The organism is Gordonia sp. UBA7860 (genome assembly GCF_002500165.1).
GTDB lineage: Bacteria > Actinomycetota > Actinomycetes > Mycobacteriales > Mycobacteriaceae > Gordonia > Gordonia sputi.
The window spans coordinates 1-56,135 of sequence record NZ_DLSO01000144.1 but is presented as its reverse complement, the minus strand read 5'-3'; the positions used below and the strand labels follow the sequence as shown (position 1 = coordinate 56,135).

Below are 56,135 nucleotides of genomic sequence, written 5' to 3'. Positions count from 1 at the left end.
CCGTGTAGCGCTTGACGTTTGGATCGTTCGGGTAGACGTCTGCGGCGAGGCGTAGTGCGTAGCCGTCCGCGGAGTAGCGGAACAAGAACACGTTCGGCGGAGTCCACGGCGCGGCGTCGAGTTGGCGGACGAGGTCGTCGGCCGACGATGCCTTGGACCAGGTTTCGATGGCGGCGGCTCGTTTGTCGAACTCCGCCAACGGGTTTGCGTAGTGCGAGGTGAGTCCCTGGAAGCCCCAGTACGGGTAGACGGAGAGGAATCCGTAGTCGGCTGTGAGCACGACGTTGTCGGTCGCCGGGCGTAAGGTCTTCTCGCCGATGAGCTGGTCGATCTGCGGGTAGTACGACTCGGCCCCGGGCGGACGCTTGTCGGCACGGTCTCCGTAGCCGTCGGTGTCGGTGTAGGCGGTCGTGATCTCGTTGGAGAGATAGGCCGGAATGCTCTGTGCCACAGCGATTGCCGCGAGAGCTGCGAGTACCCCGACCACGACGCGCACGTCACCGAATCTGCCGACGGCCCAGTGGGCAAGCTCGACGACGCCGAACACTCCCGCCGCCGCGAGCACCGCGACGAGGATCGGTTCGAGTCGGAAGCCGAGCAGCGTCGTACCGGCAGCAGTTGCCAGCATCGAGAGCAGGCTCATCAGGTAGATGCCGACGACCGTGATGCCCAGTGCCGCGGCGATGGTGCGTTGGCGGAATCGGAGCAGAATCCAGACGAGGCCGATGAAGGTGATCGCGCCGACCAGGCTGAGGTGGAACATCGGCCACGGCAAAAACGAACCGCGTTCTGGCAGATAGTGTTCGGCGGTGCCGCCGCTCGCCGGCTCACTGCGCAATCGGGCGAGCAGGTAGGGAGCCCACACGGTCAATGCGATGAGCCCGGCGATGACACCCATCACCACCAGCCGCCCGAGCACAGCCAGGACGACGCCGCGTCGGGTTTTCGACACTTCTTCGCGGGGTAGCGCCTTGTTGGAGGCGTTGACCCAGCCGTGAACGATGAGCGCCAACGCCATCAGGATCGCGACGCCCGCGAACAGTCCCGTGTAGAGCGTGTAGAAGGTTGCGCTCAGACCGAGGAAGAGGCCGGTTGCCACCACCGCTGCCCAACTCGTGCCGGAGCGGAGTGAGGCCGTCGGACCGTCGACGTGACGGGAACGACCGCGCAGACCGTAGAGCATAGGGATCAGCATCGGGACGCCGATCATGATCAGCACCGCCGCGTACGGTTCGGGACCCGCGTACATCAGCGTCACGACGGTGACGGCGAGCGCTGTCGCGATGCCGCGGTCGGCGCGCACCATGCGGGCCCAGAGCACCACTCCGATCGCCGCGGCGACCGCCATAGAGAGGATTGCCCACGGTTTGAACGCCTCCCAGCCGGGCAGACCCATCAACGACGCATAGCGGCCGCCGCCCCAGAACCATCCCGCCGGATAGTAGGGAGCCAGGTGCAGATAGGTCATGTCCGCCAGGTGCGGACTGCTGGTCAGCCGGGTGAGGTATTCGGTGCGGAACTGCTGGTCGGCGGAGAGTCCGAAGAGGTAGAGGCGCGTCGCACCGAGCGGCATACCGAGAGTGACCGTGACCAGACCGGAGATGCCCGCCGCCGACAGCAGCGTGACCAGCCACCGAGCTTTGCCGTAGCGGTACAGCAGTGCAGCGATCACCAGGATCGCCACGGCCACCACCTGGCCCGCCGTGGTGAGCGACCGGGTGACGTTCGACGAGTTGAACGCGGGCCACTGCACCGCGTCGATGGCCTTGAGGCCGACGAAGGCCACGACCGCTCCGACTATCACCGCGATGACCAGGTCAATCAGTGTGCGGGCGTGTCGATTCACTCGACGCTGAGGGGTCGCAGAAGCCTGTGGACTGGAGTCGTCGGTGGTCGGGCTCTGCGTTGACGTCACGCGTCTATTTCTAGCAGGGGGCCGTACTGGTCGACGCCGGACGCCGCGGCGCGACGGCGTGTGGCCCCCGAGACGGTGTCTGGGGGCTGGCGCTCGTGCGGGCGTGGGTCAGAAGGGCGGGTCGCCGGTGTCGGGGTCGTTGGCGAGCCGCCAGGCGCGGGTGTCGGCGCGGTGTTGTCCGATGCGCGCGCTATGAGCGGCGGCGAGCCGTCCGGGGATGCGTCGGTCTAGGCGATCGGGCTCGTCGAGGTCGGGGAAGAGGTCGCGACCGTTGTACGCGTTGCCGACGAAGTGGTAGCCGCCCGGGGACCGGAAGATGGCGCGGCCCATGGGCGTCTGATGGTCGCGCCAGCCGACGGCGAAGGTTTTGTGGCGGTGGTGGAAGCGGCACAGCGGGCGCAGGTTGGCGCGCTCGGTGAGTCCGCCGTCTTTCGGATTGCCATGGTTGAACGGCTTGGCATGGTCGACGTCGGCGCTGGCGACTTTGTTGGTGCAGCCGGGGAAGGTGCAGCAGAGTTCGCCTGCCTTGACCAGGGCTCGCAGTTTCTCGGGGATGGGATAGCGGTAGGCGGCTTTGTTGTTGGGGGTGACGCGGTTGGGGTGGATGTAGTTCCGGGTGGCATCGGCGAGTAGCCGGCGGGCGGTGTCGGCGTCGATCAGGCCATGGCCGTCGAGGAACGCGGGGTTGTTGTCGTGGCCGAGGAGAGTCGAGAGATTGACCACGATGTGGAACATCGGCCGCGGCGCGAGGGCGGCGGAGCTCTGATTTGCTGCGACCGGGTTCGTGACGGTGGTGGCTGAGGGGTTCGGCTTGTCGTCGACGTTGTCGCTGCACGGAGTCTCGCTGCACGGAGTCTCGGACACGGTGGCGCAGTCGGGGCAGGTGCAGGGGAGTGTCGGGTAGCCCTGAGCGAGGGCGGTGAGTGCGTCGGCGCGTTGTTGAGCGTGGGTGCGGGGATCGTCGGGGTGGGTGTCGGCGATCATCGCTTCGAGCCGGGTGTCGAGGATCGCTGCCGCGGTGCAGGGGAGTTGGCCGTCGATTCTGGACTGACCGGGCTCGTCGCGGTGGGGGCGGATGCGGAAGTAGCGGCGGCTGGTGGCGGTGTCGCGGCGGCGGGCGGCGCCGTCGGGATCGACGCGTTCGACGGTGGCGTCGATCATGGTGCGAAACCTGGTCATGGACATGGGTTCTCGTGCGCTGATTGCTGCGGCGAGTGCGGTATCGACGGCGGTGAGATGCGCGTCGTCGACGTTGTCGGTGCGGGCGACGACTTCGTGGAAGCGGGGTAGGTCGATACGGCCGGTTGCCAACAGTTCTGCGGTTCGGGGTATGCGGTAGCGCAGGGCTGCGCCGGTCTCGATCATCTTCTTGGCTTGGCCGGGTGTGAGGCAGAGGGCGGCGCCGAGCTCGGCGATGGCTGTGGTCAGGCCATCGGGGCCGAAGCGGGCCAGCGGGTTCTGGTTGTTCTGAGTCAGGAGCGCGGCGAGTTGTTCGGGGTCGGTACAGCCGTCGGGGACGGCGTGCTCGCCGGTTCCGATTTCAGCGTCGATGCGCTGGAGGTATTCGGCCTCGCGTTCTTCGTACAGCAGGATTGCGGCTTGCAGCATGCGATAGTCGGCGCACGCCTTGATCGCGTTGGTGTGGAAAAGCACCTCGATGAGTTCACGTGAGTAGAGGCGTTCGTCGTCGGCGAGCTGTGTCAGCTGTGTCTCGACGTCGGAGGTCGGTGCGTCAACTGCTGGCGTATGCGCATGACTGTTGGCCGCGGGCACGACGGGTGATTCGTCGGGTGTCAGCGGGCCGGTGCCGTCGGGGTTCTCCGATGCCATAGTCAGAACATACATTCGAGGTCTGACAATTCTGTCCGCCCAGGTGAAAGCGTTAGCAGCCGGTGTTTCCGACGGTGTGACGAATCATCTCGACGACGTTCAATCCCGGTATGGTCAGTTCGAGGGCGCCCGTTGACGACAGGACCGCTATCCCGTGTAGCGCGACCCACAATGAGGCTGCGACTCTTTCGGGATCTGTTGTACGACCGCTCTTCTGGATGACGGACACCAGCCACTCGTACAGGGGGCGCTGTATGACGTTACCCCCGAAAATCGCCCACACTGTCATACGGATCGACCCCGTCGAACCCGCCGCGCCGCGAGGACGCGCGCGCAGGCGTCGGTACCGTGGACAGCAAAGCGCAAGGAGGCGTCTACCTGTATGCAGTCACCCGTCCGCGATTATCTGACCGAGGTCCTCGATTCGCTCGACGCCGAGAAGAGCGGGGCCGTCGCCGACTACATCCCGGACCTGGCTGAGGCCAACCCCGATCTCTTCGCGATCGCGGTCACGACCGTTGACGGCCGCACGTACTGCGTCGGCGACGACGAGGTCGAGTTCTCCATCCAGTCGATCTCCAAGCCGCTCGCCTATGCGGCAGCCCTGGCCGACCGCGGATTCGACGCGGTGCTGGAGAAGGTCGGCGTCGAACCGTCCGGTGAGGCCTTCAACGAACTCTCACTCGAGAGCGGTACGTGTCGGCCGCGCAACCCCATGATCAACGCCGGCGCGATCACCACCCACGGGCTACTCGTCGACGACGATGCCGACGTCGAGTCCCGCGTGGAGCGGGCGCGCAGCTTCTTCTCCACACTTGCCGGACGTGAACTGGCCATCGACCAAGCGCTCCACACGTCCGAAATGGACTCAGCCGACCGCAATCTCGCGATCGCGCACATGCTGCGCAACTACGGAATCGTCGACGACGCGCCGCACGACATCGTCGACGGATACATCCAACAGTGCTCAATCATGGTGACCGCCAAGGATCTTGCCGTGATCGGAGCGTGCTTTGCCAACGGCGGCGTACATCCCGTCTCCGGCGAGCGGGTGATGAGTCGACGCATCGCGCGTCAAGTGATGTCGGTGATGGCAGGCTGCGGCATGTACGACGGCGCGGGGGAGTGGCTGACCACTGTCGGTATTCCGGCGAAAAGTGGTGTGGCGGGCGGACTTCTGGGAACGCTGCCCGGCCAATGCGGCATCGCCGTCTTCTCGCCACGGCTCGACGAACACGGCAACAGCACGCGCGGTGTGTTGGCGTTCCGTCGGCTGTCGGCCGACATGAACATGCACATGGTCGACGCCGAACCCTACGGAACCACCGTGCTGCGCGACGTCCGTACCTCCGACGATTCGACGACCTTCGAACTGCAGGGAGTCATCCAGTTCAGTGGCGCAGAGTACGTCCTCGACAGTTTGGCCGCCGACGAAACCGGCACCCCGACTGTGGTTTTCGACGTCAGCCAGGTCAGCCACTTCGCCGACGTCGGGCGTCGGATGATCTTGGAGGGCATGCGTCGTGTCCGCGCGGACGGGCGCCGCGTCGTTTTGATTGATCCCGACCACACGCTGCCCGATCCGGACCTGGGCGACGGAACCTATCCGGATAGATCATGACTGGTGATGCGCGGCAGGCACGCGCGCGGATGAACCACACCGAGGACACGAATCGGCGAATGCTGCGCGCGCGTGATGCGATGGATTGCCGGTTCGGTGAACCCCTGGACCTCGCTGCGCTGGCGGCGATTGCGCACGTGTCGGAGTCGCACTTCAGCCGCGTGTTCAAGGCAACCTTCGGCGAAACGCCGCACCGCTACCTCCAACGACGACGGATCGAGCGAGCGTCGTCAATGCTGCGCGAGACGCAGCTGTCGATCAGTGACATCAGCACCGCAGTCGGGTTCAGCAGTTTCGCGACCTTCACCAGGACCTTCGGGCAGATCATGAGCGAGACACCCACCGCACATCGCCGTCACGGCGGGGACCACGGTGCGCCGATCTGCGCGGTCAAGGCGCTACGAAGGCCGGCAGGAGCATTTGTCGCCAAGAGAGCAGTTTTGGACAAGTGAGACCGGGGCAGCGCAGGTAGCGTTCCCGCCATGCCCAACGCGATCATCCTGTCCCAGATTTACGTACTCGACCACGATGAAGCCCTTGACTTCTACGTCGGCAACCTCGGCTTCGAGGTCCACTCCGACGTCGACATGGGTTTCATGCGATGGCTCACCATCAATCTGCCGTCCGACCCCGACCGCCAACTCATGTTGGAGATCCCCGGGCCACCGTCGTTGAGCCCAGAGACCGCAGCCCAGGTCCGCGACCTATTGACGAAAGGTGCTGGCGGTGGCTGGTTTTCGATGTCAACCGATGATGCCTATGCGACCGCAGACGCACTTCGGGCCAAGGGCGTCGACTTCACCGATGAACCGACCGATCGTGACTACGGCATCGATTTCGGTATCCGCGACCCGTTCGGCAATCGAATCCGCATCGGACAGATGAAGTCTCGCCCCTGAGTCTCGCGAGCGTGGCTTTCGGTAAGCCTAGACCCGCAGCTTGCGGAAGACCTTGCGCGGGATGTGGCGCAGCACGGTCATGATGAACCGGAAAGTACCAGGCACCCAGACGATTTCCTTGTTGTCGTCGACGGCCTTGATGACGGCCTTCGCGACGACGTCCTTGTTGACGGTGAGCGGAGCTTCCTTGACGTTCGCCGACAGTCGGGTCCGCACCTGGCCGGGACGCACGACGAGGACGTGCACGCCGTCGTCGGCCAGCGCCTCGCCGAGTCCGAGGTAGAAGCCGTCGAGACCTGCCTTCGACGATCCGTACACAAAGTTGCTGCGTCGAACACGCTCGCCCGCAACCGAACTCATCGCGACGATCTGTGCCCGACCCTGGTGCTTCATCTTGTCGCCGAGCAGCACACCAACACTCACCGCGGCGGTGTAGTTGATGGTCACCTCGGTGACGGCCTTGCGCTGGTCCTGCCAGACCTCTTCGTCGTCGAACTGCACACCGGCAGCGACGATAGCGAGGTCGACATCGCCTCCGGCAAAAGCCTTCTCGATGGTCTCGGGGTGCGTCTCGGGCTTCGTCGCGTCGTAGTCGATGAGCTCGACCGACGTTGCACCTGCCTTGCGCATGGTGTCGGCTGCGGCATCGGCCGTGGGATCGCCGGGCACGACGGCGAGGATCACCCGGGCGGGTCCACGAACGAGGAACGCGCTGGCAATGGCGAGTCCGATCTCGGAACTGCCACCGAGGATCAGGATCGACTGCGGCGAATCGACGGCGTTGAACATTGGTTGGTGTCTCCTCGGTGTTGGGAAGTAGTTGGTGGTCTGAACGGGCAACCGGATTCGGCCGCAACGCAATTCAGTACAAGCGAGCCGAGTTCACGTCAGTTGAGTTCAAGTCGACGGCCCATGTCGGACAAGAACACGCCGGTCGGGTCGATCTCGCGACGCTTGGCGATCCACTTGTCGATCTCCGGGTACATCTTGTGGAAGTGCTCGGCAGACGTCCGTGAATCCTTTGCGGTGTACAGCCTTCCTCCGATCTCCATGACCCGACGATCCATGTCGTTGAGAAACTCCGCGAGCCCTGCACGCAGCGGGAAGTCGAGGCAGACGTTCCAGCCCTCGAACGGGAACGACAGCGGCGCTTTGGGATTGCCCTTGCCGAACAGCTTGATCACGTTGAGGAAGCTGATGTGACCCGACGCCTGGATGTCGGTGATGATCTTCTTGAATTCGTCCTCGTTGCCCTTGGGCACGATGAACTGGTACTGCGTGAATCCACCACCCTTGCCGTACGCGACGGGGCGTCCGTAGGCGTTGTTCCAGTTCCCGATCAGATCGAGCGGGTGATAGAACTGCGGCAGACTCTCGATGACGTCGCGCTTGTTCGATCCGGCCCGGTAGTAGAGCTCGCCGATGAGCCCGAAGTCGAATTTGTTGTCCAGTCCACGCGGGAAGATGTTCGGCAGCGTGATCAGCGGCTTCGGGTTGAACTTGAGCGGATCCTTCTTGAGCTTGTCCGGCAGTTCGTCGAACGTTGCCAGATTGCCGCGGCTGAACGAACCGCGACCGAGCTTCGGGGCGGCGCTCATCGTGTCGAACCAGCCGGACGCGTACTCGTAGCCGTCCTCGTACTTGTCCTCGAGGTGCAGCGCGATGGTCTCGTCGAGGTTGTTGGTGGTGAAGGTGTCGGCCTTGAAGTAGGCCGTCTCGGTGCGCTTGAGCTTGATCTTCACCCGCAGCACGATGCCCGTCAGACCGATGCCCGCCACCGTGCACCAGAACAGCGAGCCGTCGGGGTCGTCGGGCGAGCCGTCGGGAGTCAGGGTGAGAATGCGGCCGTCGGCAACAAGGAGTTGCATCTCGGTGACGTGATCGCCGAACGCGCCAGTCGCGTGGTGGTTCTTGCCGTGGATGTCGTGCGCGATGGCGCCACCGATGGTCACCTGCCTCGTGCCGGGCATCACCGGCACCCAGAAGCCGCGCGGCACGACCACCTTCATCAGATGATCGATCGAGAGGCCTGCGTCGACGTCGACGATGCCGGTCTCTTCGTCGAGCGAATAGATCCTGGTCAGTGGTGTCATGTCGACGGTCAGGCCACCGGAATTCTGCGCCGACTCGTTGTACGAGCGGCCGAGTCCGCGGGCGATGACCCCACGCTTGAGGTAGTCCGGTTTGTCGGCGTTGTCGTCGGCAACCCGAGCCACCGCATCGGCGATGACCTCGGGGTACGGCGTCGACAGGACATGCCCGGTGATCGGGGTGGTACGTGACCATCCGGCCAGCGTGCGCGTGGTGATCGGCAGGAGCTCTTCAGTAGACATCGTTAGCGATCTTACCGCGACGGCAGATACGTCTGGCGCAGCTTGTCAGCCTTCGAGCACCAACGCCGCCGCGTTGTGCCCGGGTATGCCACTGACACCACCGCCTCGACGCGCCGCCGCACCGGCGAGCAGTACGCGGGGGTGCCGCGTCTCGACGCCCCATTGCCCGACGGTGTGCTGGTCCTGCGCCCACGGCCACTGCAGGCTCCGGTGGAAGATGTTGCCGCCGGGTAGCCCGAGTGCGGCCTCGAGATCCTGCGGCGTCTTGGCCTCGATACACGGATTGCCGTGGGCGTCGGTGCAGACCACCGACTGAATGGGTTCTGCGAGAACAGAATTCAGAGAGCTCAGGGTGGCTTCGACGGCCCTGCCGGTTGCCGACGGTGCGTCGAAGACCGCCGGAGGCATCTGGAGTCCGAACAATGTCAGCGTGTGGCATCCGGCGAGCTCTGGTCCGAGGATTGATCTGTCGGACAGTGTGTGACAGTAGATTTCACACGGCGGGACGCTCGGGACCTTGTCGATGCTCGCCTGCTGCCACGCCGCATGCAGTTGGCCGTACGACTCGTTGATGTGGAACGTCCCGGAGAACGCCGCGTCGGGAAGCACCGATCCATCACGTAGCGCCGGCAGCCGATCGAGCAGCAGGTTGATCTTCAATTGCGCTCCGGCGGTGTCGGATTCGACGTCGAGCGGAACGTCGAGGCAGTCGTTGATCGACTGCGGCGCACACGCGACGTAGAGCATCGACGCGCGGAGGGTGGTCTCGACTCGGCTGCTCGCTGCGCTCGCGGCCGGCTCGACCAGAGGGGAGTAGACGTACTCGACCGTGCCGTCGGCCGGGTCGATGCCCGTGATCCGCGCGCCGGTCACTATCCGGGCGCCCGCGGCGACGGCGGCCTCGTAGAGTGCGCCCGATACGGCGCCCATGCCGCCGACCGGGACGTCCCAGTCGCCGGTGCCACCACCGATCAGGTGGTAGAGGAAGCAGATGTTCTGGCGCAGTCGGGCGTCGTGGAGATCGGCAAAGGTGCCGATCAGCGCGTCGGTGGCGACGACGCCGCGCACCAGGTCATCGGCAAAATAGCGCTCGATGAGTTCACCCAGTGGACGTTCGGTGAGCAGCTCCCAGATCTCGGCGAGCGACGTGTCGAGGTCGGCGGAGCTCGACGCACCGGTCACCCGATCGCGCAGCTCGTCGCGGCTGCGCAGCGGCTCGATCAGCGTCGGGAAGACGCGACGTGCGATTTCACCCATGCGGCCGTAGAACCATCGCCACGAAGCGAACTCAGTGTCGTCGCCGGTGATGCGTCGAAATGATTCGGCGGTGGCCGACTCATCTGCGTTGTCGACGAGCAGTCCGCGAGTGGGGTCGGTGGGCAACGGCGTGTACGACGAATAGCGGCGTCGAATCAATGAGATGTCCAGGTCGAGGTCGGTGATGATCTCGCGCGGCAGCAGCGACACCAGATACGAGTAGCGCGAAAGATGTGCGGGCACACCGGGAAACGGTGTCGCGGAGACGGTGGCACCGCCGACGTGATCTGCGCGCTCCAGCACCAGCACTCGACGACCCGCACGCGCGAGGTACGCCGCGGCCGTCAGACCGTTGTGACCCGCGCCGATGATGATGTCGTCGAAGCATTCCATGTATCGAGCATGACCACCGTCGTGACGAGTTGTCGAGGGTCGAGGTGCCCGACCGGTCGCTGCGCGGTGTCGCGTGGAGCACTTCGATGACGGCATGGTCACGATGCGTCAACGACGAGATCGGTTCACCGGGCACGATCGGTTGTCGCGACCATATCCTTGTGGACGTGGACATCCCCTCGGTCGAACTCTCGTCAGGATTCCGGTTACCTCTCGTCGGCCTCGGAACCTACGACATGCTCGGCATGCCCTGCGTCGACGCCGTGTCGGACGCGCTCCGGTCCGGATATCGCCTGCTCGACACCGCGTCGAGATACTCCAACGAACTCAGCGTCGGGATGGGGCTGCGCGAATCGGGCATCGCTCGCGACGAGGTCGCCGTGCAGACCAAGCTCGGCGGTGGCGACCAGGGATTCGACGAGGCGATCAACGCGGCCAAGGAAAGCGCTCGACGGCTCGGCGTCGCGCACATCGACATCTATCTGATTCATTGGCCATGCCCGAGCCTCGGTCGAACCGTCGACTCCTGGAAGGCGCTGCTGACCCTCGCCGACGAGGGTTTCATCACCGTGCCGGGGGTGTCGAACTTCAAGGCACATCAACTGCAGATGCTCTACGACGAAACCGGCGTCTGGCCGCAGGTCAACCAGATCCAGTGTTCGCCTGCGCTCGCGCGAGATGGGTTGCGCGAGTTCATGTCCGAGCGTGGGATCGTCGCGCAGGCGTGGCATCCGACCGGCCGCAAGGAAGGCATGCTCGGCGACGCCGTGATCATCAGGCTCGCGCGCAAGTACGGCAAGTCGCCGACGCAGATCGCGTTGCGCTGGTCGGTGCAGCAGGGCATCTCGGTGGTGCCCAAGTCGTCGCATCGCGGGCGGCAACTCGAGAACGCTGACCTCTTCGATTTCTCGTTCGACGCCGCCGACCTGGCAGAACTCGCAACGCTCGACCGTGGTGAGAAGGCGGCCCGCGACTCCGACGTCGAAGAGGAGTTCTGAAACAGCGGCCGCCCGGCACCGTCTAGGGTGGCAGGGTGCAAGACGCAACCTCCGACGACGGGCACGACCACAAGTCGCGGCACGAAGACTTCACGACGCGCCACGCGCCGACGCCGATCGAACTCCCGGTCGACGATGCGGAGGCCTCGACCGACGTTCCGCTGAAGACGCAGATCCTTCGGTTCGTCATCAGCGGCGTGATCTCCGGCATCCTCGACTTCGGACTCACCACGATCCTGCAGTTCGGTGTTGGGTTGCCGCCAGTGGTGTCGAAGGCCATCGGCTTCATCTGCGGTACCACCTGCGCGTACATCATCAACCGGCGCTGGACGTTCCGTGCGTCGCCGAGTACGGCTCGCTTCATCGCCGTCGCGCTGCTCTACTGCTGCACGTTCTTCGTCAACGTCGGCATCTACACCTGGCTGGCCCACGTGTGGGAGCACACGTTCCTCAACAGCCTCATCGCGTATGTGATCGCACAGGGCACGGCCACGGTCATCAACTTCGTGGTGCAGCGCACCGTCATCTTCCGGGTCACCTAGCGGTGCTCCCGACGTGTTGACCGCGGTTGTCGTCGGCGCAGGCCCGAACGGGTTGTCGGCAGCGGTCCGACTCGCGCAGGCGGGTCTCGACGTCACGGTCCTCGAGGGTGCCGACACAATCGGCGGCGGCACGCGGTCGGGTCCATTCGACGACGAGTATCCCGAGGTCATCGTCGACCATTGCTCCGCGTTCCATCCGATGGGGACGTCGTCTCCCTATCTGCACACCCTGCCTCTCGCCGAGTACGGATTGCGCTGGTCGTGGCCCGACATCGACTGCGCACACCCCCGCGACGACGGCACCGTGGCGCTTCTCTTCCGCGACATCGAGCGCACCGCGGCCGGATTCGCCGACGCGGGATTCCCCGGGGCGGGCGACCGGTGGCGCGCGCTGCTCGGCAGGGTCTCGACGCACTTCCCCGAGGTCGCAGACGACGTGCTCTCGCCGATGCTGGCGCTGCCGCATCACCCGCTGCTGCTGGCCCGTTTCGGGTTGCCCGCGCTGATGCCTGCGACGGCCCTTGCCCGCTTCCTCGGTCCGCACGCGGGCGCTCTGTTCACCGGCATGTCCGCGCACGGTTTCACCCGACTCGACGTTCCGGGAAGCTCGGCCGCCGGACTCATGCTGACCGCGGCGGGCCATCACGGCGGCTGGCCGGTGGCTGTCGGAGGGTCGTCGGCGATCACGACCGCGCTCGCCGGACTCCTGCGCTCGCTGGGCGGCACGATCGAGACCGGACACACCGTCTTCGACCTCGCGCAGATCCCCGCCGACATCGTGATCCTCGACGTCACCCCGCGCGCTGCAGCCGACATCCTCGGTGCGCGCCAGCCCAGCCGCATCGCACGGTCATATCGGCGCTGGCGACGCGGCCCGGCGGCGTTCAAGGTCGACTATGTGATCGACGACGAGGTCGGGTGGACGGCGCGCGACTGCGCTCGTGCGGGCACGGTGCACCTCGGCGGCGAGGCGTCGGAGATCGCGAAGGCCGAAGCCGACGTCGCCGCGGGACGGATGCCTCGTCGACCCTTTACTCTCGTCGGGCAGCAGTGGGTCGCCGACGAGAGCCGAGCGTCGGGGAGGCTCAAGCCGCTGTGGGCTTATGCCCATGTGCCGCAGGGGTATTCGGGTGACGCGACAGAGTATGTGACCGCACAGATCGAGCGCTTCGCGCCTGGCTTTCGGAGCAGGGTCGTCGCGGTTCGTGCGACTTCGCCTGCCGAGTTGGAACGAGCGAATCCCAATTATCCCGGCGGCGACATCGGTGGTGGGCGCAACGACTTGGTTCATCTCGTCGCTCGGCCACGACTCACCGCGTCGCCGTACTCGACGGGAGTCGACGGCGCGTACCTGTGCTCGGCCGCGACACCTCCCGGGGGAGGAGTGCACGGGATGTGCGGCTTCGGTGCTGCTGAGGCCTCGCTGGCTGCGCTCCGCTGAGACCGCGGCGGTAGCCGTCGGTCGCGCGAACGACGTGTAACGCGTATGTCTGGGCGCCCGACAGAACTGATACACGAGTTCAGTCGGGATCGTCAGCCCGATTCGACCGAATGCGTTGCGGCAGCACCCACTTGTGGAGCAGTGGCGCTCGGGTGTCAGTGACAGGGTGTTCACAGGGTGTGGGTTACTGTGGCCGTCGGGGCCGACACGTGTGGCGCGAGAGCCCCCGAAGAGATGAATGGGATGCAATGTCGACAGCAGCACAGCCGACCACGACCGATACTCCGCATACGGACCCGTCTGATTTGCGCGAGATGACCAATTCGTCTTCGGACCGTCTACTCGTCCAACGCACGCTGTTCACCGGTCCGGATACCCGGATCGAGCCGGGAATGTACGCCGACACCGACCACTCCCGGGTGAGGCTCGATCGCCGCCGAGCTCATCTCGGACCGGGGGCACGACTGTCGGCGAACACCTACTTCGGACGTTTCCCCGCCGCCTTCTGGCAGAGCTACACCCGCGTGCGGTCCGTCCGCCTCGAGTTCGACCACGACTGCGCCCCTGGTACGACGATGCGGATCGACATCCGCGCGTCCGACATCAGCGGTCGCGAACGCCCGGTGCAGACCACGGAGGTCTCCGGACAGGGGCACGTGAGCTTCGATCTCGACGTCAAGCGCTTCCTCGACGGCGGCGCACTCTGGTTCGAGTTGACCGCGATCGACGGTCCGGCCAGCATCTCCGACGTCGAGTGGAGCGTGGACTCGAGGGTCCGTGACCGGCCCGTGTCGGTCGTCATGTGCACGCACAACCGACCGGTCGACGCCGTGGCGACCGTGTTGGCGCTGGCATCCGATCCGGTCGTGCTCGAGCGCGTCGCCGCGGTGTACGTCGTCGACCAGGGCACCGACCGCGTCGCAGACCAGGCACGGTTCAGCGAGGTCACCGCAGTACTCGGCGACCGCCTGCGCTACATCACCCAGCCCAACCTCGGCGGTGCGGGAGGATTCAACCGCGGCATCCACGAGGTCACCAAGGACGGCAACCACGACACCGACATCGTCGTGATGGACGACGACATCACGTGCGAACCCGAGTCCATCCTCCGCTTGACCTCCTTCGCCAACAGCACGGTGCGACCGATGCTCGTCGGCTCGCAGATGTTGCTGGCGTCGGAGACGTACCGGGTGCACATGACCGGCGAGTGGGAAGCGCTCGACGAGCTCAAGGCCGGACGTCCCGGCGCCTACGGCAAACAGGGACTCAACGCGCTCGAGAAACAACAGGACGCGCGCACCGACGCCGGATGGAACGGTTGGTGGTCGTGTCTGCTCCCGGTCGAGGCCGTCTATGCGGCGGGACTCTCGCTGCCGCTGTTCTTCCAGTGGGACGACATCGAATTCGGTATCCGCGCGCGCCGCAACGGTTTTCCGACGGTCACGCTGCCCAACGCGGGCGTCTGGCACGCCGACTTCCACCTCAAGGACTACGACGACTGGTCGCGCTACTTCAGTTGGCGTAACGCGCTCATCGTCGCAGCGATCCACGGGCCATACGACCCGAAGCACCTGGTCGCCGTCATCGCGAAGGAGATCGGCGCGCACATCGTCTCGATGCGCTATGGCCTTGCCGCGACTTTCCTTCTCGCCGTTCGTGATTTCCTTCGCGGGCCGTCGATCCTCGACGACGGCGGAATGTCGAAGCTGGCCGAGTTGAAGGAGCTGCGCGCGCAGTATCCGGACACGGTCATCCGCGACAGTGCCGACGTACTCGTCGACGCCGATCCCAACACGAGGATCTCACGCCGCGGACCGCTGCCCGACGAGGACAAAGAGACCCGCGTGTTGGTCAAACGCGCTGTGCAGCAATGGCTCGGCAGGGTGTCGCCCGCGCCCGTATCCATCTCAGCCGACGACGGACGCTGGTGGCACGTCGGGCTGTTCTCGTCGGCCATCGTCACCGACTCGTCGCAGACGGGTGTCCGAGTCAGACGGCGCGACAAGCAGGTCGCGGCTCGGCTCGGACGAGAACTCGCACAGTTGTGTCTCGAACTGCGTCGTGACGGACTCGATGTCGCCGAGGAGTGGCGCGGAGCCATGCCCGAACTGACGAGTCGCGAGAACTGGACGAGATTGTTTGACGGCGACTGAACGACTCCGCACCGCCCGACCCGCACTCGTGGTCGGGATCTTTGGAGTGGTGTTGTGCGCCTATGGTTCCTGGCGCCCATCGCTCTGGTACGACGAGGCCGCAACGGTGTCGGCGGTGCACCGTCCACTGTCGGCGATGTGGGACCTGCTCGCTCTGACCGACGCCGTGCACGCGCTCTACTACCTGTGCATGCATGTGTGGACCAAGGTGTTCGGGCTGTCGGAGTTCTCGCTGAGGTTCCCGTCTGCATTGGCGATCGGCATCGCCGCGGGTCTGCTCGTCGTTCTCGGTGCGCGACTGTGGGATACGCGTTTCGGCGTCATCGCGGGCCTCGTGCTCCTGTGTCTGCCGCGCACGACCTGGGCGGGCTCTGAGGCCCGATCCTATGCAGGCACAATCGCTCTGGCGATCGCGATGACGCTGGTCCTTCTGATCGCGCTCGACGTCGACGACGGCGCTTCTCGGCGTCGACGCTGGGGGTGGTGGGCGGCATACGTCGCCATCTGTGTCGTCGGCGTCGTGTGGTTCTTCTTCACCATCGCCCTGTTCTCCGCGCACCTGCTGATCGTGCTGGTGCGGGCTCGAGGTCGAGATAGGTCCCGATTACGCTGGACGGTAGGCGCTTTCGTGATCTCCGGAATTCTCGTGTGTGCAGTCGTTGCGCCGTTTGCGCGTGTCGTGGTCTCGCAGCGAGGGCAGATCTCGTGGGTCGAGCAGATGTCGCCACGGGCGCTCGGCAACTATGCCCGATTCGAGTTCTTCGACGGCGCAACCATTTTCCTCATTGTCGGCGCTCTCATAGTGGCGGCAGGACTCGTTGCCGCTGCGGTACTTGGCGCCCGCGGGCGATGGTCGATCCTGGTCATCGGACTGCTGTGGGTCGTCGTGCCCGCGGCACTGGTGTTCGTGTTCTCGTGGTTGGTCGACGCTGTCTACACACCTCGCTATCTGATCTTCACGGCAGGTGGACTCGCGCTGATCTTGGCGTGGGCGGTGCGCCAGATCGCACGCGACCGTGTGTGGGTGGCAGCGCTTCTCGTTGTGATTCTGGCTGCGGCCGCGACGCCGTCGTATCTCGCCGACCGCAGCGCGTACGGCCGACTCGGCGGCACCGACTTCTCCGAGGCCGCAGACTTCATCGGCGCCAACGCACACCCCGGCGACTGCGTCGCCTTCTCCACCGCGCCGACGTGGAGTCCGGTCTCGCAGCGAGTCGTCTTGCGCGCCAAGCCCGACGACTTCGCAGGACTCCGCGACGTCGGCCCCTCGATAGATGCGATTCGGGCCGACTCGCTGTGGGACGGCGACAAACCCGTCACCGCCTATCGACGGTTTGCCGAACAATGTCAGGTGATGTGGGTGATCACCGACAAGGACCGTGACCACGGCTACGTCGTCTACCCCGGCGCCACCGCCTACTGGCTGTTCTCACCTAACCACTTCACATCGACGTTGCTCTACCAACAACTTTCGGCCGCCGGACTGCACGTCGTGCGCCAGGTGCCGTTCAACAACTCGCAGGTCGTCGAGATGCGACGCTGACGTCGAGCGCACGCTCTGGAGTGCCAACTGTGTGCTCGAGGGCGTCGACTGGGCGTCGCGTCGCGTCGAGTGTGCGTCAGCCGTTCACCTTGGCGATGACGTTCTCGGCGTAGGCGTTCAGATGATCGATCTTGGTCGCAAGTGGCTCGGTGTCGTCACCCATCACGTACGGCAGGCGGAAGCCGACGATCACGTCGGTGATTCCCTTGTCCTCCAACCTCTTACATCCGTCGACCGTATAGGCGTCGAGTGAGATGACGTGGATCTCGAAGGGGTCGTTGAGTTTTCCCTCCGCTTTACGGATGTCGGTGATCTTGTCGAGCAGGGCGTCGAGCTCCTCCGCGGGGCCGCCTCCGTGCATCCATCCGTCGCCTCTGATGACGGCTCGACGCAGCGCGGCGTCGGCGTGACCTCCGACGAGGAGTGGAATCGGCTCGGTGGGTGCGGGAGTCATCTTGATGCGTGGGATGTCGTAGAACTCGCCGTGGAATTCGAAGTACTCACCCGACGTCAGACCGCGGAAGATGTCCATGCATTCGTCCATGCGCTTGCCGCGGCGGGCGAAGTCGACGCCCATGAATTCGTAGTCCTCCGGCCACGGACTGGTGCCGACGCCGAGCGCGAGGCGGTTGTTGGTCAGGTACGCAACGGAACTCGCCTGCTTGGCCACCAGCGCGGGCGGCCGCACTGGCAGTTTGAGAACGAACGGCGTGAAGCGGATCGTCGAGGTAACTGCGCCGAGGGCAGCGGCCTCGATGAACGTCTCGATGAACGCCTTGCCGTCGAGGAACTCGCGATTGCCGTCCGGGGTGTACGGATAGGTGGCGTCGGACTCCTCCGGATACGCGAGCGAGTCGGGAATGGTGAACCCCGCGTACCCCGCCTTCTCGGCCGCCTGGGCGAGTGGTGCGTAGAAGCTCGGATCTGTCATCGCCTCGGCGAAGGTGAACCGCATGTGTCTCCCCTGTGGATCGGTGTCTGATCACACAGTAGAACACGTTCTAGTTCCGGCGAGGGCGGTCGGCGAATTGCGCCCAGTCGACGCGACGGAGCGCCCAGTCGGCACGCTGAAGCGCCCACTCGACACGCTGAAGCGCCCAGTCGACGTCAGTCTGGCCGCACGAACCGCTCGCGTCGGCCGAGCTGCTGCAACCGGAACCACTCGCGGAAGCCCGCGACGTCGCGCTGCTGCACCAGGAAGTACCAGCCGAATCGCGCGTACTCCTGCGGCAGCAGTTTGCGCATGCCGGGCTGGTTCATCAGGAAGCCGCGGTTGCGGTAGGTGAAGAAGCGCTTCACCGAGTTGTCGGGATACTGCGTGTGCATGCGGCCGCCGAGGATCGGGCGGAACTCGTCGGAGCCGTACGGGTGCAGATATGCCGTGGTCAGGCACGTGCCGAAGCGCAACCCGGAGCGCGCCAGGCGTCGGTGCACCTCGACCTCGTCGCCGCGGAAGAACAGCCGGAGGTCGGGGACGCCGACCACGTCGAGCGCATGCGCTGAGAACAGCGCACCGTTGAACAGCGAGGCGATGTCGGGCAGCAGGTCGTCGTCGCCTGCAGGCTCGCCGTCGCCCTCGAACAGCTCTGACCGCTTGCGCCGCCACGCCACTCCGCGGCGTAGCGGGAAGGCGAGTGTGTCGGGGTCGTCGATGTTGACGACGACGGGCGAGACCTCGTCGAGCCGATGACGCGCGGCGCAGTCGAGCAGCGTCGACAACACCTCACTGCCTTCCGGGCGTCCGTCATCGTCGGCGCACCACACCCAATCGGCGCCGAGCGACAGCGCGGTCAACATGCCGAGTGCAAACCCGCCCGCACCCCCGAGGTTGCGCTGTGAACCCACGTAGGTTGTCGGAATGGGTTGCGCGGCAACGAGTTCAGCTACCTGATGCTCGTTCCCGTTGTCGACGACGACGAGGTGGTCGACAGGTCGCGACTGTGCCGAGACCACGGCAAGCGATTCGGCGAGCAACTCCGCCCGCCGATGCGTCACCACCACTGCAATGACACGCGAGGCAGTCACACGCGAGGCGCTGACATGCGATGTCGAGCCCGTGGTGTCGCTCATGCGGACTTGCCGTCGGTCCGATGCATCTCGTCGAGCACCTCGCGCACGTGCGCGGCAGCGGTCGGGCCCTCGTAGGCACCGACCACTTCCTCGATCCCGCCGTCCATCCGGATCTCGCCGTGGTCGATCCAGAGGGCGCGGTCGCACAGCTGCGCCAAGAACTCGTTGGAGTGGCTGGCGAAGACCAGAATGCCCGAGCGCTCGACCAGCGACTGCAGCCGTGTGCGCGCCTTCTTCATGAACTCCGCGTCGACCGCGCCGATGCCCTCGTCGAGGATCAGGATCTCGGGATCGATGCTGGTCACCACACCCAGCGCGAGGCGCACGCGCATACCGGTCGAGTAGGTGCGCAGCGGCATGTTGAGGTAGTCGCCGAGCTCGGAGAACTCCGCGATCTCGTCGGTCTTGCTCAGCATCTCCTTGCGGCTCACGCCCAGGAACATGCCGCGGATCAGGATGTTCTCGTAGCCGGAGATCTCCGGGTCCATGCCGACGCCGAGGTCGAAGACCGGAGCGACCCGACCCTTGACCCGACACGAGCCGCGCGTCGGTTCGTAGATGCCCGACAGCAGCCGCAGCAGCGTCGACTTACCGGCACCGTTGTGACCGACGAGCCCCACACGGTCGCCGTGCTCGAGGTGCAGGTTGATGTTCTTGAGTGCCTCGACAACCACGACGTTCGACGCATTGGCACCGATCACGCCGCCCGCGGCTCCGAGCACCGACTTCTTCAGCGAGCGCGTCTTGGCGTCGAAGATGGGGAAGTCGACGCAGGCGTCCCAGGTGTCGACGCGGACGGCGTCGTTCTTGGTCTCAGTCTGTTTGGAGCTGGTCACGACTCACACCCAATACGGAACTCGGGCGCGGTAATTGCGCATGATGAACAGGGCGAGAAGGCATCCCGCGACGGTGCAGCCGATGACGATGGCCCAGTGGTAGAAGGCCACCGATTCGCCGAGCAGCGGACCGCGCGTGATCTCGAGGTAGTGGTACATCGGGTTGATCTCGACAATCCGTGCCCGTGATGATCCCTCGCCGGTCACCTTGTGCAGCGACGACGCGCTCCAGATGATCGGCGTCATGAAGAACACCAGGCGCACCGCGGTGCTGAGTAGCTGACCGATGTCGCGGAATCGGGTCGTCAGGATGCCGAAGACCATCGCGACCCAGACGCTGTTGATGACGAACAGGATCATCGCCGGGATGATCAGCACGACGGTCCAGCTCAGGTGGATGTGCTTCCAGAAGATCGCGAGCAGCACCAGGTAGATGACGATGTTGTGCGCAAAGATGATGAGCTGTCGCCACGCGAGTCGGTAGACGTGCACCGACAGCGGCGACGGGATCTGCTTGATCAGCCCCTCGTTCTTGGCGAATACCTCTGAGCCGTCGAGGATCGATCCCTCGATGAAGCCCCAGAAGATGAAGCCGAGGGTCACGTACGGCAGGAACGTGGTGATGTCCTCGTCGAACAGCTGCGAATACAGCAGACCCATCGCGACGGCCGTAATGCCGGTCGCGATAGTGATCCACAGCGGACCGAGCACCGAACGGCGATAGCGCTGTTTGATGTCCTGCCATCCGAGAAGCGCCCAGAGCTCGCGCGCGCGAAGTCCGTCCGAGAGGTCCTTGAACGCACGCCGCAACGACCTCGAATCCGACGTCGTGGGTGGTGGCGGAACTTCCCGCTCGTTGACTACCGCTGACACGGGGATTCAGCATACAAGCGCGCGGTTCGACGATCCGGAACGGGCGGTGTCGAGCGAGGAGTGCGCGACTCGATACTCAGAGGTACTGACCGGTGCTCGGCCCGCCGCCGGGGCCTCCCGGCCCACCTGGACCCACGATTCCGGGAGGCAGAGCGCCCTGTCGCATCTGCTCGAGTTGCGCACGTGCGGCCATCTGCTGGGCGAACAACGCCGTCTGGATTCCGTGGAACAGTCCCTCGAGCCACCCGACGAGCTGTGCCTGCGCGATACGCAGCTCGGCGTCGGACGGGGTCGAGTCGTCGGAGAAGGGGAGTGCAAGTCGTTCGAGCTCTTCACGTAGCTCGGGGGCAAGGCCGTCTTCGAGTTCGCTGATCGACGTCTGGTGGATCTCGCGGAGCCGGTTGCGCGACGCCTCGTCGAGCGGAGCTGCCCGCACTTCTTCGAGCAGTTGCTTGATCATCGTGCCGATGCGCATGACCTTGGCGGGTTGCTCGACCATGTCGGCAACACTGTCTTTGGATTCGGCTTCTTTCCCGCTCGTGTGGTCGTCAGGTCCGACAACCACGATGCTCTCGTCACCGGTTGCCGGCGAACCGAAACCACGGGGATCAAATGCTCCGGACGACGTTCCTTCGCTAGCCATGTGACCCATTGTGCCGAAAGCCACCGACACTCGTCACCAGTCGTCGGCATTGCCCCCGAGGCCAGTCGGTATTGCTGTCGACGCCACGAGGACGCCGCAACGCCGCCGTCGCGCCGCGTTCGGCGGCAACCCGTCCGAAGCCCGTGTGCGGGCCGTCTATCGTGACTGGCATGAGTCTCGACGTCGCCGCGGTGCGAGGACTGTTCCCCTCGCTCGGCGACGGCTGGATTCACCTCGACGCCCAGGCCGGAATGCTGATCCCCGACTCCGTTGCCAGTGCGGTCTCGTCCGGGTTCCGGCAGCTCGGCGCAGCGCCGGGCGGGGTCTATCCGGGCGCGGTCCGCACCACCGAAGCCATCGACGGCGCACGCCGAGCGGTCGCCGATCTCGTCGGCGCACAGGCCGCGGGTGTTGTTCTCGGGCCCTCCCGATCGGCGCTCGTGTGGTCGCTCGCGGAGTCGATCGCCCCCAACACCTGGCTCGGCGGCGACGTCGTCGTGAGTCATGCCGACGACGAACCGAACATCGTGCCGTGGCTGCGGGTCGTCGGACGTTATGGCGGTTCTGTGCGGTGGGCAGAGCTCGACATCGAGACCGGCGAGCTGCCCGCGTGGCAGTACAAGAACCTCATCGGCGCGCGGACGGCCGTCGTGGCCGTGACCTTGGCGTCGTCGACGCTCGGTGCGATCACCGACATCCCCGCCATCGCCCGCTTCGCCCACGCACGCGGCGCGATGCTGGTTGTCGATGCGACGAATGCTGCGCCCTACATGCCGCTCGACATCGACGAACTCGGTGCCGACGTGCTCGTGGTGTCCGCAGAACGGTGGGGCGGCCCGCGAGTCGCGGCGATGGTGTTCCGGGATCCCAAGGTCATCGAACGGCTCGTTCCGATGTCGGTCGACCCGCGCGCGGTCGGGCCCGCGCGTCTCGAACTCGAACCGCTGCAGGGTGGACTACTGACCGGGCTCGTCGCATCGATCGAACACCTCGCCTCGCTCGACGCCGACGCGATCGGCAAGAGGCGTCGACGACTCGTCGCCTCCCTCGACGCGGTGAGCGAGTACCTCGAACGCCTGATGGTCTACCTCACGACGACGCTCGAACAGCTCAGCCAGGTCTCGGTTGTCGGGACTCCAGGCAACCGCGTCCCGACGCTCAGTTTCACCGTCGATCAGGTCTCGGCCGACAAGGTCGTCCGACGACTCTCCGACAACGGGATCTGCGCGCTCGCCGACCTTCCATGCCGGGCACTGACGCGTATGGGCGCGAGCGACTTCGGCGGCGCCGTGAGCGTCGGTCTCGGGCCGTATTCGACGCCGTACGAAGTTGACCATTTGGTCAGAACTCTCGGGTCATTCGGTTAGACCAACGTCGCAGCGTATGGCGTGTGGGTCGACCGATCCACACGGTTTCGCGTTTAGCGACAACGCATACTAAGTTGACTAATGTGAACGACCCCGAACCGCGCACACACACGCCCGGTACGCCGGAGCTGACCACCGACCAGGTCGAGCTCTGGCAGTCGTTCGTAGACGGCGGATGGGCCCTGATGGCCCAGGTGAACAGTACGTTCGGCGCGAACGGTTGGACTACAACCGATCTGCGCATCCTCGAGGTCCTCGCGACGCGTGAGCAGTTCGGCATCAGCGAACTCGCCGCGACCGTGCACATGGGCGTCAGCACCGTATCTCGTCAGGTCGGCAGGCTGATCGACACCGGCGATGTTGTCCGGGTGCGCTCTGACCTCGACGGCAGACACCGACTCGTCCGCATCACCGACACCGGTCGCGGCACGCTGGCCCGCATCTCACGGGTGCGCGACGGAGTGGTGCGCGAGTACGTCGTCGACGTCCTGGGTGAGGACGACTTCACCACCATCTGCCTCGCCATGCGGAAGGTCCGCGGCTCCTGGTCGTGACGGTTACACCCCTTCGACGCCACTTTCGGGCAGCATCGATGGCATGCGTGCAATCACCGTCGACTCCGAAACAGCCACACTGTCTGTCGCCGAAGTACCCGATCCGACGCCGGGACCCGGCGAGGTGCTCATCGAGGTCGCGGCAGCGGGCGTGAACCGCGCCGACCTGCTCCAGAAGCAGGGCCTGTATCCACCGCCGCCGGGGGCGTCGGACATTCTCGGTCTCGAGGTGTCGGGCAGGATCGTCGAATTGGGTTCTGAGGTCACGGGGTGGTCCGTCGGCGACGAGGTATGCGCCCTGCTTGCGGGCGGCGGGTACGCCGAGTTGGTGGCGGTTCCGGCCGTGCAGCTGCTGCCGAAGCCGTCGAATGTGGACCTGATCGAGGCTGCGGGGCTACCCGAGGTTGCGTGCACGGTGGTCTCGAACCTGCTGCTCACGGCGCATCTACAGCTGGACGAGCTGGTCCTCATTCACGGTGGCTCGAGCGGAATAGGCACCCATGCGACGCAGTTGTGTCGCGCGTTGGGGGCCAGGGTCGCGGTGACGGCGCGAACGAGGGAGAAGCTGGCGCGCTCGGCGGAGTACGGGGCCGAGATCCTCATCGACTACTCGTCGGAGGACTTCGTCGAGGTGATCTCCGGGCACGGTGGCGCCGACGTGATCCTCGACATCATCGGCGCGGCTTACCTGCCGCGCAACGTGAAAGCTCTCGCGACCGGGGGACGCCTGGTCATCATCGGTATGCAGGGTGGCGTCAAGGGTGAATTGCCCATCGGCGCAATGATTTCCAAACGACTCTCGGTCTACGGCACCGCGTTGCGCTCGAGGCCGGTGACCGGAGCAGACGGCAAAGCGGCGATCGTCGAGAAGACCCACGCGCGTACCTGGCCGTTGATCGAGGCGGGCTCGGTGGTGCCGGTGACCGACTCCGTGTTCGAGCTCGCCGACGCCCAGGCCGCCCACGAACGACTCAACAGCGGCGACGCGATCGGCAAGGTGCTGCTGCGCGTGGGCTGATGAGGGAACAGGCTGACGAAGTCCACCGGCCGGGCGGGTCCGTGGGCTGATGCTGGTCTCACGCTGCGGGTCACGTACCCTTTTCGGCAGGGAAGCGTGGCAGAGCGGCCGAATGCACTCGCCTTGAAAGCGAGCGTGGGTAAAACCACCGGGGGTTCAAATCCCTCCGCTTCCGCAGATGAGTCCACGTTGCGTGGGATCCAGAGGGGCATTTTTGTACCCCTGCGTCCCACGCAACTGAACCTCGTTCCGGCGAACGACGCGTGCGCGTGATCGCTGAGACCGTATGGCACAATTCCGGCCTGTGAAGAAGGTGATGGCAAGTGCATTGATCGGCGGCGCCGCTGCCACAGGCGTTCTCGTGGGCGGCGGAGAGGCGCACGCCGACGTCACTCCTGGTACGTACCGATACTGCAACACCGAGTTCCAGGGTTTTCACGTTCCGGTGCCGTGGTGCTCGGACTCGACGGTTCGCAATCACCGGTTTGGTGTCACCCCCAGCTTCCGCGGCTACCCCATCACAACCGTTGGCAAGTACGAGTACGTCAGTTTCGGCCAGGGCAACGGACTCAAGATGTACAAGACGCGCAACGGATATGCCGGCTCGCAGTATCAGGGCAACAAGGTCATCGCCAAGTTCGTCTTGACACGCAAGCGCTGAGGTCGCGCGGTCATTCGGCCAGGAACTGATCGATCTGGTTGAGAGACTGCGTCGCGCCCTCGGCCATACCCATGTCGAGGACCTTCTGCAGTCCCTCAACCGTTTCGTAGGTGCTCACGTAGGTGGCCACCGTGCGGCCGTCCCTGTCGGTGAACGAGTATGCGTTGTGCGACAACGGAAGTGACTCGATCGGCGTGAAGTCTTCGTCGGCGAAGCCGTCGCGGAAGGTGAAGCTCGACGGCTTGTCGACGGCGTCGACGAGCCAGTAGCCCGCGTACTTTTCGCCGTCGGGGCCCGTCATGTAGTACGTGACACGCCCGCCCGGCGCCAAGTCGTGATCGACGAATGTCGCGGGGTATTCCGGTGGGCCCCAGACCTTCTCGAGCTGGCGCGGATCGGCGTAGATCTGCCAGACGCGTTCCACCGGAGCGGCGAACTCGGCTGTGATGGTGATCGATCGGTCGTCGAGATTCTTGGTGACGTCGATGACGGGCATTGTCTCAATCCTTGTCGTTGGAAGGCGTCGACGTGGTGTCGTCGACAGCAAGTAATGCGTCGATTCGGTCGATGCGGCCCCGCCAGACCTGCTCGAGCTCGTCGAGTAGGTCCGACACGGCGCGCACGGCCTCGACGTCGCCGGAGGCGAGTTGTTCACGCCCTCGGCGACGCTTGGTCAGCAGTCCGGAGCGCTCGAGCACCGCGACGTGTTTCTGTACGGCGGCGAAGCTCATGTCGTAGTCGGCGGCAAGTGTCGACACCGACTGCTCCTGCGCGAGCACACGCCGCATGATGTCGCGGCGGGTCCGGTCGGCAAGCGCGTGGAACAGTGCGTCTGCTCGATCCTCCGTCGCTGTGCTCACCACACGAACATACAACTGATCGGTTGTATGTGTCGAGCTTTGGTGGGATTCGCCTGCAATGCGCACCCGGGTCCTGCGCCCCGAGTCCTTGCGGTGGACACTGGTGGGATGCGCGACGACGGGAGAGGTGTAGACCGCGACGAACTGGACCCACGGCTCGCCGATTCCCTTCGCGGAATCGAACGCAGGGTCATGGCAGAGGTTCCGCTCCGCGGGCGTGCGGTCGCCGCTGTCTGGGTGGCCGTGGTGGTGCTTGCCGGCGTGAGCGCCGTGACCGCACTGACCGGAAGGTCGACGCCGCTCTCGCAACTCGCGGTCGTCTTCGGTGCCGCCGCGGTGGTGCTGTCCATGGTCGCGGTGATTGTTCGACGCTTCGCGCCCTGCTGGATCGCGGCGGCGGTGAGCGCTGTCGCGGTGCCGATCTCGATTCTGGGCTACTGGGCCGATCAGACTGCGCGCCAACAGACTTCGTTGGGACTCTTGGTGGCCGCGCTGTGCCACATCGCACTAGTGGTCAACTGGGTGCAGTGCGTGCGGCCGCCGGTGGGACACAAGGCGGGCCCCACGCCGTAGCCGTGGCGCGGGTGGGCACCGGACTGTCGAGGTTTCGGCGTCATTCGGTCGTGCGACTGCTGGTAACCGCCGGGGCCGTCGGTGTCGAATAACCGGGTAAGAGGACGGTCGCCCGATCGCCCGGGACAGGGAACATCATGCGATACCGGTGGACTGCAACGACTTTGGCCGCGGCCGCAGTAGCGCTGTCCGTGGCGGGCTGCAACCCCGACGACACTCCATCCGCAACAACTTCGATGCCGACCGTCGTTGTCACCACGACGATGCCTGCGTCGACCACATCAGGTGCGGAGGAGGCCGACTCCGGCACTGCTGTCGAGAAGTCGGACTCTCAGGACGGTGGCGCCACGCAGGCTTCTGGTGGTGGAAGCCAGACCGCGCGGCCGCTGCCTCCCGGGCACGGCGTCGGATCGTCGGCGTTCGTGGGTGACTGGACGCGACACGCCAGTTCGCTCGACCTCGCAGGAGATCAGACGGGCACACTACTCATGGGCTCAGGCGCGCTGAACACCGAGAAGTGGTCGGTCACCTGGACGCGGCGCGGAATGGGCATCACGATCACGATCGGTGACCTGATCGTCAAATCCGGCGAGGGTGTCGGCGATATTTCGAAGGGCGAGACGGTCAGCGGCGATCTGTCGACCGGCGCCCACGGCGGCCCGACCCTGGTGACTAAGGGCCTCGGCGACACCGGCGGCCCGCTCACCTGGTGCAGCGCCGCATCCGCGGGCACTCCAGCGTGCGGGGCGTGATCTCGACAGGCTCGATCAGCGAGGGTGGCTCGATCAGCGAGGGGTGATCTCGACAGGCTCGATCAGCGAGGGTGGCTCGATCAGCGAGGGGGCGGCTCGATCAGCGAGGGGTGATCTCGACAGGCTCGATCAGCGGCCAGGCGCTCGAGCAGCGAGGGGGCGGCTCGATCAGCGCGAGCGCGTACACAACTCGGTCGTGAGCGCGGCGCCATCACAATAATCTCCTCGGCGGTCCGCTCAGGTACGAGTTGTGTACGTACCGGTGGTCGTCAGGCCGGCGACATCGCGCGCTGAGCCTTCTCGAGCGCGGCGAGGGTGCGAAGCACGTATTCGCGGCGCGAGGTCAGGTCGGCGATGCGGGCCTTGGCGGAGAGTCCCGATTCCTGCTCGGCGGCGGCCAGGCGTGCGTCGATGTCGGTGAGTTCGCTCAGCAGGCCCTCGGCGCGGCTGAGAAGCTCCGCCCGATCGGGCCGCGAGACGTCGTTGCGTCGTGTCGGACTCGTGGTCGCCGTGCTCGCCTTGTCGCCCGTGCTCTTCACGGCGCTCGACTTCACAGCGCTTGACTTCACAGTGCCCGCAGCGGCCCGCGATGCGGATCGCATGGGTCGAGGGGCGGGGGTACTCGTGCGGATCGCGTTCAACTCGGTGTACGCGTCGCGAGCGCCGACCCGGTGCTCACGCTCCTCCTCGTCGTCGCATTCCACGGAGCCGCCGAGCGGGCGCAGGCCGTAGAAACCCAAGAACTTGCGCGCCTCGGTGATCGTCTCCTCGAGCTCGCGGCACCTGGCGCAGCGCAGTTCGTCGCGAAACTCCGCGACGTCATCGGTGGAGGAGCACCACTCACACGGGGTGGCAGTGTTTTCGGTCACGACAGCGTCGGCAGTTCTGGAGAGCACGTCGAAAACAATACGGGACAAGAGGTTTCAGATTCCAATTCGAGCGTGTCGCACGCCCGACACCCCGCGTGACCACACCCCGCGTGACCAGACCGGGCGACTACAGCCAGTCGCGCTTGCGGAAGTTGATGTAGAGCACGATGACCGATCCGACGATCAGGATCGCGCTGACCCAGACACCCCACGACGTGCTGTATCCGGGGAACAGCACGTTCTGTCCGTAGTAGCCGGTGATGAGGGTCGGCACAGCGATGATGGCGGCCCACGCGGTCAACTTCTTCATCACGGTGTTGAGCCGCGCGTCCATCAGCGAGAGGTTCGTCTCGAAGACACTGCTGAGCATGTCGCGCAGTGACTCGGTCCACTCGGCGGCGCGCAGCACATGGTCGTAGAGGTCGGAGTAGTTGGGATCGAGCTCTGCCGCGTGCTCTCCACGATCCTGGTAGCGGTGCCGCTGGATGGTGCCCACCACCTCGCGCATCGGGAGCACCACCCGCCGCAGCACCACGAGATCCTTGCGCAGGTCGTACGTCCGACGTTGCAGGCTCACATTGGGGACCGACTCGTCGAAGAGGTAGTCCTCGAGCTCCTCGATCTGGTCGTCGAGTACCTGCACCGCGTCGAAGTGACCGTCGACGACGACGTCGAGCACCACATAGAGCAGCCCGCCGATGCCGAACGCCGCGGCGTGCGTGTCCTCGCAGCGCTCCACCACGGTCTTGATGCCGTCGCCCGGATGCATACGCACCGTGATCAGGGCGTTGTCCTTGATGAATATCGAGATGCGGTGCAATGTAAAGGATTTGGCGCGCTGATTCTGCCCGTTGTTGACAGTGGCCCCGGATCGCGGGGGTGGTGGGTCGTCGGAGTCATCGTCAGGATCGCTGTCGGGGCGTCGAACATCCTGTGCCGCAGGAGGTTTCATCTCGATGCCGTACACCATGATGAAGGTGTGGTCGCTGTAGGTGACGGTCTTCACGCGCTCGGCGGCCGAGATCGTGTCCTCGATGGCGAACTTGTTCAACCCGAGTTCGTTTGCGAGCGAAGAGAGCGTCTCATGGCTCGGGCACTGCAGATCGGCCCACACGACGGTGTCGGATTCGCCGATGTGGTCGGAGACCGATTCGAGCGAGAACCCGTCGACCTTCTTGCCGTCGCGCCAGATCTGACCCTGGATGCGCTCGTCTCCCATGACGTCATCCTGCCACGCGGCGAGAGGTCCTCGACGCTGCCGCGCTCGCCCGACCTGGCAGGATCGGCCCATGGCCCACCGCATCCCGTCGCTCACCGGAGTGCGTGCGCCGGCCGCGGCCGCGGTCTGCCTGACACATGCGGCGTTCTGGACCGGCAACTACACCGACGACTACGTCGGGCGCCTGTTCTCGCGGTTCGAGGTCGGCGTCGCCATCTTCTTCGTACTCTCGGGGTTCCTGCTGTTCTCGGAGTGGATTCGACCGCTGCAGAAGGGCTCGGGCCCACCGTCGACGCGGCGCTACTTCTGGCATCGCGCACGCCGAATCCTGCCCGCGTACTGGATCACGGTGATCGCGGTCTACCTCGTCTACGGCTGGTATTCGCCGGGTGGCGAGGCCGTGGTGACGGGCGTCGGCTGGTCGGGTTTCTGGCGCAACATGACGCTGACGCAGGTCTACGGCATCGGCCACCTGCATGCCGGCCTGACCCAGATGTGGAGTCTCGCAGCAGAAGTCGTGTTCTACCTGCTGCTGCCGGTGATCGCATGGCTGCTGATCGTCGTCGTGTGTCGACGCCGCTGGCGACCGGATCTACTCATCGGTGGCCTGCTCGTGATCGGGCTGGTGAGTCCGGTGTGGGCGGTGCTCGTCGACGGAAATCCCGACGCCGATCCGACGGCCCGACTCTGGGCACCCGCCTTCCTCGGATGGTTTATCGCCGGCATGGTCCTTGCGGTCTGCGCGCCCCTCGTCGCGAAGTGGAACACCTGGTTCTGGCCCGCGGCCGCGGCTGCCGCGTTCCTCGTGTCGGGTCTGCCGCTGGCAGGTGAGCCGACGATCACGCCGAGCACGGCGTCGGCCACGATCGTCAAGCATCTGCTCTACCTCGTCATCGCCGTCGGGATGGTGGGTCCGCTCACCGCCACCGACCAGTCGTCGCCGTGGGCTCGGCTGTGCGGGAGCCGACCCGTCGTGTGGCTCGGCGAGATCTCCTACGAGTTCTTCCTCGTGCACGTACTCGTACTCGAGGTGGTCATGGATCTGCTGAACTACCGCGTATTCAGCGGCAATGTCGTCGTGGCGTTCGTGGTGACTACCGCGATCAGCATCCCGGTCGCGTGGTTGTTGCACCGCGCGACCCGACCCCTGTGGCGTGCGACGACGCCCCGGGCACCCGAATTGCGCAGGTAGAATCTGGGAACGCGGCGGAGCCGGGGAACCACTCCCGCTCGCCAGACAGTCCCGAATCGAAGGCGTTACGACGATGATCGACAAGAGCGCGGCCCAGCGGGGTGGCGACAGCAGTGCGCAGATCCGCAGTTGGTGTGAGCGATCGGCCATCGCGGGTGAGCGCCCCGAACTCTCCGATGCCGCCGCACTACTCGTGGCGTCGGGGTACCTCACGCCTGCGGGTCGGGCGATCCTGGTTCGCCGGATTTCTTCCGGACTACCTGTGCCGACGCTGCCTGCGGGTTTCGGCGAGCTGCGTCGACTCCAGCGGGCGATCGTCCAGCTCGAAAGCCAACTCGACGCCCCGATGGTGCCCGGAATGGTCGTGACGCTGATGCGCGGCCGTCTCAACGGGCTGCTGCGTCGGCGCGACGACTCGCGCAAGCTGATCGTGACCGCGAAGGGCGTCTTCGCAGGTAGTACGCGCGCCATCCGGAGGGAGCGTCGGGAGAACGTGTACCTCGAGATCGAGGAACGCGAGCGGCTGTTCGCCGGACTGCTCTGCACACCGACCCCGAACGTGAACACATCGAATCCGATGCGCCGTGCGGGAACGGCGGCTGTGGAACGGATCGCGGGCGTCGTCGGACAGGTCGCCGCACGCTCGGGGTATCCGCAGGCGGGGGAGTGGGCCAACCGCGTTGCCGCAGTCGACGGCACTCCCGCGTCGCCGAGGACCCCCGCTTCACCGCTGTCCGGGGTGGCGAACTTCGTCGACGGCTACGAGACGCTGATGTTTCTCGCCGCCCACTACTACGACCGCATCATGCGCAATCCGGCCTGGCGGTCGGACCATTTCGCCGTGCAGCGCACGCAGGTCAATCTGCACGCCGAACTCGCCGAGATCGTCGCCGACGTCATCGCGCTGCGCTCCGTGCGGATCGACCTCGACCGCGCCAAGCGCAACGGCGGATTCGACGCCTCGTTCGCCGCCCAGATCGACCGTCGCGAAACGGTGTTGCGGCCGGTCTGGACCGAACTCATCGACCGTGTGCAGGCGCTCGGCGACGTCGCGCACGTCGTCGAGTCGGCCGCCGTCGAACTGCAGATCCTGTCTGAATACAACAGGGCCGCAACCATCGACGACCGGATCGACGCGCTCATCGCCAGGTCGGGCGACCGGGAGATCTCCGTCGACAACGCCAAACGCCTGAGCGAGCAGGTGCGCAGCGGCGAGGAGCAGTTGCGTATCTACCGCGACGTCCTCGAGGGCAACATCGCTCGGATCTCACCTGCCGTGCCGCGCGAGCTTCCCGCCCGCTACGAGCCGTCCTGACCGCGTCGTTTCAGGCGCGCGACCAAGACCGCAGGTGATCTTTTTCGACGCTGCTCAGCCGTCGAAGTGAGTGTGCCGCCACGTCGACGACGGCCATCTGGGTGCTCGCGACACAGGCGGGTTTGGAGTCGTCCTCGGCGTGCGCGCCGCGGATCTCATAACCGATGGTGAAGTCGACCGATCGAAAACCCTTGATCCACATGCCAATTCGCAGCGGCGAATCGTCGTGCCGTAGTTGGCTCTGATATCTGATCTCGACGTGGACGATCATTGCGCTCTTGATCAGTTCGGCCTGCGACCCGGTCGGGGTGTCGGCTTCGGCGGCCAGGGTGGTTGCCATGACCAACCATTGGATGCGCGCCTCCTCCATGAGGGTGACCATCCGCGCGTGGTTGATGTGACCGAACGCATCCATGTCCGACCACCGCACGGGGACCTCGGCGACGAATGCGAAGTCTCGGACACCGAGACCGCGTTCACCTGCAGGCTTCGCCGAACTGTCCGGATTCTTTGGTGTCGTCACAAATAACAACCCTATGTCGACGTTGCGTGAAGGCGGTTCGGGGATGTCGATTGCCAGGATCGACACGTACCCTGTGGACGACACCGGCCGCAGTGGGAGGGGAACCCACTGATTGCGGGCCGTCTAGACAATAACGATGCGCTGTTGAAGAAGATGCGCACTGCTGCGAGCGCCCGACCATCAACGGTCGGCGCGCTCCGAAGAGTTCGAGGAGACCGTTGCATGGCTGGGCGTTGGAGAATCGCGGCTGCGCGTCGGCGTACGGAAGGTAGTGGATCGGTGCTTCGGCGATCTGCAGTACTCGCGACCGCGCTTGCCGGATGTGCCGCGCTACTCACCGGTGTTCCCGCCGCGAACGCGGCACCCGTGCCCGTCGCGAAGATCGCGAAGGTTCAGAAACTCGGACCGCTCAGAACCGACATCTGGGTCACGTCGCCGTCGATGAAGACGAAGATCAAGTTGTCGGTGCTGACCCCCGCGGACGCGTCAGGCCCGCGGCCGACCGTCTATATGCTCGACGGCGCCGGAGCCGAGGGCGACGTGAGCGACTGGATCACCAAGGGCCACGCGGGCCGCTTCTTTGCAGGCAAGAACGTCAACGTGGTGCTGCCGACCGGCGGTAAGGGCAGCTTCTACACCGACTGGCAGAAGCACGATCCCAAAGTGGGACAACCCATGTGGGAAACCTTCCTCGCCAAGGAACTCCCCCCGCTGATCAACAAGCAGTTCGACGGCAACGGCCGCAACGCGGTCATCGGCCTGTCGATGGGCGGCCAGGCGGCGTTCGCGCTCACCATCCGTCACCCGTCGACCTACAGCGGACTCGCCTCACTCTCGGGTTGCCCGCCGGTCTCCGGCGCCGCCAACGAGGCCTACGTGCGCACGACCGTCGGTCGCGATGGGGGCGACGCGACGAATATGTGGGGACCGTTCGGTTCGGCGGGCTGGGACGCTCACGATCCGGCCAAGCATCTCGACGCGCTGCGCGGCAAGAACATCTTCTTGGCCGCCGGATCCGGCGCGATCGGCCCACTCGATCTGCAGCGTCGCATCGAACCCGACGAGGGCCCACCCGAGGCCGTGACGGCGTCGTCGTCGGCGCTGGAGCTGGGCGCCTACCGCTGCTCGCTGGAGTTCGCCGCGACGATGCGCGCCAACAACGTGCCCTACACCGACGGCTTCCGCCTGATCGGCACGCACACCTGGGCCTACTGGGAGCAAGACCTTCCCGCCGCCTGGCGCACCGTCTCGCGCGGCCTGTACTGAGCCGCCGCTCGGGAATGCCCTAGCCGACCGAGTGGTCCTCGGCCCAGCGGGTGGCGAAGCTCAGGAAGGCGTCGTTCTCGTCGGCCTCGGTGACGGTCGCGCGTACGCCGTCGCCGGCGAAGGGTCGGATGATCACGCCTGCGTCGCGCGCGGCGTCGGCGAAATCAGTTGTCGCGTCGCCGAGTTCGATCCAGACGAAGTTCGCCTGCGTGGCCGGGACGCGATATCCCATGTCGCGCAACCGGTCTGCGACTCTGGTGCGCTCGCTGACGATCGCCTCGGTGCGCGCGAGTAGCTCGTCGTCGGCGTCGAGGCTTGCGACGGCCGCGGCCTGAGCCACCGAGTTCACGGAGAACGGTACGTGGGCCTTGCCGAGCGCGGTGATCACCTCGGGATGTGCGATCGCATATCCGACGCGCAGCCCCGCGAGTCCGTACGCCTTCGAGAATTTCCGCAGCACAACCAGATTGGGGTACTCGCGGTGCAGTTCGATGGCGTCGTACGCCTGAGTCTGCGACGGCCGCACGTACTCGAAGTACGCCTCGTCGAGAGCGACGACGACGTCGCTGGGCACCTTGGCCAGGAAGGTCCGCAGGCTGTCGGCGTCGACGATGGTGCCCGTCGGGTTGTTCGGGTTGCAGACGAAGATCAGGCGGGTGCGGTCGGTGATCGCGTCGGCCATCGCGGGTAGGTCGTAGCTGAGCTCGTCGGTCAGTGGGATCTGCACCGGCACGGCTCCGACGAGACGGGTTGCCAGCGGATAGGTCTCGAACGACCGCCAGCCGAACAAGACCTCGTCGCCCGGCTCGCAGGTGATGGTCACGAGGTTCTGACAGAGGCTGACCGAGCCGCAGCCGACCTGGATCTCATCCTCGGTGACGCCCAGACGCTTGGCGAGTGAGGCCGTCAACTCGACCATGCCGTTGTCGGGGTAACGGTTGATGGTCTGCAGCGAATCGGTGATGGCCTGCTCGACGCTGAGCAACGGGCCAAACGTCACCTCGTTGCTCGCGAGTTTGATCGCGCCGGGAAACGTTGCACCGGGCACGTAGACGGGCAGTTCTTCGAGGTGGAGGCGAAGGCGGAAACTCACACGTCAAATGTAGGACGCGGGTACGCGCGTGCCGAAACCGGCTCATGTGAGGCGACGTTTGCGCGTTCTCCGCGACGCCTCCGTCAGGGGCCGTCTGTGCAGGTCGTCGTGCCGACTAGCTCGCGGTTTGCTTCCGACTGACGACCGTGTGTAATCTTTCCACTCGGCAGTTCGAAAGGACTCCGCCAAGGAGGCGTGCCAGAGCGGCCGAATGGGACTCACTGCTAATGAGTTGTCTCGCTAAAACGGGACCGGAGGTTCAAATCCTCTCGCCTCCGCCACCGCAGTCTGCCTCGACCGCGGAGAACTGAATAACGCTACGCGCCCGTAGCTCAACGGATAGAGCATCTGACTACGGATCAGAAGGTTTGGGGTTCGAATCCCTACGGGCGCACCACACAACTCCCCGTCACCGGTACTCGGTGGCGGGGAGTTTGTCGTCGACGGGTCTCGTCCGGCGTCCCGGTGCCAGGTCTGCACGCGGTCTCGCCGAGGTCACTGTTGTGAATCGGACACTGAGAATCCGCAATCATGGGTGATTTACTGAAGTGGCGCAAGTGCTTGATGTGACATTTCGGTCCTGGGTCGTACGACGAGAGGAACTCTATGCCTTCGCCCATTGCAAAAATCACTGCCGAGTTGTTCGGCACGTTCTGGCTGGTCTTCGGCGGTTGCGGTACCGCGATCTTTGCCGCGAAAGAGGTGGCTGTCGGTGACGACACCGGCACCCGAATTCAGGTGGGTGTCGGCTACCTCGGCGTCGCCCTCGCCTTCGGTCTCACCGTGGTCACGATGGCGTACGCCCTCGGTCACATCTCCGGAGGCATTTCAATCCCGCCATCACGCTCGGTGCCTGCGTCGGCGGACGTACCCCGTGGCGCGACCTACCGGGCTACTGGGTCGCGCAGATCGTCGGCGGTCTGCTCGCGGGACTCGCGCTGTGGGGCATCGCCTCGGGCAAACCGGGGTGGTCGCGTGAAGGAAATATGGCTGCCAATGGCTACGCCGAGCACAGCCCCGGCAACTACACACTTGCCGCGGTCATCGTGGCGGAAATCCTGCTGACCGCGTTCTTCCTGATCGTCGTGCTCGGTGCGACGGACGTCCGCGCACCAAAGGGTATGGGCGCCTTGGCAATCGGCTTGAGCCTGACGCTGATTCACCTCATCTCGATCCCGATCTCCAACACGTCGGTCAACCCGGCGCGCTCGACGGGTGTCGCCTTCTTCAACGGCAACGGCGCACCGGGACAGTTGTGGGTTTTCTGGGTTGCACCTCTCGTCGGCGGCATCATCGGCGGCTTGCTGTACCCGCTGTTGTTCGAGGATGGGCGTTTCAAGTTCGCGCCCCTGCAGAACACCGTCTGACGGAGTCAGCATGCAGAACACCGTCTGACCGAGCACACCTGACCACCCACGACGGCCGGCCGCGGGCGCGATGCCCGTGGCCGGCCGTCGTGTTGTCGTAGCGGTCCGTATGGTCGGGATCAGGGATCGTCGGGATCAGGGATGGTCGGGATCACGATGTCGAGACGGGAGCGTCAGCATGGGACAGCAGGAGGCGGGGCCACGGCCCGAGGACCTCTATCGCGCGCCGTTGATGCCTGGCCTCTACCCGCCGCTCGGCTTCGCCCCCGACGGCACGCCGCGGTTCGTTCCCGGCCAGCAGCCCTCGCGTGCAGCCGCCGGACCCCAGGCTCCCGCAGGCGTCACACCGCAGTCGGGAGGCGCCGGAGCGCCCCCACCCGGCCCTACAGAACCCGGCCCATCAAGATTCGACGACGAGCGGCGTCAGCCGAAGTCGCCGGGCAGGTTCGGCACGGGGGTGGTGTTCGCGCTGGTCGCGGCCGTCGTTCTCGGTTTGGTGTTCTACGGTTTCTCGCTGATCCGACAATCCGACGCGCAGTCCCAGGACGCGCCTGCGACCCTGACGCTCGTCGATCCCACCACCCCCGACGTCCCGCCCCAGCAGCAGCAACCCAACAACCCGATGGTCCCGCCCGGCGCGACGCCTGCACCGCGCGACAGCGACACCGCGGGCCGATCCGTCACCTACGATGCGACCATCGAGGGCAGCGGAACCATCCTCTACGTCGACGACGTCGGCCTGCGCAGCGAGTTCACGCCGCCGCCAACATGGCACCTCGAGTTCACCGCGGGATCGGCGCCGCTACGACTGTTGGTCCTGGCCGGGCTGAACAGCTCGGCGTCGTGCGAGATCAAGGTCGACGGCCAGAGCGTCTCGATCGATCGGGTCAACGCCGGGTCGTCCCGACGCACCGCCACCTGCCGCGCCTGACCGTAACGAAGTGGTGGAGACCGCCATCCGATGTGTGTCGCGGCCTCTCGCTCGCTACCGTATACGCGTGAGTACAACCCCAGCCCCTGATCACGACACCGCGGCGAGCGGCGGATCGGTCGATACCGCTCCGGTTCGGGAGTACAAGACGATGATCACCTGGCGTGGTGTCGGAGTCGACAGACTCGAGCAGGTGCGCCTGCACGTGTCCGGACTGCGCATCAAGGCATACGGTCGCATCATCTCGGCGGCAACCGCCGACAACGAGGCGTTCTCCGCGTCGTACGAGCTGATCACCAACGACGCGGGAATCACCAAGCGACTCTCCATCCACCTCCTCCGGGAGAGTGGCGAGAGCCAACTCGGACTCTCTCACGACGACGAGAACCTCTGGCTCGTGCGCACCAACGGAGACACGATTCGCAGTGACTTCGACGGCGCGCAGGACGTCGATCTGGCCATGTCGCCGATGTTCAACGCGCTGCCCATCCGTCGATTCGGCCTGACCACAGCTCCGACCGACGTCGAGATCCCGGTGGCCTATGTCTACCTGCCGACCGGCGAGGTCAAGCCTGCGCGGATGCACTACACCTCCGGGCCCGACGGCATCGACGTCGTGTCGCCGGTGGCGACCGCGAAAATCACCGTCGACGACAACGGATTCGTCGTCAACTACTCGGGACTGGCCGAGCGCGTCTGAGAGGTCACCCCAGCCAGACCCGACCCTCGTGGGCCTGTTTGCGCATGTCCGACGCCCAGCCGTGTGCGCCTACGCTGACCCCGACGATGGGCTCCCGACCCCGCGCGGCCATTTCCTCGTAGGCCATGCGTGCGCGGTGCCCGTCGTCGATCAGCGCGGCAACGCTGCCCGAGTCGCGCAATTCGTCGCGTGCCTGGACGAGACGGTCGATCGCCTCGCTGAGTGCGTTCAGTACGGCGATGTCGTTGGCCTCGATCATGGCGCGCTGTAGTGCGGGTTCGGTCGCGGCCACGCGCGTCCCGTCCCGGAAACTGCCGGCTGCCAGACGAAGTGCGAGGTTGCTCTCTCCCGCGCCCACGGCGGCGGTGTCGGCGGCAAGCAGGTGCGGAACATGCGAGATCGCCGCCACGGCCCTGTCGTGTGCGTCGGGTGCCGCGGGTACGACAATCGCTGACACCTGCAGCGCGAGCTCTGCCACCGCGGTCCAATCGTCGGCGTCGGTGTCGTCGGATGTGGTGACCATCCACATCGCATTGGTGAACAGCGTCGGATCGCATGCGTCCCATCCGGACCGACTCGTCCCGGCCATCGGGTGTCCGCCCACATAGCGTGCGTGTGGGTGAAGTCTGGAAACCTTTTCTGCCACAGCCTGTTTCACGCTGATGACATCGGTGAGCAGGCATCGCGGTGCCGTCTCGGCGATCGCAGTCAGCAGCGGCTCGATCGTCGTGACCGGGGTGGCCAGCACGATGACGGCGTCGTCGGCTGCCGCGCGTCGCAGCGTCGCAACCAGGTCCGACGAGGCGTCGTATCCAGAATTCGACGCCGCGTCGACGGTGCCCTCGGAGCGGTTGTAGCCGAACACGTCGCGCCCGGCCGCCGCCAGGGCCTGCATGAACGACCCGCCGATCAGTCCGAGGCCGAGGATGCAGACCGGTCGTCGAGTCGTCGACGTCGCCTGTGATTGCTGCGCGGTCTGCGGTTGGCTGCCCTGCTTGTCTGCGGTCACAAGGTCCAGATTCGCACATCGGTCGCGGGTCCCGGAGCGTGTGCCGACGGAGTGTGGGCGGCCAGAGTCGGAAGGGGATTGGGGCGGGCGTCGATTCTGGACTACCGTGAGCGTCATGGCAGGTGCCGGCGCTGGGGTTTCGGATCCCAACAAGCAGCAAGCGATCGACGACATCGAGGGTTTCGCGGTAGCCGTGGTCCGCGAGGATGCCGCTTGGAAGGTGAAGGCGCTCGACGACTTCGCCCTGACCGACCTGTCCGCCGCCGAGACGCAATTGCGTGAGCTGCGGGCAGCGGGTGCCGTGTTCGGACTCCTCGACATCGACGACGAATTCTTCATCGTCGTCCGCCCGGCCCCCGGCGGTGCACGACTGCTGATCTCCGACGCGACCGCCGCGATCGACTACGACATCGCGGCCGACGTCCTCGATGCCATCAACGTCGACGTCCCCGATCTCGACGACGACGAGCTCGACGACATCGACCCGTGGGAGGAAGGCGACCTCGGCGTGCTCTCCGACCTCGGGCTTCCCGACGCGGTGATGGGCGTGATCGTCGGCGACACCGACCTCTACGCCGACGAGCAGATCGGCATGATCGCCGCGCGACTCGGATTCGCCGACGAACTGTCGAAGGTGCTCGACTCGCTCGGACACTGAAGGCCCGCGCGTGAACGGCGGGCATGACGCGTCGCGCGTTCCGGATCGGATGAGCCTGTGGGATCAGATGATCGGCGAGGCGCTTGCCGCGGCCGTCGACTCGTCCGGACCAGACGACGTCCCCATCGGGGCCGTGGTCTTCGACCCCGCGGGCGTCGAACTCGCACGCGCAGGCAACCGTCGTGAACTCGACGCCGACCCGACCGCCCACGCCGAGATCCTCGCGCTGCGAGCCGCCGCGCACGCCTTCGGTGACGGGTGGCGCCTACCCGGGTGCACCATTGCGGTCACCGTCGAGCCGTGCACGATGTGCGCCGGCGCGATCACGCTGTCACGCGTCGACGCACTGGTCTTCGGAGCTTGGGAACCCAAGACAGGCGCCGTCGGGTCGCTGTGGGACGTCGTCCGCGACCCGCGCCTCGCCCACCGCCCGCAGGTCCGCGGCGGTGTGCGGGAGGCGGAGTGTCGGGAGCTGATGGTCGGCTTCTTCGACACGCGCCGCGACGGCTGAGCCGTCGACTGGGCGCTCGAGACTGTCGACTGTGCGCTCGGGACTGCCGAATGGGCGCCCTGACCGGCTCCCGTCACGGTGTGACGACGGCGCGCTCCGGTCCGTCGTAGCTCCACGCCTTCTCGACGTCGTCGATCCCGAACGTCGCGTAGGGCACCTGTAGGGCGCCCGATGCGATCGCGTCGATGACCGCGGGTATTGACCGCATCTGCTGCTCGGCCGACACCGAACCTGCCCCGCTGCCGGAGATCGTGATGTTCCGCGATCGCAGGAGCGTCGACGGCACGGCGGCGTGCGTCCCGGCGAGCGACCCGATCTGTACGTACGAGATGTGAGCGTCGTCGTCGTGCAATCCCTGCCGCCCGAGCGCGGTGAACGTGGCCTCGGCGACCGGGCCCCAGACGTAGTCGAGGACAAGGTCGGGTGTCGACGCGGCGACGGCCTCCGACAACGCGCCCGCTGGATCGTCGACATCGAGTTCGACGACGTCGACGTCGGGCGCGCGCAGGCTGCGTAGTACCGCCTGGTTCCTGCCGGCGGCGATGATGCGGTCGGCACCCAGGACCCGTGCGCTCTGAACTGCCAGACGACCCGACATCCCTGTGGCGCCCAGGATCAGCACGGTCCCCAACTTGCCGCGCGCGTCGCGGTGGGCGTGCAGCGGAAGCCATCCGGAGCCCGCGGGATTGACCCCCGCGGCCACTGCGAGCGGGTCGGCGTCGTCGGGGACCGGAAATCCGCCCTGTGCTGCCATGCGCTCGGCCATCGTGCCCCAGGGAGGTGCGATGCGTCCGGTGTAGCGCAGTGAACCGTCTGCTGCGCGCACCACAGCGTCGATGCCGGGCACCTGTGGGTAGATGCCGGAACTGCCGTAGTGGCGGCCCGCCGCCAACGACCTGACGATCTGGTGCAGACCTGCGCCGACGAGCTCGAAGAGCTGTGTCCCGGCGCCAACCTGCGGTTCGTCGAAGGTTCCGGCCACGGGGGTCTGTCCGGCTTCGGTGATGATCGCTGCCCTCATGAGGAGTCTCCTTAACTTAGTTAAGTATGGCCTGCCATCAGGCTCCCTTAACTTTGTTAAGCTGTCAACCGTGCCGACTGGACGATCCAAAGGGCTGACCCGCGCCGACATCGTGCAAGCGGCGTTGGATCTGCTCGACGAAAAGGGCATCGACGCCGTCACGGTCCGCGCTGTGGCGACCCGACTCGGAGTCAAGGCGCCCGCTCTCTACTGGCACGTCGAGAACAAGCAGGCGTTGCTCGACGAGATGGGCACCGAGATTCAACGTCGAGTGATCGCCGAACTCCGCGCGCAACCGATGGACGTCTGGCCCGACTCGGTCGCGACCTACGCGCGCGTGCTGCGTCGCGAATACCTCGCCCACCGCGACGGCGCACGCACGTTCAGCGGAACGCGACTGACCGACCCGGAGGTTCTGCGTGCGCAGGAACCGTGGCTCGAGCAGCTCGTCGCGTCGGGCGTTGGTCTCGAAAAAGCGGTGCGCGCAGTCGAATTCGTGACGGCTTTTGTCGTCGGATTCGTCATCGAAGAGCAGGAGCGCGCGCAGTCGGGGGAGCCGCGTTACTCGCTGTCGGATCGGACCGAGATGCTCGGCGACGACGTTCCGCTGGTCGCGGAGGCCGGTCGGATTCTTTTCGGCGATCGAGAGCAGCGATTCGAGCGCAACCTCGACGCCATCGTCGACGCGCTGCGCGTCACCACCTGACAGTCGGGGTGTCGGGGCGTGCGCAAACCAGGGTTCTCACCGAGAGACACGGTCGCGGCGTTGTGGCAGGTTGGTAACCGAGCGCGGAGCATCGGGCTCTGCATGGCGAGGAGTCGACACCATGAGTGAATCCAGCGACAAGATCAACGAGGCCGTGGAATCGGTCAAGGGCAAGATCACCGAGTTCGCGGAGAACGAGAAGGTGCAGGACGCCATGGGCACGGCGAAGGAGAAGTTCACCGAGTTCACGGAGAATGAGAAGGTGCAGGACGCCGTGGGCACGGCCAAGGAGAAGTTCACCGAGTTCACGGAGAACGAGAAGGTGCAGGACGCCGTGGGCACGGCCAAGGAGAAGTTCGGCGAGATCAAGGACAAGCTCCTCGGGAAGTGAGACCGGCCCCGCGTGACCGCAGGCAAGGTGCGCGCGGCTGAACCGCCAAGGCTTCGACCCGGCCAGATTTCGATATAGCAGCGCCACTTCGACGATGTGTACGGTGGATTTCAGGAGACGCGAAAACCGCGCTCTGGTTCGCACACGCGAAGGAGAGTTCTATGGCAACCACTGATGATGCACAGAACAAGGCAGAAGAGCTCAAGGGTCGGGGCAAGGAAGCTGTCGGCAGCCTGACCAACAACGACGACCTCAAGAACGAGGGCAAAGGCGACCAGGCTGTTGCCGAGGGCAAGCAGAAGGTCTCTGAGGTTGCCGACAAGGTCAAGGACGGCGTCGAGAACATCAAGGACAAGCTCACCGGCCACTGAGCCCCACGGCGTGGCGAGCTCGCCATGCACCTCGCTGACCTGCTGATTTAGCGTCAGACGCCAGCTGCGGTACAGTCTTCCGCGGTGGCGTGTCCGAGCGGCCGAAGGTGCAGCACTCGAAATGCTGTGTGCGGTAACCCCGTACCGAGGGTTCAAATCCCTCCGCCACCGCCAGAAACACCCCCTCATCTATGCAGATGAGGGGGTGTTTCGCTGTCCGGGGTCAGCTGGCTGTCTCGGCTCTCCCGTTTTCAGTCATTTCAGAACGCTCCCGACGAGCCGACCTGGGCTTTTGCCCCGACTTGGCTCAATTTAGTGTCCACTCCGGATCGCGATGATCGCGTCGCGGAGGTCGTCGGGTAGCGGGTCGGCGGCGGTGATGGTCTGTTCGCCGGCTTGGATGGTGATGGTTCGGCAGCGTCGGGCGGTGGTGACGAACTTCTTGATAGACCAGCCGGTGCGGGTCTCGATGACTCTGGTGATGGCTAGCGCGGCGAACACCACGGCCAGGTGTGCTCGGATCGAGTCCTCGAGGTGGTGAAAGATCGGTCGTGCGGCCAGATCGGACTTCGACATCCGGAAACTCTTCTCGATCCGCCACAGCTGGTGGTACGAGCCGATCACGAATTCTGTTGTCGGAGAGTCGATATTGGTGGCATAGGCCTTCCAGCCAGCCAGGGTGCGAGCCTTGGTTTCCAAGTCCCGGTTGACGGTTCGGTCTCCGCCTTTGAGCTTGACGAACCGGTTGCGTTTGACTGGAATCTTCCCGTCGACTGCCTTCTCGGCCTTGGCGATCTGCTCGTTGATTCCGCGGATGCTGCGCCGGGCGCGGTCGGCGCTGTAGCGGTAATAGACCACCCGGTGGCGGCGGTAGCTGGTTTTGGAGTTCGCTGGCAGTGGCTGGGTCAGCGTCAACCCGTCTGCGGGAGTCGAGTTCGGATTGTTCTTGTGCCACTTCTGAATCTGGTACGGAACATTGGGGGTCTTCTCACCCAGGATGAATGACAGCCCGGCGTCTTCGATGGCTTTCATGTTCGCCGCGGAGATCATCCCGGCATCAGCCACCACCGTCACATCCGTCAGCTTGTGGGCGGTCATGAACGCGGTGAGGGTGGGCATCATCGTCAACGTCTCGGCCTTGTTGCCCTGGAACGCTTCCATCATCAACGGGAACCCGGTGGCATCGGTGAGCAACCCGACGGTGATCTGCGGTTCCAGGCGCCGTTCTTTCGAGAACCCGGGTTCGCGGAATCCGTCAGCTTTGTCGGTCTCGAAGTACAGAGTCGTCACGTCATACAAGCACAGCGTGGTGGGCCCCAGATTGGCTTGCGCGGCACACGCTTTCGCTAGTTCGCCCCTCCACGACGCATCAGCATAGATGGGCAGGCGACGTTTCACCGTTGCGTACGAGGCCGGCGTGACTCCCGCCTCGGCGAGTACTCGCAGCGAGTCGAGTTTGCTGGTCGGTTCGATGATCCTGGCGACCACCAGGTCCCGGAACACGCTGTCAGAGTGAGGGATCGAAGCGAATCCGAGTTCGTCGTACACGGAGGTGATCGCGTCGAGTAACACCGCCATCCGAGAACTCGTAATCGGCAGCGGTCCTGCCCCGGACGCGGAGACAAGCCCCAGATCGAGTTGCTGCTGCCCAGCGGCCAACCGGTCAGCGGCCGCGGCTTTGAGCGCCGCCACCTCCGCGTCGGTATGCGCGGAGCCAATGTGCTCGATCTCGCGGGACCCGCGACGGTTGGAATGCACGATCTGGACCGCCGTCGCTCCCGACTTGGTCTTCACCGTCCGCACAAATGCCACCCCAGCAGCCTAAAACCCCGCCCGTTAGTGTCCACTCCAACAGCCATCACCCCAGGTCACAGCCCCGCAATCCGCAGAATCACGAAATATGAGCCAAGTCAGGTTTCAGTCATTTCAGAACGCTCCCGACGAGCCGACCTGGGCTTTTGCCGCCGGGCATCTCTGAAATTGACTGAAAACGGGAGCGGTCTGAAACGTTTTCGGACGGAGCACGTCCACATGCCATCCCAAGAGGGGGCGAAGGCGTCAGTGCTCCGTCGAGAACCCCACGCGCCGACGGTGCGCTTCCAACGCAAGCGTGACGAGGCGGTCGATCAGGTCCGGGTAGGCGATGCCGCTGGCGCCCCACAGCTTCGGGTACATCGAGCCGGGGGTGAATCCGGGGATCGTGTTGACCTCGTTGAGTAGCCAGCCGCGGCCCGGCTCCTCGTAGAAGAAGTCGACGCGCGCCATGCCCGCGCACCGCATCGCGAGGAACGTCTTCGCTGCGAGCTCGCGGACCTCGCGCACCGCCTCATCGCTCAGCGGTGCGGGGATCACCAGCTGGGCCGCGCCGGTGATGTACTTGTCCTCGTAGTCGTAGAACTCGCTGCCCGAGATGATCTCGCCCGGCACCGACGTTTCGGGGTTCTCGTTGCCGAGCACCGCAACCTCGACCTCGCGTCCGGACACGAACTCCTCGATCACCACGACATCGTCGTAGCGCAGTGCCAGGTTGATCGCGTCGTCGAGTTCTGTTGCGTTGTGCGCCTTGGTGATTCCCACAGACGATCCGAGGTTGGCCGGCTTGACGAACAGCGGAAGGCCCAGCTCCTCGATGGCGCGGAAAGCCACGGTGCGCGGGTCGTCGACGCCGTCGCGGTATTCGATCCACCGGCACTGCGGGATTCCCGCCTGCGCGGCGACGACCTTGGCCATGCCCTTGTCCATGCACGCCGCCGAGCTGAGCACACCGGCGCCGACGTAGGGGAGCTTGAACAGCTCGAGCATCCCCTGGATGGTGCCGTCCTCGCCGTGTGGGCCGTGCAGCAGCGGCAGCACAACGGTGATCGCTCCGTCGGAGTCGGCCTGTAACTCGCGCAGCGGGTCGACGACGGTGCCCGCGATGTCGAGTGCATCGGGCAGCGGTGTCTTGTCGGCCAGCGAGGCGATCACCTTGTCGTTGCGGACCCAGGTCCCGTTCTTCGCGATACCGATCGGGACGACGCTGTACTTGGCCGGGTCGGCTGCTGCCAGCACGTGCGCCGCGGTCACGCGGGAGACATCGTGCTCGGCGGACACGCCGCCGTAGAGAACAACCAGGCGAAGCAGGGGAGTCGACATGGGTCACACGATACGTCGACGCCTCGCCGCGCTCTCCCCGGCGTGCGGGGTGTTTTGCTCCTTCCTCTAGCGTTGAGGCGTGCACATGCAGGCAAATGAGGTGGCGGACGCGGTTAGCGGTCAACTCGTCGGAAACGACGTGACGGTCGACGGCGCGACGATCGACTCGCGCGCGGTGCGGTCCGGACAACTGTTTGTCCCGATCGTCGCTGCTCGCGACGGACACGACTTCATCGAGGGCGCGGTGTCGGCCGGAGCGGGCGCTTACCTGACGTCGACCGGCCCCGTCGAGGGCGTCGACGCCCCGGCCATCACCGTCGACGACACCGCGCTCGCACTCGCCGACCTCGGCCGCGCAGCGCGGCGTCGACTTCCCGAGCGAGTGGTCGGGATCACCGGGTCGGTGGGCAAGACGTCGACCAAGGATCTGCTGGCCGGACTGCTTTCCACGACGTTCCGCACGGCCGCGAGCGAGAAGTCGTTCAACAACGAACTCGGCCTACCGCTCACGCTCTTCAACGCCCCCGACAACACCGAGGCCGCGGTCGTCGAGATGGGTGCGCGCGGGGTCGGGCACATCGAGTTGCTGTGTTCGATCGCCCACCCGACCGTCGGCATCATCACCCGGGTCGAGGGTGTGCATCTCGAACTCTTCGGCAGCATCGACGCCGTTGCCCGCGCGAAAGGTGAACTGGTCGAGGCACTTCCGGCCGACGGCATCGCGGTGCTCAACGCCGACCACGAGCGCGTCGCGGCAATGGCATCCCGCACGTCCGCCCAGGTGCTGACCTACGGGCTCACCCCCTCGGCCGACGTCGTGGCCACCGACGTCGTCGTCGACGATCAGCTCCGTGCATCGTTCCGCCTGCACACGCCGTGGGGCAGCACGCAGGTGTCGCTAGCGGCGCGCGGCGAGCATCAGGTGTCCAACGCGCTCGCCGCCGCGGCGGCAGCGGGCGGACTCGGCGTACCCGTCGAGTCGATGCCCGCCGGGTTCCTCGGAGCCGCGCTGTCGGGTCTGCGCATGGAACTCTCCACCACCGCCGGCGGCGTAATCGTGCTCAACGACGCCTACAACGCCAACCCGACGTCGATGTCGGCCGCGCTGCGCTCCCTCGCGGCCCTCGATGCTCGACGACGCTTCGCCGTGCTGGGAACGATGGCAGAACTCGGACACGATTCAGCCGCCGAGCACGAGGTGATCGCGACCCTGGCCGACTCGCTCGGCGTCACGGTGATCGCCGTCGACGAGCCCAGCTACGGCTCGACAGCCGCCCATGTCGCCGACATCGACGCCGCCGTCGCAGCACTCGACGGACTCGAGCGCGGCGACGCGGTGTTGGTCAAGGGCAGCCGCGTCGCCGCGCTCGAGCGGGTTGCCGAGAAGCTCGGCTGACCTACTTACCGTCGGCGTTGGCGCGGATCACGTCGCGCAGGAACACCGCGAGACCGGGCGCGACGTCGTCGTAGTGCTTGGCGAACCGCGGATCGGCGACGTACATGTCCCCGAGACAGACCTGCATCTCGTAGCCGCAGTCGTAGAACTTCTCGATGCTCGCCCGATGTTGCTCGGCGAGGTCGTTTGCCGCGGCAGAACCCGGTTCGACGCCGCGCCGCAACGCGTCGGCGAGTCGTGTCTCGAAGGCGTCGGAATCGGCTTTGATCTGTCGCCAGTCGTCCTTGGTGAACTGGGCCGTTCGATGCTGGCTCTGCTTCCACTCGTCGGTGTCACCCCAGCGATGCTGCGCCTCGGCTGAGTACTCCTCGGGTAGCCAATCGTCGCCGAAGATCTCGCTCTGCTCGGCGGCCGACAATTGAATTCCTGACTTCTTCGCGTCCATCATGTCCTCCACTGCTGCGACCATCCGGTGCAAGCGAGCGATCCGATCATTGAGCAGATCGCGCTGGGCGGTCAAGTGGCCCAACGCATCTGCGTGCGGATCGTCGAGCAGGGTCGCGATCTGCTCGAGCGGAAAGCCCAACTCCCGGTAGGTCAGCACCTGGTGGAGGCGCTCGACGTCGGCGTCATCGTACACGCGGTATCCCGCGGGTGTTCGGCCCGTCGGGATGACCAAACCGATTTGGTCGTAATGATGCAGCGTCCGCACACTGACGCCGACGAGACGAGCGACCGCACCGACGGTGAGGTCGCCCGGCGACGGGGTACTTCCTTCGCTCACACCGATGACCTTGCTGGCTGACGTCGCGTGAGGGTCAAGTCGGCTAACGCACTACGGCGCGAAGCCAACTCTGTCCGAGCCCTTCTCGCACGCTGCGAGCAGGCCGTAGCCGGTCGCCGGGGCGCACGACCAGCCGTCGACATCCTGTGGCTCACCACTGGAGATCTTCGGTCCGTACGCCTTCGCCAGTGTCATGGCGTCGGCGCAGCTCACGTCGCCGGACAGAATCTGTACGGTCAGCGCGCCGTCGGGTCCGGAGATCTGGTCGCATGACTTGGTGCCCGCGGCGGTCTCGGGCGGTACGGAGGTGGTCGGTGTTCCCGGTCGGGGGCCGCCGACCACGGCGGGGCTCGTCGAATCGCTCACCTGCGTCGTCGCAGAGCTCGTCGTGTCTGTTTGCTGGTCGGAGCCACAGCCGGTCAGCGCCAGGGACGTGGCCGCGAGGGCTCCGCAGCAGGCCAGCACGATCCGGGTGGGTACCTTGAGGTTCGTTCCGCGCGTCATGGACTCACCGTAGCGAATCGACGCTCCGGGTCTGCGGGCCTCGCCGGGAGCTGGTTTGAGCTCAGGGCGCTCGACCTGCGAAGATCGGTCGGTGACCCCGCCCGACATCGACGCTCCCGACACCAACCCGACCGGTCTGCACCTGCATCCCGACCATTCGTACGCGGTGGGCACGCGGCTCGACGGTTCGCTCGGCCGCACAGGGGTCATCACGACGCCGCACGGCGAGATCCACACACCCGCCTTCGTTCCGGTCGGAACCAAGGCGACGGTCAAGACGGTCCTACCCGAGGCGGTCGCCGCGCTCGGCGCGCAGGCCGTGCTCGCCAACGCCTATCACCTGTATCTGCAGCCGGGACCCGAGATCGTCGACGCCGCGGGCGGCCTCGGTGCCTTCATGAACTGGTCGGGTCCGACCTACACCGACAGCGGCGGGTTCCAGGTCATGTCGCTCGGCACGGGTTTCAAGAAGGTCATCTCGATGGACGTGACCGGCGAGCAGGACGACGAGAAGATTGCCGAAGGGCGCGAACGACTTTCCCGCGTCGACGACGACGGCGTCACCTTCAAATCGCATCTCGACGGGTCGTCGCATCGGTTCACGCCCGAACTGTCGATGCAGATCCAACATCAACTGGGCGCCGACATCATCTTCGCGTTCGACGAGCTGACCACGCTGATGAACACCCGTGGCTACCAGGAGAGTTCGCTCGAACGCACCCGGCAGTGGGCGATTCGCTGTCTGGCAGAACACAATCGGCTCTCCGTCGAGCGTGGACATCGACCCCAGCAGTCGCTGTGGGGAGTTCTGCAGGGCGCGCAGTACGAGGATCTACGACGCAAAGCTGCCCGTGACCTGACCGAGCTCTCGCGTCGCGACCAGGATGCGGGCGGAAAGGGCTTCGGCGGCTTCGGAATCGGCGGCGCCTTGGAGAAGGCCAACCTCGGTACGATCGTCGGCTGGGTGAATTCCGAACTGCCAGAAGACAAGCCGAAGCATCTACTGGGTATCAGCGAGCCCGACGACATCTTTACCGCGATCGAGAACGGTGCCGATACGTTCGATTGCGTCTCGCCGACCCGGGTCGCGCGCAATGGCGCCATCTACTCGCTCGACGGCCGCTACAACATCACCAACGCGCGATACCGCACCGATTTCCGTTCACTCGATCCGGAGATCACCAACTACACCTCGCAGTACTCGCGCGCCTACCTACACCACCTGTTCAAGGCAAAGGAAGGACTCGGTGCAACGCTCGCGACACTGCACAACGTCGCCTTCGTCGTGCAGATGGTCGACGGCGCGCGCAGAGCCATCGAGTCCGGCGACTACTACGCCTACCGCGACGAGTTCCTTGGCCGGTACTACGCGGGAAATCGCAACCCCTGAGCTCGTTCGCTGGTCCAGGCTTGTGTCCGGCTGGTCGAGCCTGTGTCCCGCTGGTTGAGCTTGTCGAGGCCCCGGGAACCCGTCGGATGTCCGTTTCGTTCACATTCACGTATCCTGGATTCAGACGTTCCAGTATTGAAGATCCCCGGCAGAAAGAAACGATGAACCGCGCTCAGCGCAAAAAACGGAAACCTCGACGATCCGGCCCCCACTCGGGGGCATTCACAACTTCTGACCCGTCGGCATTTGTTCCGACGGTCCGCGACGGGGTGATCGCATGATGATCCTCCTCGGAATCGTGATCGGAATCCTCGTCGTCTTCGCCATCACTGCGTTGACCGGCTACTTTGTGGCGCAGGAGTTCGCGTTCATGGCCGTTGACCGGTCGCGACTCAAAGCACGCGCCGCCGACGGTGATGCCGCAGCTGCCCGCGCACTCTCTGTGACACGCAGAACGTCGTTCATGCTCTCGGGCGCACAGCTCGGCATCACTGTGACCGGCCTGCTCGTCGGCTACGTCGCCGAGCCGTTGATCGGCAGTGGCGTCGGCGAACTGTTGGGCGACGTCGGCATCCCCGTCGCCGTCGGCGTGGCCATCGGCACCGTGTTGGCCGTCTTGTTCTCGACGGTCGTCCAGATGGTGTTCGGCGAACTATTCCCCAAGAACCTCTCGATCGCGCGCCCCGAGCCCGTCGCGCGTCGACTCGCGCTCTCGACGTCGATCTACCTCAAGGTGTTCGGTCCGGTCATCTCCCTGTTCGACGCCGCGTCGAACCTTCTGCTCAAAGCGCTGCGGATCGAGCCGGTACACGACGTCGAGCACTCCGCGTCACCGCGCGACCTCGAACACATCGTCGCCGAGTCGCGTGAGGTCGGGGAGTTGCCTGCCGAACTGTCGACGCTTCTCGATCGTGTCCTCGACTTTCCCACACGAACAGCAGAGCACGCGATGGTGCCCCGGCCACTCGTCGACTTCGTTGCAGCCGATACGTCGCTGTCGGAGGTTCGCGACCTGATGGCGGTGGGGCATACGCGATATCCCGTGGTGGGAGCCAACCCCGACGACGTCGTCGGGATCGTGCATCTGCACGATCTGCTCGAACGCCTCGACGAAACCAGTCTCACCGCAGCCGATCTCGCGCGACCCGCCGCGATCGTGCCCACCACGCTGCCGCTGCCGGCGGTACTCGAACGACTCGACACCACCTCAGACGATGAGATGGCTGTCGTGATCGACGAATACGGCGGTATCGCAGGCATCATCACCGTCGAAGACATTGCCGAGGAGATCACCGGCGAGATCGACGACGAGCACGACACGACGTCGTCCGAACCGATCGAGCTGACCGACGACGGCTGGCTCGCCCGCGGCGACACACACCTCGACGAGGTGTCACGCGTCATCGGGCACGACGTGGCCGAAGGCGACTACGAAACCCTGAGCGGACTCGTGATCTCGACGTCGGGCGGGCTGCCCCAGGTCGGAGACAGCGTCGAATTGCCGCTTGCCGACGGCGCTTTCGGCGTCGCCGCTCCAACGGTGACCGCAACGGTGACACAGGTCAGACGCCGCGTGCCCGCAACCGTCCATCTCGTCATCACCGAGTCGGGAGACGCCGATGAGTAACCCCTGGGTCGTGCTCGCGTTCACGGTCGTGTTGATCGCGGCGAGCGCGTTCTTCGTCGCCGTCGAATTCGCGTTGATCGCGGCTCGTCGGCACCGTATCGAGGACGCCGCACAGACCAGTCGTGCCGCGCGAGCCGCGCTGCGCAGTTCGTCGGAACTGTCTGTGCTGCTTGCCGGTTCGCAGTTGGGTATCACCGTGTGCACGCTTGCGCTCGGTGCGGTGACCAAACCTGCTGTGCATCACTGGATCACGCCGGGAATCGAAGCGCTCGGCGCGCCGCTGTGGATCGCCGATGTCGCCGGATTCATACTCGCGCTGATCATCGTGACCTTCCTCCACCTGGTCGTCGGCGAGATGGCGCCCAAGTCGTGGGCGATAGCCCACCCGGAGAGATCGGCTGTGCTGCTGGCGATTCCGATGCGTGCTTTCATGTGGGTGGTGCGTCCGGTGCTCGTCGTGCTCAACCAGCTCGCCAACTGGTGTCTGCGTCGTGTGGGTGTGCAACCCGTCGATCAGGTGTCGTCCGGGCAGGATTCGGCGACGTTGCGACAGCTGGTCGACCACTCGGCCGAGACCGGAATGCTCGACGACGAGTATCACCATCGGCTCAGCGCGGCGTTGGCCACGGAGGCGCTTGCGGTGGGCGATGTCGTCGGCGACGGCGCACTCGACGGTGTTCCCGGGGATGCTTCTCCCGCTGGGATTCAAGAGGTTTCGCGCCAGACGGGACACTCTCGGTTGCTCGTCGTGCGCGGTGGGGCTGATGAGAACCTCACCCGCGACTCGGTGATCGGCGTGGTGCACGTCCGCGACAGTCTGAATGCTGCAGCCGATGTCACGGCTGCCGACCTTGCCCGAAATGTGTTGATCCTGCCTGCCGAACTGCCCGCGTACGAAGGCATGGCGCGCATGCGAGACCAGCGTGCACATATCGCGCTGGTCTCCGCGGGTGATGAGATTCTCGGCGTGCTGACTCTCGACGATCTGCTCGACAGGCTGTTGACCACCGCGTCCTGAGCGGATGCGACTGCCTCTCAGGTCCATTCGTCGTCGGTGAGAATCCACGGCTGCGTCGGGAGCTTCGTCGGATCGAATCGTTGCGCGAGGTCGTCGAGGGTGACATGTTCGCCGGGCTCGGCCAGCCGTAACGACGCCGCGATGTGGTCGAGAACCGTTGCGGTGTCGACGCCGCGGGCGGCGAGGTCGGCGAGCGTGACAGCTCCGTCGCGCTTCGACAAGCGAATCTGCTTGTCGTTGAGCACCATCGGGACATGCGCGTAGACGGGCGGGGTGTGTCCGAGCAGCGTCGTGAAGTACGACTGGCGTGGCGCCGACGACAGGAGGTCGTCGCCGCGGACTACCTGGTCGATACCTTGCTCGGCGTCGTCGACGACCACCGCGAGGTTGTATGCGGGCGTGCCGTCGCCCCGCTGGATGACGAAATCGTCGACGGCTCCGGTGTATTCGCCGTGCAGGATGTCGACGACGCTGAACTCGTCGACGTCGGAGACGATCCGGATCGCGGGAGGACGTCCGGCTGCGCGCTTGTCCTCTCGCTGTTGTGCGGTGAGGTGTCGGCACGTTCCGGGGTAGGCGCCCGGTGGTGAGTGCGGGGCCGACGGGGCCTCGAGGATCTCGCGTCTGGTGCAGAAGCACTCGAAGGTGCGGCCGCGCGTGGTCAGGTCGTCGATCACCGCGCGGTACCGATCGAGCCGGTCGGTCTGGTACACGACCGGCGGCTCCCAGTCGATCCCGAGCGCGTGCAGGTCGCCGATCTGTCGCTGATCGGAGCCCACCGCGGTGCGGTCGAGGTTCTCCATGCGCAGCAGAAACCGGCGGCCCGAGGTGCGGGCGAAGAGCCACGCCAGCACGGCCGTGCGCAGGTTGCCGACGTGCAGGTCGCCCGACGGCGACGGCGCGTACCGCCCGGCAGGAAGCGCCGGCTGCGCAGCCGATTCGTGTGCGGACATAGCTCACGAGACTACCGCCGCCCGTGGGCCCTACCGCTGATCGAGCTGGCCGCGAGCGCAGCGAGCAGCCGAAGCCTACCGGTGATTGAGCCGAACCCTACCGCTGATTGAGCCGGCCGCGAGCGCAGCGAGCAGCCGAGTCGAAATCACCAGCGGTGGACGCTCGACCAGCGACGGCAGCGGTTGATGCGCGGCTCATTGCGGGATCGTCGTGCAATGGGGAGTATGGGGTGGTGGACCTACCGGTCATGCCTCCCGTCGCGCCGATGCTCGCCAAGGCTGTCTCAGCGGTGCCGGAACAACCAGACAAAGAGCCGTCATGGTCCTACGAGCCCAAGTGGGATGGCTTTCGTGCGTTGGTCTTTCGCGACGGCGATGAGGTCTACATCGGTTCCCGCGGAGGCAAAGACCTCGCGCGCTACTTCCCCGAGATCGTCGACGCCGCGCGCGCCGAACTCCCCGACAAAGTAGTCCTCGACGGCGAGATCGGCGTCCCGTCCGTGATCGACGGCGTCCACCGCCTCGACTGGGACTCGCTCGCGCAGCGGATTCACCCCGCCGACTCACGCGTGCGAATGCTCGCCGAGAAGACGCCCGCGATCTTCATCGGATTCGACGCGCTCGCACTCGGCGACCTCAGCGTCGTCGACGAGCCCTTCGCCGTACGCCGCGCCACGCTCGTGAAGGCGGTGGGCCCACACGAGACCGGGAGGCGGTTCAACGTCAGTCGTGTCACCGCCGACGCCGACACCGCGCGCACCTGGTTCTCCGCATTCGAGGGCGCGGGCCTCGACGGCGTGGTCGCCAAGCGGCTCGGCTCGCCATATGTCGAGGGCAAGCGCGAGATGCTGAAGGTCAAACACAAGCGGACGGCCGACTGCGTGGTCATCGGCTACCGGGTGCACAAGAGCGGAACCGGTCTGGGTTCGATGTTGTTGGGCCTCTACACCGATTCGGGAGATCTCCACATGGTCGGCGGCGCAGGAGCATTCACCGACAAGAAGCGAATCGAACTCGAAGAGATGTTCGCACCGATGCGCACCGATCCCGACAAGCCCGCACCGGGCGAGCCGACGCGGTGGCGATCGGAGAAGTCGGGCGAGTGGATTCCGATCAGGACGGAACTGGTTGCCGAGGTCGCCTACGACCAGATGGAGAACCACCGATTCCGACACACCGTCAAGTTCCTACGGTGGCGTCCCGACCGCGATCCCGAGAGCTGCGGCTACGACCAACTCGACGTCCCGCTGACCTACGACCTCCACGATGTGCTGGAAGGGGAAGGCTGACATGGCATCCCGCTCGCCCGCTGAGGAACTCGACGTGGACGGTGTTGCCGTCCGGATGAGCAACCCCGACAAGATCTATTTTCCCGAGCTCGGCGAAAACGGTGGCCGTAAAAGAGATCTCGTCGGCTACTACCAGCGCATGGCCCAGGCGCGCGACGACGGCGCCGACGGCCCGTTCCTGGTAGCCCTACGCGATCGCCCGACATTCCTGCAGCGCTTCCCCGACGGCATCGACGGCGACGAGATCTACCAAAAGCACCTACCGAAGAAGCGACCCGACTTCATCGACTCGACGCGAATCACGTTCCCCTCGGGCAGAACCGGCGATGCGTTGCGTCCGACGAGCCCGGCGTCGATCGTCTGGGCGGCCAACCTTGGAACCGTGACGTTCCATACCTGGCCGACGGTCGCGGCCGACAACGAGCATCCCGATCAACTGCGCATCGATCTCGACCCACAGCCCGGCACCGACTTCGACGACGTTCGACGCGTCGCCGTCGACCTCCTCGCGCCGCTCCTCGACGAGCTCGGCTACGTCGGATATCTAAAGACGTCCGGCGGCAGGGGGATTCACGTGTTCATTCCCATCGAGCCGCGGTGGGACTTCATCGCGACCCGACGCTGTGGCATCGCGCTCGCCCGCGAATTGGAGCGTCGAGACCCTGACGCCGTGACCACCTCGTGGTGGAAAGAGGATCGCGGCGAGCGGATCTTCATCGACTTCAACCAGAATGCGCGTGACCGGACCATGGCTGCGCCGTATTCGGTGCGACGCAACGCAATCGCGCGCGTGTCGACTCCCGTGACCTGGGCCGAGCTCGCCGACGTCGATCCCGACGACTGCACCATGCGTAGCGTTCCGGAACTCGTTGCGCAACGGGGTGATCCGATGGCCGACATCTCGACGCATCGTCGTGGCCTCGAACCACTGCTGGAGATGGTCGAGCGCGACGACGCGCAAGGTCTCGGCGACATGCCCTACCCGCCGAGCTACCCGAAGATGCCGGGTGAGCCTCCGCGCGTGCAGCCGAGCAAGAAGGTGGGTGCCCACTGGGATGAGGAAGGAAACAGGATCGGTCCGAACTGAGCGTCGAATCGGCGTCGTGCAGTCGAAACACGTCGTCGCACAAGGGAATGAGTAGCGAATGACCACAACCGCAACGTTCGAATCATGGCCGGAGCTCCGTGTGTCCGACTGGGAGCAGACCCGCGACACGGTGCACATGTGGAGTCAGATCGTCGGAAAGACCCGAATGGCGTTGGCCCCGAATGAGAATCATTGGTGGCAGGTCGCGCTGTATGTGAACTCGGTGGGCCTCACGACCTCGTTGATGCCCTACGACGGCTACGGCGTCGAGATCGTCTTCGACTTCGCCGACCACGTCCTCGACATCACCACGACGAAAGGCGAACGGCGACAGGTGCGTCTCGAGCCACGCACCACCGCCGACTTCTACGCGGATTATCTGGCACAGCTGGAATCGCTCGGCATCAGCGTGCCCATCTACGACCGCCCCGTCGAAGTGGCCGAGTCGATCCCGTTCGCGCAGGACACGACGCACGCCTCGTACGACGCCGACGCCGTGAAGCTCTTCTGGCACCAATTGGTCAGCGCGCAGCGCGTTTTCGCGGAGTTCCGTGGAAAGTGGCGCGGCAAGTGCAGCCCCGTTCACTTCTTCTGGGGCTCATTCGATCTCGCGGTCACCAGATTCTCCGGCCGTCCCGCTCCGCTGTTCTCCGGCGTCGTGCCGAACTGTCCCGAGCG

Annotated in this window: 54 protein-coding genes, 4 tRNA genes and 1 pseudogene (1 of these 59 running past the window's edge); 36 read left to right on the top strand and 23 right to left on the bottom strand. The window is 65.5% G+C overall.

Annotation, left to right across the window (positions count from 1 at the left end; all coding sequences use genetic code 11):
• Together B3T59_RS18065 and B3T59_RS18060 are read right to left on the bottom strand one after the other, a co-directional pair.
• A protein-coding gene (locus B3T59_RS18065) for a galactan 5-O-arabinofuranosyltransferase (protein ID WP_251721602.1) crosses the window boundary here: on the bottom strand, positions 1–1,915 show its 5' portion. The gene continues 83 nt to the left of window position 1, outside the view; only the first 1,915 of its 1,998 coding nucleotides appear in the window; the start codon lies at positions 1,913–1,915; the stop codon falls past the left edge of the window.
• 108 nt (positions 1,916–2,023) lie between these two features.
• On the bottom strand, positions 2,024–3,745 hold the full coding sequence (locus B3T59_RS18060; protein ID WP_251721603.1) for an HNH endonuclease signature motif containing protein: 1,722 nt from the start codon (positions 3,743–3,745) through the stop codon (positions 2,024–2,026).
• 382 nt (positions 3,746–4,127) lie between these two features.
• On the opposite strand from B3T59_RS18060, the gene B3T59_RS18055 reads away from it, so the two are divergent.
• The 3 genes from B3T59_RS18055 to B3T59_RS18045 are packed head-to-tail and all read left to right on the top strand — an operon-like array spanning position 4,128 to position 6,265.
• On the top strand, positions 4,128–5,366 hold the full coding sequence (locus tag B3T59_RS18055; RefSeq protein WP_287004593.1) for a glutaminase: 1,239 nt from the start codon (positions 4,128–4,130) through the stop codon (positions 5,364–5,366).
• Positions 5,363–5,818 carry a helix-turn-helix transcriptional regulator gene (locus B3T59_RS18050; RefSeq protein ID WP_287004592.1) on the top strand — a complete coding sequence of 152 codons (456 nt, stop codon included), beginning with the start codon at positions 5,363–5,365 and terminating at the stop codon, positions 5,816–5,818. Before B3T59_RS18055 ends, B3T59_RS18050 begins: the two co-directional genes overlap by 4 nt.
• Before the next feature lie 30 nt (positions 5,819–5,848).
• Positions 5,849–6,265 (top strand): VOC family protein, encoded by a 417-nt coding sequence (locus tag B3T59_RS18045; RefSeq protein ID WP_287004591.1) that lies wholly within the window; start codon positions 5,849–5,851, stop codon positions 6,263–6,265.
• A 27-nt stretch (positions 6,266–6,292) separates the two neighbouring features.
• Here B3T59_RS18045 and B3T59_RS18040 read toward each other — a convergent pair whose 3' ends face one another.
• From B3T59_RS18040 to B3T59_RS18030, 3 genes are all read right to left on the bottom strand, one after another.
• A complete protein-coding gene (locus B3T59_RS18040) occupies positions 6,293–7,054 on the bottom strand; it encodes a decaprenylphospho-beta-D-erythro-pentofuranosid-2-ulose 2-reductase (RefSeq protein WP_287004590.1) in 762 nt (253 codons plus the stop codon).
• Positions 7,055–7,152: 98 nt separating this feature from the next.
• On the bottom strand, positions 7,153–8,598 hold the full coding sequence (locus B3T59_RS18035; RefSeq protein WP_287004589.1) for an FAD-binding oxidoreductase: 1,446 nt from the start codon (positions 8,596–8,598) through the stop codon (positions 7,153–7,155).
• Positions 8,599–8,643: 45 nt separating this feature from the next.
• Positions 8,644–10,248 carry a phytoene desaturase family protein gene (locus B3T59_RS18030; protein ID WP_287004588.1) on the bottom strand — a complete coding sequence of 535 codons (1,605 nt, stop codon included), beginning with the start codon at positions 10,246–10,248 and terminating at the stop codon, positions 8,644–8,646.
• 167 nt (positions 10,249–10,415) lie between these two features.
• On the opposite strand from B3T59_RS18030, the gene B3T59_RS18025 reads away from it, so the two are divergent.
• The 5 genes from B3T59_RS18025 (at position 10,416) to B3T59_RS18005 (ending at position 16,925) form a co-directional block, all read left to right on the top strand.
• Positions 10,416–11,246: an aldo/keto reductase gene (locus tag B3T59_RS18025; protein WP_287004587.1), complete on the top strand. Its 831-nt coding sequence runs from the start codon at positions 10,416–10,418 to the stop codon at positions 11,244–11,246.
• A gap of 35 nt (positions 11,247–11,281) precedes the next feature.
• On the top strand, positions 11,282–11,788 hold the full coding sequence (locus B3T59_RS18020; RefSeq protein ID WP_287004585.1) for a GtrA family protein: 507 nt from the start codon (positions 11,282–11,284) through the stop codon (positions 11,786–11,788).
• Between the two features lie 13 nt (positions 11,789–11,801).
• Positions 11,802–13,229 carry a phytoene desaturase family protein gene (locus tag B3T59_RS18015; RefSeq protein WP_287004584.1) on the top strand — a complete coding sequence of 476 codons (1,428 nt, stop codon included), beginning with the start codon at positions 11,802–11,804 and terminating at the stop codon, positions 13,227–13,229.
• Between the two features lie 248 nt (positions 13,230–13,477).
• A complete protein-coding gene (locus B3T59_RS18010; protein WP_287004582.1) occupies positions 13,478–15,382 on the top strand; it encodes a glycosyltransferase in 1,905 nt (634 codons plus the stop codon).
• Positions 15,369–16,925, top strand: a complete 1,557-nt coding sequence (locus B3T59_RS18005; protein ID WP_287004580.1) for a glycosyltransferase family 39 protein — start codon at positions 15,369–15,371, stop codon at positions 16,923–16,925. The genes B3T59_RS18010 and B3T59_RS18005 overlap by 14 nt, the downstream gene beginning before the upstream one ends.
• Before the next feature lie 76 nt (positions 16,926–17,001).
• Here B3T59_RS18005 and B3T59_RS18000 read toward each other — a convergent pair whose 3' ends face one another.
• The 5 genes from B3T59_RS18000 to B3T59_RS17980 all read right to left on the bottom strand — a co-directional run bounded on the left by B3T59_RS18000 (position 17,002) and on the right by B3T59_RS17980 (position 21,347).
• On the bottom strand, positions 17,002–17,880 hold the full coding sequence (locus tag B3T59_RS18000; RefSeq protein ID WP_005208174.1) for a TIGR03619 family F420-dependent LLM class oxidoreductase: 879 nt from the start codon (positions 17,878–17,880) through the stop codon (positions 17,002–17,004).
• A gap of 152 nt (positions 17,881–18,032) precedes the next feature.
• Complete coding sequence (locus tag B3T59_RS17995) at positions 18,033–18,995, bottom strand: glycosyltransferase (RefSeq protein WP_005208173.1); 963 nt, start codon at positions 18,993–18,995, stop codon at positions 18,033–18,035.
• Positions 18,992–19,831, bottom strand: coding sequence for an ABC transporter ATP-binding protein (locus tag B3T59_RS17990; protein ID WP_005208170.1), 840 nt, complete (start codon positions 19,829–19,831; stop codon positions 18,992–18,994). The genes B3T59_RS17995 and B3T59_RS17990 overlap by 4 nt, the downstream gene beginning before the upstream one ends.
• 3 nt (positions 19,832–19,834) lie before the next feature.
• Positions 19,835–20,704 carry an ABC transporter permease gene (locus B3T59_RS17985; RefSeq protein ID WP_039856694.1) on the bottom strand — a complete coding sequence of 290 codons (870 nt, stop codon included), beginning with the start codon at positions 20,702–20,704 and terminating at the stop codon, positions 19,835–19,837.
• Positions 20,705–20,780: 76 nt separating this feature from the next.
• Positions 20,781–21,347, bottom strand: coding sequence for a bacterial proteasome activator family protein (locus tag B3T59_RS17980; RefSeq protein ID WP_039856711.1), 567 nt, complete (start codon positions 21,345–21,347; stop codon positions 20,781–20,783).
• 170 nt (positions 21,348–21,517) lie between these two features.
• On the opposite strand from B3T59_RS17980, the gene B3T59_RS17975 reads away from it, so the two are divergent.
• The 5 genes from B3T59_RS17975 to B3T59_RS17955 all read left to right on the top strand — a co-directional run bounded on the left by B3T59_RS17975 (position 21,518) and on the right by B3T59_RS17955 (position 24,947).
• Positions 21,518–22,714, top strand: coding sequence for a cysteine desulfurase-like protein (locus tag B3T59_RS17975; RefSeq protein ID WP_005208164.1), 1,197 nt, complete (start codon positions 21,518–21,520; stop codon positions 22,712–22,714).
• Between the two features lie 83 nt (positions 22,715–22,797).
• On the top strand, positions 22,798–23,268 hold the full coding sequence (locus B3T59_RS17970) for a MarR family winged helix-turn-helix transcriptional regulator (RefSeq protein WP_287004578.1): 471 nt from the start codon (positions 22,798–22,800) through the stop codon (positions 23,266–23,268).
• Positions 23,269–23,311: 43 nt separating this feature from the next.
• Positions 23,312–24,286, top strand: coding sequence for an NAD(P)H-quinone oxidoreductase (locus B3T59_RS17965; protein WP_005208160.1), 975 nt, complete (start codon positions 23,312–23,314; stop codon positions 24,284–24,286).
• Between the two features lie 90 nt (positions 24,287–24,376).
• Positions 24,377–24,461: transfer RNA gene (locus tag B3T59_RS17960), tRNA-Ser, on the top strand.
• A 111-nt stretch (positions 24,462–24,572) separates the two neighbouring features.
• Positions 24,573–24,947: a hypothetical protein gene (locus B3T59_RS17955; RefSeq protein WP_231894495.1), complete on the top strand. Its 375-nt coding sequence runs from the start codon at positions 24,573–24,575 to the stop codon at positions 24,945–24,947.
• Between the two features lie 10 nt (positions 24,948–24,957).
• Here the strand turns inward: B3T59_RS17955 and B3T59_RS17950 are convergent, their stop codons facing one another.
• Both B3T59_RS17950 and B3T59_RS17945 read right to left on the bottom strand, forming a co-directional pair.
• Positions 24,958–25,443 (bottom strand): SRPBCC family protein, encoded by a 486-nt coding sequence (locus tag B3T59_RS17950; protein WP_005208156.1) that lies wholly within the window; start codon positions 25,441–25,443, stop codon positions 24,958–24,960.
• A gap of 4 nt (positions 25,444–25,447) precedes the next feature.
• Positions 25,448–25,810 carry an ArsR/SmtB family transcription factor gene (locus B3T59_RS17945; RefSeq protein WP_005208154.1) on the bottom strand — a complete coding sequence of 121 codons (363 nt, stop codon included), beginning with the start codon at positions 25,808–25,810 and terminating at the stop codon, positions 25,448–25,450.
• Positions 25,811–25,915: 105 nt separating this feature from the next.
• Between B3T59_RS17945 and B3T59_RS17940 the strand changes: the two genes are divergently transcribed.
• Positions 25,916–26,380 (top strand): hypothetical protein, encoded by a 465-nt coding sequence (locus B3T59_RS17940; RefSeq protein ID WP_064864217.1) that lies wholly within the window; start codon positions 25,916–25,918, stop codon positions 26,378–26,380.
• Positions 26,381–26,616: 236 nt separating this feature from the next.
• Entirely contained in the window at positions 26,617–27,132 is a 516-nt protein-coding gene (locus B3T59_RS17935; RefSeq protein ID WP_231894496.1) for a hypothetical protein, read from the top strand.
• Positions 27,133–27,401: 269 nt separating this feature from the next.
• On the opposite strand, the gene B3T59_RS17930 is transcribed toward B3T59_RS17935, so the two are convergent.
• Positions 27,402–28,028 carry a hypothetical protein gene (locus tag B3T59_RS17930; protein WP_287004575.1) on the bottom strand — a complete coding sequence of 209 codons (627 nt, stop codon included), beginning with the start codon at positions 28,026–28,028 and terminating at the stop codon, positions 27,402–27,404.
• Positions 28,029–28,128: 100 nt separating this feature from the next.
• On the bottom strand, positions 28,129–29,220 hold the full coding sequence (locus B3T59_RS17925) for a magnesium transporter CorA family protein (protein ID WP_267626536.1): 1,092 nt from the start codon (positions 29,218–29,220) through the stop codon (positions 28,129–28,131).
• 70 nt (positions 29,221–29,290) lie between these two features.
• Here B3T59_RS17925 and B3T59_RS17920 point away from each other — a divergent pair, with 70 nt between their 5' ends.
• Together B3T59_RS17920 and B3T59_RS17915 are read left to right on the top strand one after the other, a co-directional pair.
• A complete protein-coding gene (locus B3T59_RS17920; RefSeq protein ID WP_005208135.1) occupies positions 29,291–30,412 on the top strand; it encodes an acyltransferase family protein in 1,122 nt (373 codons plus the stop codon).
• Between the two features lie 73 nt (positions 30,413–30,485).
• Positions 30,486–31,727, top strand: coding sequence for a hypothetical protein (locus B3T59_RS17915; protein WP_064864223.1), 1,242 nt, complete (start codon positions 30,486–30,488; stop codon positions 31,725–31,727).
• 10 nt (positions 31,728–31,737) lie between these two features.
• Here B3T59_RS17915 and B3T59_RS17910 read toward each other — a convergent pair whose 3' ends face one another.
• The gene (locus B3T59_RS17910; protein WP_039856691.1) at positions 31,738–32,250 is read right to left on the bottom strand and encodes an acyl-CoA thioesterase; all 513 of its coding nucleotides are present in this window, start codon (positions 32,248–32,250) and stop codon (positions 31,738–31,740) included.
• Between the two features lie 222 nt (positions 32,251–32,472).
• On the opposite strand from B3T59_RS17910, the gene B3T59_RS17905 reads away from it, so the two are divergent.
• Positions 32,473–33,516 (top strand): alpha/beta hydrolase, encoded by a 1,044-nt coding sequence (locus B3T59_RS17905; protein ID WP_174273073.1) that lies wholly within the window; start codon positions 32,473–32,475, stop codon positions 33,514–33,516.
• 19 nt (positions 33,517–33,535) lie between these two features.
• On the opposite strand, the gene hisC is transcribed toward B3T59_RS17905, so the two are convergent.
• Positions 33,536–34,609: a histidinol-phosphate transaminase gene (hisC, locus tag B3T59_RS17900; protein WP_287004573.1), complete on the bottom strand. Its 1,074-nt coding sequence runs from the start codon at positions 34,607–34,609 to the stop codon at positions 33,536–33,538.
• A gap of 189 nt (positions 34,610–34,798) precedes the next feature.
• Between hisC and B3T59_RS17895 the strand changes: the two genes are divergently transcribed.
• The 5 genes and pseudogenes from B3T59_RS17895 (at position 34,799) to B3T59_RS17875 (ending at position 37,607) form a co-directional block, all read left to right on the top strand.
• Positions 34,799–34,890 (top strand) — tRNA-Ser (locus tag B3T59_RS17895).
• Between the two features lie 40 nt (positions 34,891–34,930).
• A tRNA-Arg gene (locus B3T59_RS17890) sits at positions 34,931–35,006 on the top strand.
• A gap of 209 nt (positions 35,007–35,215) precedes the next feature.
• Positions 35,216–35,976, top strand: a pseudogene (gene aqpZ, locus B3T59_RS17885) (aquaporin Z).
• 178 nt (positions 35,977–36,154) lie between these two features.
• Positions 36,155–36,907, top strand: a complete 753-nt coding sequence (locus B3T59_RS17880) for a hypothetical protein (RefSeq protein ID WP_287004572.1) — start codon at positions 36,155–36,157, stop codon at positions 36,905–36,907.
• A 151-nt stretch (positions 36,908–37,058) separates the two neighbouring features.
• Positions 37,059–37,607 carry a putative glycolipid-binding domain-containing protein gene (locus B3T59_RS17875; RefSeq protein ID WP_285897333.1) on the top strand — a complete coding sequence of 183 codons (549 nt, stop codon included), beginning with the start codon at positions 37,059–37,061 and terminating at the stop codon, positions 37,605–37,607.
• Positions 37,608–37,611: 4 nt separating this feature from the next.
• Here B3T59_RS17875 and B3T59_RS17870 read toward each other — a convergent pair whose 3' ends face one another.
• On the bottom strand, positions 37,612–38,616 hold the full coding sequence (locus B3T59_RS17870) for a prephenate dehydrogenase (protein ID WP_251721641.1): 1,005 nt from the start codon (positions 38,614–38,616) through the stop codon (positions 37,612–37,614).
• A 115-nt stretch (positions 38,617–38,731) separates the two neighbouring features.
• On the opposite strand from B3T59_RS17870, the gene B3T59_RS17865 reads away from it, so the two are divergent.
• Positions 38,732–39,274 (top strand): tRNA adenosine deaminase-associated protein, encoded by a 543-nt coding sequence (locus tag B3T59_RS17865; protein WP_287004570.1) that lies wholly within the window; start codon positions 38,732–38,734, stop codon positions 39,272–39,274.
• A 49-nt stretch (positions 39,275–39,323) separates the two neighbouring features.
• Positions 39,324–39,785 carry a nucleoside deaminase gene (locus B3T59_RS17860; RefSeq protein ID WP_251721682.1) on the top strand — a complete coding sequence of 154 codons (462 nt, stop codon included), beginning with the start codon at positions 39,324–39,326 and terminating at the stop codon, positions 39,783–39,785.
• Between the two features lie 73 nt (positions 39,786–39,858).
• Here B3T59_RS17860 and B3T59_RS17855 read toward each other — a convergent pair whose 3' ends face one another.
• Positions 39,859–40,806, bottom strand: a complete 948-nt coding sequence (locus tag B3T59_RS17855; protein ID WP_251721643.1) for an NAD-dependent epimerase/dehydratase family protein — start codon at positions 40,804–40,806, stop codon at positions 39,859–39,861.
• Between the two features lie 70 nt (positions 40,807–40,876).
• On the opposite strand from B3T59_RS17855, the gene B3T59_RS17850 reads away from it, so the two are divergent.
• The 4 genes from B3T59_RS17850 to B3T59_RS17835 all read left to right on the top strand — a co-directional run bounded on the left by B3T59_RS17850 (position 40,877) and on the right by B3T59_RS17835 (position 42,448).
• Entirely contained in the window at positions 40,877–41,512 is a 636-nt protein-coding gene (locus tag B3T59_RS17850; protein ID WP_251721644.1) for a TetR/AcrR family transcriptional regulator C-terminal domain-containing protein, read from the top strand.
• 121 nt (positions 41,513–41,633) lie between these two features.
• The gene (locus B3T59_RS17845) at positions 41,634–41,903 is read left to right on the top strand and encodes a hypothetical protein (protein ID WP_251721645.1); all 270 of its coding nucleotides are present in this window, start codon (positions 41,634–41,636) and stop codon (positions 41,901–41,903) included.
• A gap of 161 nt (positions 41,904–42,064) precedes the next feature.
• Positions 42,065–42,274, top strand: a complete 210-nt coding sequence (locus B3T59_RS17840) for a CsbD family protein (RefSeq protein WP_251721646.1) — start codon at positions 42,065–42,067, stop codon at positions 42,272–42,274.
• A gap of 83 nt (positions 42,275–42,357) precedes the next feature.
• Positions 42,358–42,448 (top strand) — tRNA-Ser (locus B3T59_RS17835).
• Between the two features lie 138 nt (positions 42,449–42,586).
• Here the strand turns inward: B3T59_RS17835 and B3T59_RS17830 are convergent.
• Together B3T59_RS17830 and B3T59_RS17825 are read right to left on the bottom strand one after the other, a co-directional pair.
• Positions 42,587–44,086: an IS1634 family transposase gene (locus tag B3T59_RS17830; RefSeq protein ID WP_287004566.1), complete on the bottom strand. Its 1,500-nt coding sequence runs from the start codon at positions 44,084–44,086 to the stop codon at positions 42,587–42,589.
• Between the two features lie 246 nt (positions 44,087–44,332).
• Positions 44,333–45,409, bottom strand: coding sequence for a D-alanine--D-alanine ligase family protein (locus B3T59_RS17825; RefSeq protein WP_251721665.1), 1,077 nt, complete (start codon positions 45,407–45,409; stop codon positions 44,333–44,335).
• Positions 45,410–45,494: 85 nt separating this feature from the next.
• Between B3T59_RS17825 and B3T59_RS17820 the strand changes: the two genes are divergently transcribed.
• A complete protein-coding gene (locus tag B3T59_RS17820; RefSeq protein ID WP_285897336.1) occupies positions 45,495–46,805 on the top strand; it encodes a UDP-N-acetylmuramoyl-tripeptide--D-alanyl-D-alanine ligase in 1,311 nt (436 codons plus the stop codon).
• A 1-nt stretch (position 46,806) separates the two neighbouring features.
• Here B3T59_RS17820 and B3T59_RS17815 read toward each other — a convergent pair whose 3' ends face one another.
• Positions 46,807–47,589 (bottom strand): MerR family transcriptional regulator, encoded by a 783-nt coding sequence (locus B3T59_RS17815; protein WP_287004564.1) that lies wholly within the window; start codon positions 47,587–47,589, stop codon positions 46,807–46,809.
• A 51-nt stretch (positions 47,590–47,640) separates the two neighbouring features.
• On the bottom strand, positions 47,641–48,093 hold the full coding sequence (locus B3T59_RS17810) for a hypothetical protein (RefSeq protein WP_287004563.1): 453 nt from the start codon (positions 48,091–48,093) through the stop codon (positions 47,641–47,643).
• Between the two features lie 91 nt (positions 48,094–48,184).
• Between B3T59_RS17810 and tgt the strand changes: the two genes are divergently transcribed.
• The 3 genes from tgt (at position 48,185) to B3T59_RS17795 (ending at position 52,128) form a co-directional block, all read left to right on the top strand.
• On the top strand, positions 48,185–49,483 hold the full coding sequence (gene tgt / locus B3T59_RS17805; RefSeq protein ID WP_372495441.1) for a tRNA guanosine(34) transglycosylase Tgt: 1,299 nt from the start codon (positions 48,185–48,187) through the stop codon (positions 49,481–49,483).
• 277 nt (positions 49,484–49,760) lie between these two features.
• A complete protein-coding gene (locus B3T59_RS17800; protein ID WP_287004562.1) occupies positions 49,761–51,110 on the top strand; it encodes a hemolysin family protein in 1,350 nt (449 codons plus the stop codon).
• Positions 51,103–52,128: a hemolysin family protein gene (locus B3T59_RS17795; protein WP_287004561.1), complete on the top strand. Its 1,026-nt coding sequence runs from the start codon at positions 51,103–51,105 to the stop codon at positions 52,126–52,128. The genes B3T59_RS17800 and B3T59_RS17795 overlap by 8 nt, the downstream gene beginning before the upstream one ends.
• A gap of 17 nt (positions 52,129–52,145) precedes the next feature.
• Here B3T59_RS17795 and gluQRS read toward each other — a convergent pair whose 3' ends face one another.
• A complete protein-coding gene (gene gluQRS / locus B3T59_RS17790; protein ID WP_287004560.1) occupies positions 52,146–53,081 on the bottom strand; it encodes a tRNA glutamyl-Q(34) synthetase GluQRS in 936 nt (311 codons plus the stop codon).
• Between the two features lie 233 nt (positions 53,082–53,314).
• Here gluQRS and B3T59_RS17785 point away from each other — a divergent pair, with 233 nt between their 5' ends.
• The 3 genes from B3T59_RS17785 to B3T59_RS17775 all read left to right on the top strand — a co-directional run.
• Positions 53,315–54,370, top strand: a complete 1,056-nt coding sequence (locus tag B3T59_RS17785; protein ID WP_287004558.1) for an ATP-dependent DNA ligase — start codon at positions 53,315–53,317, stop codon at positions 54,368–54,370.
• 1 nt (position 54,371) lies between these two features.
• Entirely contained in the window at positions 54,372–55,457 is a 1,086-nt protein-coding gene (locus B3T59_RS17780) for a DNA polymerase domain-containing protein (protein WP_251721671.1), read from the top strand.
• A gap of 58 nt (positions 55,458–55,515) precedes the next feature.
• On the top strand, positions 55,516–56,135 hold a 620-nt coding region (locus tag B3T59_RS17775), incomplete at its 3' end, for a DUF5996 family protein (protein WP_287004555.1).

What these genes read in the sequence shown, in the direction of transcription:
- B3T59_RS18060 (WP_251721603.1), bottom strand. Translation starts at nt 3,745, where the DNA reads ATGGCATCGGAGAACCCCGACGGCACCGGCCCGCTGACACCCGACGAA.
- B3T59_RS18055 (WP_287004593.1), top strand. Translation starts at nt 4,128, where the DNA reads ATGCAGTCACCCGTCCGCGATTATCTGACCGAGGTCCTCGATTCGCTC.
- B3T59_RS18050 (WP_287004592.1), top strand. Translation starts at nt 5,363, where the DNA reads ATGACTGGTGATGCGCGGCAGGCACGCGCGCGGATGAACCACACCGAG.
- B3T59_RS18045 (WP_287004591.1), top strand. Translation starts at nt 5,849, where the DNA reads ATGCCCAACGCGATCATCCTGTCCCAGATTTACGTACTCGACCACGAT.
- B3T59_RS18040 (WP_287004590.1), bottom strand. Translation starts at nt 7,054, where the DNA reads ATGTTCAACGCCGTCGATTCGCCGCAGTCGATCCTGATCCTCGGTGGC.
- B3T59_RS18035 (WP_287004589.1), bottom strand. Translation starts at nt 8,598, where the DNA reads ATGTCTACTGAAGAGCTCCTGCCGATCACCACGCGCACGCTGGCCGGA.
- B3T59_RS18030 (WP_287004588.1), bottom strand. Translation starts at nt 10,248, where the DNA reads ATGGAATGCTTCGACGACATCATCATCGGCGCGGGTCACAACGGTCTG.
- B3T59_RS18010 (WP_287004582.1), top strand. Translation starts at nt 13,478, where the DNA reads ATGTCGACAGCAGCACAGCCGACCACGACCGATACTCCGCATACGGAC.
- B3T59_RS18000 (WP_005208174.1), bottom strand. Translation starts at nt 17,880, where the DNA reads ATGCGGTTCACCTTCGCCGAGGCGATGACAGATCCGAGCTTCTACGCA.
- B3T59_RS17995 (WP_005208173.1), bottom strand. Translation starts at nt 18,995, where the DNA reads ATGAGCGACACCACGGGCTCGACATCGCATGTCAGCGCCTCGCGTGTG.
- B3T59_RS17980 (WP_039856711.1), bottom strand. Translation starts at nt 21,347, where the DNA reads ATGGCTAGCGAAGGAACGTCGTCCGGAGCATTTGATCCCCGTGGTTTC.
- B3T59_RS17975 (WP_005208164.1), top strand. Translation starts at nt 21,518, where the DNA reads ATGAGTCTCGACGTCGCCGCGGTGCGAGGACTGTTCCCCTCGCTCGGC.
- B3T59_RS17965 (WP_005208160.1), top strand. Translation starts at nt 23,312, where the DNA reads ATGCGTGCAATCACCGTCGACTCCGAAACAGCCACACTGTCTGTCGCC.
- B3T59_RS17955 (WP_231894495.1), top strand. Translation starts at nt 24,573, where the DNA reads ATGGCACAATTCCGGCCTGTGAAGAAGGTGATGGCAAGTGCATTGATC.
- B3T59_RS17950 (WP_005208156.1), bottom strand. Translation starts at nt 25,443, where the DNA reads ATGCCCGTCATCGACGTCACCAAGAATCTCGACGACCGATCGATCACC.
- B3T59_RS17940 (WP_064864217.1), top strand. Translation starts at nt 25,916, where the DNA reads ATGCGCGACGACGGGAGAGGTGTAGACCGCGACGAACTGGACCCACGG.
- B3T59_RS17935 (WP_231894496.1), top strand. Translation starts at nt 26,617, where the DNA reads ATGCCGACCGTCGTTGTCACCACGACGATGCCTGCGTCGACCACATCA.
- B3T59_RS17925 (WP_267626536.1), bottom strand. Translation starts at nt 29,220, where the DNA reads ATGGGAGACGAGCGCATCCAGGGTCAGATCTGGCGCGACGGCAAGAAG.
- B3T59_RS17920 (WP_005208135.1), top strand. Translation starts at nt 29,291, where the DNA reads ATGGCCCACCGCATCCCGTCGCTCACCGGAGTGCGTGCGCCGGCCGCG.
- B3T59_RS17915 (WP_064864223.1), top strand. Translation starts at nt 30,486, where the DNA reads ATGATCGACAAGAGCGCGGCCCAGCGGGGTGGCGACAGCAGTGCGCAG.
- B3T59_RS17905 (WP_174273073.1), top strand. Translation starts at nt 32,473, where the DNA reads ATGGCTGGGCGTTGGAGAATCGCGGCTGCGCGTCGGCGTACGGAAGGT.
- B3T59_RS17880 (WP_287004572.1), top strand. Translation starts at nt 36,155, where the DNA reads ATGGGACAGCAGGAGGCGGGGCCACGGCCCGAGGACCTCTATCGCGCG.
- B3T59_RS17875 (WP_285897333.1), top strand. Translation starts at nt 37,059, where the DNA reads ATGATCACCTGGCGTGGTGTCGGAGTCGACAGACTCGAGCAGGTGCGC.
- B3T59_RS17865 (WP_287004570.1), top strand. Translation starts at nt 38,732, where the DNA reads ATGGCAGGTGCCGGCGCTGGGGTTTCGGATCCCAACAAGCAGCAAGCG.
- B3T59_RS17860 (WP_251721682.1), top strand. Translation starts at nt 39,324, where the DNA reads ATGAGCCTGTGGGATCAGATGATCGGCGAGGCGCTTGCCGCGGCCGTC.
- B3T59_RS17855 (WP_251721643.1), bottom strand. Translation starts at nt 40,806, where the DNA reads ATGAGGGCAGCGATCATCACCGAAGCCGGACAGACCCCCGTGGCCGGA.
- B3T59_RS17845 (WP_251721645.1), top strand. Translation starts at nt 41,634, where the DNA reads ATGAGTGAATCCAGCGACAAGATCAACGAGGCCGTGGAATCGGTCAAG.
- B3T59_RS17840 (WP_251721646.1), top strand. Translation starts at nt 42,065, where the DNA reads ATGGCAACCACTGATGATGCACAGAACAAGGCAGAAGAGCTCAAGGGT.
- B3T59_RS17825 (WP_251721665.1), bottom strand. Translation starts at nt 45,409, where the DNA reads ATGTCGACTCCCCTGCTTCGCCTGGTTGTTCTCTACGGCGGCGTGTCC.
- B3T59_RS17820 (WP_285897336.1), top strand. Translation starts at nt 45,495, where the DNA reads ATGCAGGCAAATGAGGTGGCGGACGCGGTTAGCGGTCAACTCGTCGGA.
- B3T59_RS17810 (WP_287004563.1), bottom strand. Translation starts at nt 48,093, where the DNA reads ATGACGCGCGGAACGAACCTCAAGGTACCCACCCGGATCGTGCTGGCC.
- B3T59_RS17800 (WP_287004562.1), top strand. Translation starts at nt 49,761, where the DNA reads ATGATGATCCTCCTCGGAATCGTGATCGGAATCCTCGTCGTCTTCGCC.
- B3T59_RS17795 (WP_287004561.1), top strand. Translation starts at nt 51,103, where the DNA reads ATGAGTAACCCCTGGGTCGTGCTCGCGTTCACGGTCGTGTTGATCGCG.
- gluQRS (WP_287004560.1), bottom strand. Translation starts at nt 53,081, where the DNA reads ATGTCCGCACACGAATCGGCTGCGCAGCCGGCGCTTCCTGCCGGGCGG.
- B3T59_RS17780 (WP_251721671.1), top strand. Translation starts at nt 54,372, where the DNA reads ATGGCATCCCGCTCGCCCGCTGAGGAACTCGACGTGGACGGTGTTGCC.